Genomic DNA, 57671 nt, shown 5'->3' on the forward strand with positions numbered 1-57671 from the left:
GATGGCACCTTGCTGTGCAAGTACATCTGCGATAAACGACATCATAAGTATTTGTTCTATTTAATTTTGTTAATAATGTATGGATCTATTTTTAACCTGATATTAGTTCAAAAAAAACTCTTCTCTACTCACCATTTTTTTTTAATAGTAAATATAACCCTATCTCCCAGCAGCTTATCCGCTTTTAGATAAGCTTTCATACGACTCTGTTTTATCTAAATGAAAAAGAGAGGATCCATGACTAGCCTTTTAAGCAAAGTGAACTTAATTTTTACACTTATTTTTTTTCTAATTTCTTTTCCTGCTATTTCTCACAATGGCCCTGCGCCGTTCCCGGCATCCTATGGCCCTGTTGTTCACCCTGCGGTTGTAAAAACCACTGAATTAGATTTTGGCTGTGATACTTTTGTATTTTCTATTCCTTGTCAGAGAAGCGAAAAGGTAGAGTTTTCTCTCGAAAAGGAGTTTTGGGCATACGTACAAAATCGCGATGCTGAAAAAATGAAAACATTAATTAACCGGATGAAAGGCTACGCATTTTCCAGCCGCAGTGAATATGCGCCAAGGCTTTATCGCTTAATTGGTTTTGGGTATATGGTAAGAGCTCAACAGAGTGCTTCAATAACACTTTCCAGCGCTCCAAATATTTTGATGGCTAGAATTTATGCCCAAAAGTCAGATACATCGCAACCCAATAACTCACATTCTGTGGCCTTGAGAAGTTTTATCGATACGGTATTTCCGTATGTCATTGGATGGGGTGGGTTGGGCGATAAAATTGTAAATCGTATGATTGCGATGCCTGACCAATTTGGACTTCCTGGTTATGAGGGAACCATCTCGGGAGCAATGTCTTTGGCATATACGCGTGACCCAGAAAGAATAAGACGTGGACTTGAAATTATGAACAACTGTCAGGACTCGTATGTCAAAGGACATCCTCGCTGGGCCCGTTTAAAGAAGTTGGGGTCATGTGGACAGCGGCAGAAGCACATATTGCATTAGGAGAGCCTGAGAAGGCCAAACAGGCTTTTGAGCAAGCAAAAGCATTTGCTATTGAAAATGGTTTACCAAAGGGGTTATTTGAGGAACTAGAAAAGGTTGAGCAGGAGGTATTGTACGGCCAGTATGCAGAAGAAACGCCAAAACTAAAAGGGCTTGGCTTGTATAGGCTCCCTGCCAGCCCGTCACAAACCAATCTCTCATGCGCTATGTGTCACGCTGGTGCTCAGGTCCCTGACCATTACTACTCTTGGAAGTAGCTTAAATGGAATAATCGTTTCTTTGTCGGATTGTTTTACGCACAGCTCAGCAGAATGATGTTCAACCAATCAAATCTATGGAGTTTGCATAGATTTGATGACTTGGGCGCACTCCTGCTTGGTGACATTGTAAACACACACTTCCTTAGAGTTGTTTTGGAGGTGGTAGCGATGTTTAACCAAGGATAATGGAGCATTGAACATGAGTGAAAATAAACGCTCGGTTGAAGCGGCAAATGATAAGTATGCTGCTGAGTTTGGAGATAACGGCGAATTACCCATGCCTCCGGCAAGGCGCTTTGCTGTTCTTACTTGTATGGATGCCAGACTTGATCCAGCCAAGTTTGCAGGTTTATCTGAAGGCGATGCACATGTGATCAGAAATGCAGGAGGACGAGCCAGTGATGATGCGATTCGTTCTCTGGTGATCTCGCATAAACTGCTCGGAACCAATGAATGGTTTGTTATTCATCACACAGACTGCGGTATGGAAACATTTACCAGTGAGGTGATGGGTGAGTTGCTGGAGGGCAGCCTGGATACTGCCAATGTCGATGAGACTGGCTGGTCTAACCCAAACAAAAATGGTGGAACCGTAGACGGCAAATACATCAACTGGCTGGAAATAAGCGACTTAGAAACAAGTGTGCTTGAGGACGTGAAACGTATCAAGACCAGTAATATGGTGCCGGGTGACATCCCTGTATTTGGCTACATTTATAATTGCAAAAGCGGGAAATTAGTAGAGGTTCCCTCTGCAACTGAGGCTGGTGCAGCGAGTTAACCAGCATTAGCAAAAAGCCTGTATCGCAAGATACAGGCTTTTATCATTCGGCATCGATGAACTTCAGGCAATCTTGTTATCAGTCAACCAGTTGGTGTGCTCAGTATGCCTTCCAATTCACTTTAGGATTTTCGCTTTTAGGCTTTCTGCGACGTTGATGGGTGTTTGGCTTGCTTGATGAGCCTTCTTTCCCGCTTGGTTTTTCCTGTGTATTCCCACGTTTTGTGTTTTCCTGTATCGCCTTGCCTTCATTTCGACGATTCTGGCTGGTGCCGGTGTTACCTGCATTACGACGCGGGCGTTTAGGTTTGTTTTGATCTGTGCTGACTTTCTGTTCAGAAGATTTCCCACCATTTCGGGATGCGCCTTTGGAGGTAACAACTCTTTTCGGTTTTTTGGGTTTCTTTGGCTTGATCGGGCGAGTATCTAGCTTTGACTCTGGCACCTTATTCGTTGGCGCAAAACCGTCTAGATCTTTACGAACGAGAAGTTGTTTGATTAGTCGCTCAATATTGAACAAGTCAGCTGCCTCATCGGCGCATACCAAAGAAATGGCTTTACCTGTTTCACCTGCTCGACCAGTACGGCCAATACGATGTACGTAGTCTTCTGACACATGTGGCAAGTCAAAATTCACGACCTGAGGCAGTTGAGGAATATCAATGCCGCGAGCTGCAATATCTGTTGCTACGAGCACACGCACATCACCAGACTTGAAATCAGCCAATGCTTTGGTTCTTGCTCCTTGGCTCTTGTTGCCATGGATAGGGGCTGATGTTATGCCCTGATCATTCAGGAAGTGCGAGAGCTTGTTTGCACCGTGTTTAGTGCGGCTGAATACCAGAACCTGATGCCAGTCGCCGTCGCTAATAAGTTTTGCAAGCATCGCCGGCTTTTTCTTTTTGTCAGCGGGGTAAATACACTGCTCGACCGTTCGCGCAGTCGAGTTTGCTGGGTTGACAGAGATTTCTACAGGGTTGTTGACCAGTCCCTTGGCCAGTGAACGGATTTCATCTGAAAAGGTGGCAGAAAAAAGAAGGTTCTGGCGTTTCTCAGGCAGCAAGTCGAGTATTTTCTTGATGTCTCTGTAGAAGCCCATATCTAACATGCGGTCAGCTTCATCCAGCACTAGTGTTTCAAGTTGGGAAAACTTGATAGCGTTTTGCTGGAATAGATCGAGTAAGCGCCCCGGAGTTGCTACCAGAATGTCAGTGCCTTTCCTCAACATCATCATCTGCGGGTTAATTTTCACACCGCCAAAGACGACGTTAGATGAGATGCGGGTATGTCGGCTGTATTCACGTGCATTTTCCAGGATTTGCGCCGCCAGTTCGCGTGTCGGTGTCAGTATCAACGCCCTTACGTGATTGGCCTTTACACGCTCACCATTATCGAGGCGTTCAATAAGTGGAAGCGTAAAACCTGCGGTTTTACCTGTACCAGTCTGAGCTGCAGCCATCACGTCCTTGCCTTCCAATACCGCTGGAATGGCTTGTGCCTGAATAGGGGAAGGGGTGTCGTAACCTTTTTCCTGTACGGCTCGAAGGATTGGTGTGGAAAGACCCAGTGAGGTAAAACCCATAAATTGAATACTCAACAGATAACGCCTGAATACGGCGGGAACAGCTAACTCATCGAACTAGCAGACGAAAAGGGCGATATTCTGCGTTTTTTAAAGCGTTAACTCAATCAATATCTCTGTTTTTTGACAAAATCCCCCGTTTTTAAGTAACGTGTAATGGGCATAAATGCTTTTTATGGGGTTAAGAAATGATGTTTTGGAGAGTATTTTATCAGGGATAATATCTCGAGATAACTCATCGCAACTGATCCAGCAGTTGTAACCGATTTGCAGGTGAATTTTTGGCCTTAGATAGAACGGTTGAAGAGGCATTTTGTAACATGGTATGAAGTGTATATTTTGATGTTTCGTTGGCTAAGTCGGTATCGAGGATTTTGCCTTTTGCTGTCTCAATATTTGTTTGATTTTCGGTAAGACTATTTAAGTTATGCTCTAGTTTATTTTGTGTTGCGGCGACTTTAGAACGTTCTTGATCTAAATAACGTATTGCACCGTCGGCCGCATTAATTGTATTTTGAGCATCATCTATGTTGTTTACATTAAAGTCTTTCATGTCAAAGTCAGCATCATCAATAATATAGCCTTTAGTTGTTATTTCACTATCATTTGTCCTAATCCGTCGTGTAAACGACTCATTACCTTCATAGGTACTATCGTTATAGGTAGGTACTCTCACAAATAGCGATTCATGGAGACTACTTTGGGGGTAAATGCTATTTCCGTAGTGCTTTTGGGCATCCCAAGTGTTACCTCCATCGAAAGAACCAGTCCAGTCACCAAAATCACTGCCTGAAGTCGCGGTGTCAGTTTCGACTAGTATTTGAATCCAGTTATTATAGACTGGCCCATCTTTAATCTCCCAGATAACATATTCCCCCTCAGAAGCAGAGGCGTCTTTAACAGTGAAGTACCTGTTGGTATTGTTAAACAGATCCGGGTCGGAGTTCATTGTCATTTTATCCAATGTAAGGTCTGGCATGCTAATCGACAGTCTTTCGCCTGCGTCAGCGTCTACCTGTAGTGTTTTGCTGCCGAATGTGCCATCAAGGAGTTTTTCTCCGCCAAATGATGTTGTTTCAGATATCCTGTCTAACTCATCTTTGAGTGCGGTAATTTCCACCTGAATCGAGTCGCTTCAGTCTGACCGAGATAACCGTTTGATCTGCGTACAGCGAGCTCTCTAACACGTTGAAAGATGGATGTGGATTCTTCAATGGCAGCGTCTGCTACTTCGAGCATAGAAAGGCCCTCATTAATATTTCTGAAGCTGACGTTCTTGCCGGATGTTTGGAAGCTGAGTCGGTTAGAGAGCTGACCCGCAGCATCGTCGCCCGCAGAATGTATCCGTTGGACGGATGCAATTTTAGCGGACGATTATGCAACCAAATTGTGTTGAAACTTGGTTTGGTTGCCGGACAACATTTGTTGACTGTTGTTAAAAATTATTCCAGACATTCATTTGCCAAGAAATTACATATTTCACAATATCTGTATAGCATTCGCTTTATTGTCACTTTTTAACGTACTTAATGTTTTTCAATCAATTTATAAAAATCAGCTAAGTTGCCTCATAAGCTGAAGTCGGTTTGCAGGCAAATTTTTGGCCTGAGAAAGAACAGCTGAAGATGCATTTTGTAACATGGTATGAAGCGTATATTTTGATGTTTCTTTGGCTAAGTCAGTGTCTAAGATTTTGCCTTTTGCTGTCTCAATATTTGTTTGATTTTCGGCAAGGTTATTGAGGCTATGTTCTAGTTTATTTTGTGTTGCGGCGATTTTAGAACGCTCTTGATCTAAATAACGTATTGCACCGTCGGCCGCATTAATTGTGTTTTGAGCATCGTCCATGGTGTTCACATTAATGTCTTTCATGTCATAGTCGGCGTCATCAATAATATGGCCTTGTGCTCTGAGTTCGCCGCCGATTGTTTGAATAGTTAGGGCAAATGATTCATTGCCTTCGTATGTGTTGTCGTCATATGTGGGCGCTCGAACCAAGAAGGAATCACCACTCCCTTCGGAAGGAATTAGAAAGTCCCCATAATACATGATTGCTCCCCATGTATTACCCCCATCGTATGACGCATTCCAATAACCAAAATCACTACCATATGTCGCAGTGTCGCTTGGAACATTTAATTGAATCCAATTATCAATAAGGGGACCTTTTTCAACTTCCCATATAATGTAATCACCTTCTGCTGAGGTGACGTCTTTAACACTGAAATAACTGTTGGCATTTTTGAAAAGTTCAGGGTCGGAGTTCATTGTCATTTTATCTAGCGTCAGATCTGGCATGGTAATCGAAAGCCCTTCGCCTGCGTCAGCACCCACCTGAAGTGTTTTGCTGCCGAATGCGCCATTAAGGAGTTTCTCTCCGCCGAATGATGTGGTTTCAGATATTCTATCTAACTCGTCTTTAAGTGCGGTTATCTCTACTTGAATTGAATCGCGCTCGGTCTGACCCAAAGAGCCGTTAGATGCCCTTACAGCAAGTTCTCTGACACGTTGGAAGATGGATGTGGATTCTTCAATTGCGGCGTCGGCCACTTCGAGCATGGAGAGGCCTTCATTAATATTCCTAAAGCTGACGTTCATGCCGGACGTCTGAAAATTGAGCCTATTTGACAATTGAAGACCCGCTGCATCATCGCCCGCAGAATGTATCCGTTGGCCGGATGTAATTTTAGTGGATGAGTCAGCGACAAAACTCTGTTGCACCTTAGTTTGGTTGCTGAAAACAGATTGTTGATAGCTGTTAAATATTATTCCAGACATACAATCGCCTTAAAACAATCAAATATTAAAGCCGTTACTTTTAGTATTAGGTACGGTTTATTCTTTTATTGTTGTTATCTTGTTATTCGACAGCGTTAAGGTTTTCTTTATCTTTATATATGGAATGGCTTTCTGTATAGCTTTATAATTTAGTATAAGAACTTGATTAAATGACAAGTAATTGTTTGATAAATTCTTCATCAAACAATTACTTGTGTGTCTATATATTTTATTTTTCTATCTTGATATCTATATATATTAAGATAATTTTTATCTTAACTTAAACGTGGTTGTTGATATCTCTCGCCTCGTTCAGTGATCTCTCAATAATTTTGATAAAGCATGAAGAAATAGTCTGAGCAACGCTGGACAAACTTCTTGATGCTGCGCTGATTAATGATACGCGTTGAGATGATGCGGCATCACTAATCGGAATAAACACGATAGATCCATCAATAATTTCTTTCGCCACATCCAATTCAGACGTTATTGCAACATGATTTCCCTGCCGAACCATTACCTTGATGAGCTGAAGTGAGTTGGTGATGAGTGGCTGTCGGCTTTCGTGAATCACCCAATCGTGGTCTAGCTCAATTTTATGGCGAATCGCCAGTGCGTGGCTTTGAAGTACCAAAGGGTAGGCTGTCATCTCTTCAAATTGAATCTCCGCTTTATTGGCCAATGGGTGAGTAGATGCGACAACACAACCTAAAGGCAGCTGCTCCGTCCACATAATATCGATATTGCGGTGAGGCCGAACATTAAAGGCCATCGCGAGATCCATATTACCTGTCTCAATCGCATTGACTGCGTCCGTCGGTGTCATCACCTCCAAATCAATTTGAACCATTGGATATTGCTTGGCGATTTTATTGACAAACTCAGGTAACACACTGTTTACCATACTGTCCATCACGGCAATTTTTAGTTGGCCGGAGTCGATACCCTGCATTTTCTTTAATTCAGACCAAACGTCATTGCCTTCGTTTCTCCAACGCCTTGCAAGTACCACCAACATCTCTCCGGCCTGAGTCAATGTCATACCAGAGGCGTGGCGTTCGAAAAGTTTTACCCCCACGGCCTCTTCGAGCATCAGAATTTGTCTGTTAATCGCTGATGCTGAAATGGGTATATCTCTGGCTGCTGCCTGAATCGAACCATTTTTAGCGACCGATTCTAGGTATCTCAATGAGTTAGGCAATAACGATATAGGCACTTTTCATGCTCCTGAAAAATAAGCAAAAGCTTGTATACATTCGTATGCATACTAAATTTTAGTATGCAGAGCTGAGTTTATTGAAATTTTTAGATTGCTATTCACATGCTAGCCTGAATTTAGTCAGTGACACAAGGTTGCAGTGAATAATGATGCATTTAAAGGAACTAAATGAACTTAGCGACGCGGAGTTCGCCCAAGTGGCTGGAAGTCTGGTAGAGAACGCAAGCTGGATTGTTACTCGTGCGGGACAGAAAAGGCCTTTTGCCTCGGTTGATAATTTGTGCGAAGCAATTGAAGAAGTGATTTGTTGTTTACCTGAGGAAGACTTGGTCGCGTTATTCAATGCTCACCCAGAATTAGCAGGAATGGAAGCGATGGAAGGCACGATGACCAGCGCTTCTACTGGCGAGCAGGGAAGGCTCGGTTTGTTGTCATTGCAACGAGATCAGTTGTTCAGACTCACGGTGATGAACAGGGAATACCGTGAAAGGTTTGGCTTTCCATTCATCGTTGCACTCAGGTTGTTACCCAATCTGGGCGCAGTTTTCGCTGAATTTGAGAGCCGCCTTCGCAATAGCCGTGAGACGGAAATTGAAAATGCAATAAATGAAATCATGCAAGTCGTTCGGGGGCGAGCCGAGCAGTATGAAGGTTAAGCAGTCGCTCAACAGAATGGCATTAACGTCGAAGTGAGTAACGCAACAAGGAGTCATACCATGATACCAAGGAATCGAACCATGAAAATGGTGCTTGCGGGCATAGTAGGTGCAGTGTTCTCAGTCAGTGCGTTCACCGTGCAGGCAGAAAAAATTCGTGTGGCAGGGAATTTCGCCACCGAGCATTCTTCCAGTAAAGCCATGCAAGTGTTTAAAGACGAAGTACAGAAGTTAACCAATGGTGAGCTTGAAGTGGATATCTTCCCGGCTCAGCAACTGGGTGGTGCTGCTGAAAACGTTCAGGCGGTCAGAATTGGTGCCGTTGAGCTTATTTGGGTGGGTACCGCTTACCTAACACGTACTATTCCTGAACTTGAAGTGATTGGTTTACCTTTCCAGTTCCCCAGCCGTGAAACGGCCTTCAAAGTGGTTGATGGCCCTGTAGGCGATAAGCTTGATGAGTTTTTGGCTAAAGAGAACCTCGTTTCACTCGGTTACATGGAGCTGGGCTTTAGGCAACTGACCAACAACGAGCGCCCGATCAAATCTGTCGCCGATATGGATGGCCTCAAAATTCGTCTTCAGCCGAACGAAACGCATCTCGCCACGTTCCGCGCATTGGGCGCAAACCCCGTTGCGATGGATGTGAAAGAACTATACTCAGCGTTGGAGCAAGGGGTGATTGATGGTCAGGAAAACCCGTTTGCAATCATTCATGTAGCGCGTTATCCAGAAGTTCAAAAGCATGTGTCTAATACCGGCCACTTCTTCGACTTCATCTCAGTCGTGGCAAACACAGATCGCCTCGCTGCATTGAGCCCTAAGCACCAGAAAGCGGTGAAAGATGCCATGGCGACAGCCGTTGCTTTCCAGCGCGATCTGGCCGCGAAGCAAGACGCTGCAGCATTGGATAAGCTGGTTGCAGAAGGCATGGTGTATACACCTGTTTCAGACCAATTCGCGGCAGAACTGCGCTCTAAAACGGCCGATGTTGCAGACTCTGTGAGAGAAAAAGTAGGAAAAGAGCTGTTTTCTCTGGTTGAGGCTGAAACTGCGGCAGCGAAATAGGTTGGGAGAGATGCATGGAAGCCTTGTTTGAAAACGTTCTGTCGCGTATTGATGCAGTTGCGCGATCTGTATTGCTGACTTGTATGGTGGTGATGATTTCCGTTGTCGCAAGTCAGGTATTCATGCGGTACGTTCTAAACAGCTCTATTGATTGGGCAGACGAAGTCTCCCGCATGGCATTTGTCTGGTCAATCTTCATCGCAATACCGCTGGGTGTGCGCGAAGGAGCACACGTCGGTATCGATATCCTCACCAATCGGCTTCCTAAACAGCTGGCGCGGGCAACTGCCCGTGTCATGCTCTCGCTGGCGTTTGTGCTGATGTGCGTTGTGACCTATGAATCTATCCATGTAGCGACTCAGACTTGGTCTGAGCGGCTGGGCGCAATCGATATCTCATCCAGCTACTTCTTTGTCGCTGTTATCGTGGGCTCGGCGCATACCGGACTTCACCTGTTAAATCTGGTGCTATTTCCGGTGTATAAGGACGAGCAAGATGTCACGAGTGATTGATAGGGAGATCAATTCATGAGTCTTTTGGTTATATTTCTATTTCTGGCACTCGCTGCGTTTGGTATGCCGCTGGCCTTTTCTCTGGGTGTATCTGCTTTAGGTGGGCTGATTCTCGCAGGGTTCGATCTCAGCGTGCTTCCTCCGCGGATAATGAACTCCGTTAACTCGTTTCCATTGATGTCTATACCCCTGTTTATGGTAACGGGTGAACTGATGTTGAAAGCTGGCATCATGGACAGGTTGGTGGACTTTGCCAATGCATTTGTGGGCCGAGTTCGTGGTGGTTTGGCACAGGTTGCCTTGCTGTCAGGTGCTGGGCTGGCTTCGGTTTCTGGCGCGGCTGTTGCTGATGCCAGTGCTCTGTCAGCCACGCTTGTTCCCTCATTGAAAAAACAATATGGGCTTGGTTTCTCAACCGGTATTGTCGCTGCAGCAGCGAACCTTGGCCCGATTATTCCACCATCCGGAGCAATGATTGTTTACGCCTTTATGGCGGGTTCAACCGTCTCAGTTGGTGGCATGTTCATGGCAGGTGTCGTGCCCGGGCTGATACTTGTCACTATCCTTATGTTCTTATGCTGGTTGATTGCCTATCTGCGTGATTATCCGTTGGTGGGGGAGAAGGCTAACATTGCCAATATCTTCCGCCAGCTTCGCCGCTCTCTGATTGTCTTTATGATGCCAGTCGTGGTGATAGGTGGGATTGTTGGCGGTGTCTTTACGCCGACTGAAGGCGCTGCGGTGGGTGTGGTGTACTCCCTGTTATTGGGATTCTTCGTTACCCGTAAACTTCGCATCAAGGATCTGCCGGGCGTGCTGCTCCAAGCCGCAAAAACGTCAGCGATTGTTGGTGCCATGATCGCCTATGCCTCAACGGTAACCTTCCTGTTTACCATTGATTTATTACCGATGAAGCTGGCGAACATGATGCACGGGATCACTGACAACCCTCATGTATTCCTCGTGCTCGTGGCGTTGATGCTGATTGTTGTCGGCATGTTCCTTGAGTCGAACGCAGCTACATCATGCTGGTGCCGCTATTTCACCCAATAGCCATCAGCTACGGTATCGATCCGCTACATTTTGGTTTTTTATTTGTTTTTAACCTTGTGATTGGCATGCTTACGCCGCCCGTTGGGGTTGTGCTGTTTGTCGTGTGTGGTATCACGGGGGTTAAAATGGGCGAGTTGGTCCGCGAAAGCTGGCCATTTATCGCTGCGATGTATGCACTCCTTGTTGTGTGCATTTTTGTACCTGACCTTGCAACGTGGTTGCCTAGGTCTCTCGGGTACTGAGCTGTAAGCGTTTAAAACTGTGGTAGTTTTTTGCTCCGGCCAGTCCGGAGCTTTTTTGTTTAAACCACGTTAATTACGATTTTTCCCCTATGTTCACCCCGCCCAAAACGTGCCATTTCTCTTGGAATATCCTCAAGAGAGAAGGGACCTTCAATATGTGTATTTAAGCTGCCGTTTTCGAACATTTCGTTGATATGCTCAAGCCCTTTATTTGGCTTAAGAGCAAGCACTGACAAACGTTTTCCTTTCTTTTTAGTGAACAAACGTCCAAACAAAGCAATTTGTAACAGTCTTGGCGTATCACCACCGACAGTTACATAATGTCCCGGGACATTGAGTGTGCGAAGATAACGAGACGGCGCTCGGTTGGTTTTCACATCAAGGATAAGATCGTAACGTTTTGCTTCTGCAGTGAAGTCGGTTTTTTGATAGTCAATGACATGGTCAAAGCCAAGCCCCGTCATAAAATCGAGTTTTAAAGCATGATCGACGCCTGTTACTTCACAGCCGAATACTTTCGCTATTTGCAAAGCAAACACACCTACGCCGCCGCCAGCACCATTGATGAGAACATTGTCGCCTTGCTTGATTTTGCCAAGGTCAACCAAGCCTTGCCATGCCAGTAATGAGGCATGCGGCAGGCTGACTGCCTGTTGAAAGGTCATCAGGTTAGGCATGTTTCTCAGGGCGTTTTGCGAAACACTGGTGTATTCTGCAAAGCCACCGAAACCCGAATTGGAGACGTCGCCAAATACTCTGTCACCCACAACAAATGAGGCGACTCCCTGACCAACAGATTCCACTGTGCCCGCTATCTCCGCTCCCAATACATCGATTTTCGGTTTTAAAATGCCGGAGACCAGTCTTGTAATAAAGGGCTTTCCACACATGATCTGCCAATCAAAATCATTGACTGAAGTGGCATGGACTTTAACCAGTACTTCCCCTTCTTTAGGTTGAGGAATCACTTTTTCTTCCAGCGATAGTGTGTCTGTTTTTCCATAACGCGAAAGTACGATTGCCTTCATGATTTTAGCCCTTAAATAGTTACGCTACGTCCGTCGTGTTGTTGGTCAGTTAAAAGTTAATACACTGTTTTTATTGTTATTTATATAGATAGCTAAGTTTTGTGGGTGATTTTTTTAAACCGTTAGAGATGAGCAGGATTTTCCAAAAAAGGTTATGTGTAATGAACGTGAACCAATACAGCAACAAGCCGCGGCTAATCTGGTTTTAGTGGTGGGATAAATAGACTTGTGTGGTGAGTTTTTATTCTTGCGTCACCGAAAAAAAACCTTTAAGTTGAAAGACCACTTAATAAAGAGTGACTTATGATTCTTAAACCTCTATCACTATGGCTACTTATGCTAATGCCCATCAGTCGGTAGAGTGAATCGTGCCCGGCTGTGAGTAAAGCAGCCGGATGTCGTTTTCTCACAGCCTTGACCAGAAAAATAAATTCAAGGAAGTGACAGACAATGAACGGCGCAACCATCGCGACACAAAACCCAACAGACTACCGTACGGGCATCATTTACGCCCTTATCGGCACGCTCCTGTTTTCAATAAAACCTGTTCTTATTAAACTCGCTTACGCCGCTGGTGGAGACGCAACCGCCATTATGAGCCTGCGCGCGGCATCATCACTTCCCCTATACATTGCCATCCTGTTTTGGTTATGCAGGCAGACAGAGCAGCGGAGCAAGGCGCTCAAATATGGTTGGCAGGCGGCTTGGTAGGTATTCTGGGTTACTACTTTGCCTCCTTGCTCGATATTATTGCCTTGGAGTTTATTTCCGCTCAGCTTGAACGCCTGCTGATTTTTCTTTTTCCCTCCTTTGTTGTGGTTATCAGTTGGTTTTTTCTCAATGAAACGCCGAAAAAAGGGACCTTTTTTTCGATAACTCTTGGTTATGTTGGCGTGGCGATGATTGTATTGCACGACTTCACCTCGCTCGGTTCGCAGGTGTGGTTGGGCAGTATTATGGCTGTTGGCTCGGCATTGGTGTTTGCTATCTATTTAGTGCTCAGCAAGAAAGTGATTGGCAAGCTGGGATCTCAGTTGTTTACCAGTATTGGTATGGGGAGCGCAGGTATTGTCATCATGCTTCAATATCAGGTTCAGGGTGCTCAGTTTTCTCAGATGTCAGCTGAATTGATTTGGATGGGGATTGCGATTGGCTTTTTCTGTACAGTGTTACCGTCATATTTTGTTGCGGCAGCATGGCGAGATTAACGCCCTCTGTACTGAGCCTCACCAGTAACATTGGCCCAGCGGTAACGGCGCTGTTGGCGATAACCTTACTTGATGAAGCATTTACGGTTTGGCACGGAATAGGGATGGCGCTTGTGGTTTATACGGTGGTGAGGATAAACAAAAGAACCTAATAAGAGAAGCTGGCAGAGGCCCGCTTCTCCATTTCCATCAAAGCGCTGCTTTCTTCGGTTTTTCATACCAGTACAGCGAAAATTCTTCATAGTTTCTTTACCATTTACTGACCTTCAAGGCTCGCTGCTGATGGTCAGATCTCAACATCTGTCGTAAATTTTTGGCAAGACCAGACTACCTTGGTGTCATAACGTCGGATTTTTTCATTACTCATAAACACTTTCTGGCTCCAATCTTCGTACCATGCCAAAGACGGCCCTTGCACAACAAGTACATAATCTTCTGTTCCCGCGACGTGATAGCTTTGTTTGACCTCAGAAAGTTTCTCCATCTGACGATTGAAGCTCTCATATAAAGCAATAGATTCGTCGCCAAATGACAACGAAACAATAAGCGTGACTGATGACTCCTGAGGTGCAACGATAGAAACATCACGCTTGATAACACCCTGTTTTCTCATCGATTGGAGTCTTCTTCGTACAGACGACGCAGATAGCCCGATTCTTTCACCGATTTCAGAGTGAGTGAGAAGATTGTTCACCTGAACAATTCGTAAGATGGCTCTATCGAATTTATCTAAGGGCTGATTCGCTATCGGCGCATCAAAGGCGATATTCTTCATCGTATGTTCCGTAATGTGCGAATTTCTTCATATAATCAACGTCTTTTGCCAATATCGTCAAGCGTCCTTCCAGTAAAATAGACTGACATCAATGGTTGATTTTCAACACATGACAAATGGTAGGAAGATGACAAAGATAGAGAGTGTGCTGCTGACTGTTAAATTTGTATTCCTGGGAATGATGATGGCAATGACAGAACAAGTAGAGGCGAATGAAATAGGTGTAGTCTCTCAGCTCGCGAACATATTGGAAGAAACACAGACATTCTCACCAGGCGCAATATTACATGTGAATAGCCCAGATTTTCAGTTTAGACAGGCTGTGGGTGTGGCAAATAAAAAACAAGATCTCCCAATGCAAAGTAACTTCACATTGCGCGTTGGCAGCATTACAAAAATATATATCGCTGCTCTTTCTGTCATGGCAGAAAAAGAAAAGCGAATAAATGTGGGCGACAAGGCGTATCAATATGTTCCAGAGTGGGCGCTCGAACATTTGCCAAAGAACATTAACCCAACGATTGAACAATTATTAAATCATACTTCCGGCATACCCGATTACTATTCGGTGGGGTTTTATCTTTTTGATTGGAATCAAGAAGAACCCATCACACCTCGGTTAGTACTTGAAAGTATCTCAGGAAAATCAGCTTCGTTGTCTGGTAAATTTGAGTACTCCAATACCAATTACCATGTGCTTGCGTTGGTACTGGAAAATGTCTATCGACGCTCTTTGGCATCTCTACTGAGTGAAAAGATATTCGAACCTATGGGGCTAGACGACACATATTATGGTGAAAGCTCTCCGACTGGCGATGTTATCCATGGTTATGGCGCATACACAATGGGGTGGGGAGCTAGTCTTATGCCATGGAAAGATACCTACGCGTGGAAAGAAAATACGGGTCCAGATGGCGGTTTATTGGCGACGGCCAGCGATGTCGATGTTTGGCTTCGTGCATTGTATTCGCAAGATGGCCAGTTCAGTGATATTGGAGTTGCGATGATGAAAAAACCAATAAGTGACTCTGAAAGAGTAAAGCAGGGCTTCGGAACAGAGATTTTGTTTAGCCGGGCAGGCACAAAAGTCGTCGGGCATACGGGTGCATTGGATGGATATTTAACCGCTGCATTTTACATTCCCAGTAAAGATACCAGTTTCGTTTTTCATGTGAACAAAACCGATCATTCGGGCTTCTCCTCAACCCTATCCAGTGTCATAAAAATCTTGCTGGCTGACCATAACAGTTAGCGGTTGGCTGGAATAAATCAAAGAATCTAATAAGAGAAAGCTGGCAGAGGCCAGCTTCTCCATTTGCACCTAAGCGCTGTTGATGTCACTGACTGACGCTATCCCGAAAAGACACGTTGGCCATAACCGTTATCGTTTTTTTGGATGCTTTTTGTACCTGAAAATAGCCGCCTGTGGGAGATAACTGAGTAACCTCAAGCTTGGTCTTGCCCAGCTTTTCAAACCAATATGGCGCCAGTGAGCATTGTGCAGAGCCCGTAGCGATATCTTCATCGATGCCAATTTTTGGCGCGAAATATCGCAATACATAACCACAATCTCCCTGCTTTGCCGTCACGATAATCGCATGATGGTTGGGAATCTGTAACAGAGTTTCAGGAGCGGGTGAAAATTGCCTGACATCGTCGACAGAAGGCAAAACAAGTACCAGATCTCGGGTGTGGAATACCTCGACAACATCACTGACAGTGTCTGCTAATGCCCTATGTAATGAACTCGGCTTTGCTTTCCATGTTGGTAGCGTGATTGCGAAAGAGTCTGCTTGCCTGAATATACAGACCTGTCCGTATTGGCTGTCGAACGTGACTTCATGAAAGTCGCAACGCGACAGTATTACCGCACCAGCACCTAAGCTGCCATGTCCGCAAAGGTTTATTTCACTGTGTAGTGAAAACCACCGGATATATAATTTTCCGTCACATTGCTTCACAAAGGAAGTGACAGGTAACCCAATATCTTTTGTGATTCGGAGTAAATCTGAATCCGGTAACCAACTGTCGAGTTGAACAACGCCGCAGGGGTTACCTGCGGCAACATCACTGACAAAAACATTGCACGTTGTTATGTCGATACGCCGTCACCTATTTAGTTTGTTGTTTACTAGGTACTTTAAGCGGCTTCTTAGCATCAATAATAATCGACACCATCCCGAGCGATTCATCAGAATTTCGTGTATCAAAGCGGAAGGAACGGCCAATCTTTCCGTCTTCCTCGTTCCAATGTGTGTAATGAAACAGGTTTTGATCGTCACAGTATTCCAGCAGCTCAACTTGGAAGCCTGCGCGTTCAAAGACCTCCTTAAATTGCTTATAATCGTAAACAATCTTGTGATCAGCAGCCGGGTGGTCTTCAGGCCCTGGGCCGCCAACCTGAACCATATTCTGATACCAGTCATTGTCAAAATTTCTGTCCGGAACTGCACATCGGATGTAACCTCCGGGCTTGAGGAATTCAAAGCAATGTTTCGCAGCCTCGACACCTTCTTCCAGTGTCATGTGTTCCCAAACGTGCTCAGCCAACAAACAATCGATACTGTTTGGCGTATGTGAGTTCGTCCAGTCTTCTTTGTGCAAGACATTGAAGTCATTCTGCTGCGTCGAAATCCAGCCATCCTGCTGAACATTCCCTGCGCCTATGATGATTTTTTTCATTTATATTTTTTACCCAGCGTTTATGATTGCCTTAAAGAACATCAAATATTGTTCAGATTCAAACGACTGGAATGGAATTCAGGCGCACAGCACAAACATTGCATGTTACGGCATTATGTAAGGTCTAGGCTGAAGTAACAGAAAGTAAAAACGATGCGGAAAGTCTAAAGGGTATCAGCGTATATCGAGGGTGGCACCTAATGAATCAGCAACCACCCTCATGTCTTTTAAAACTAATCGTTAGTGCGATCTTTTATCGAAAATCCTGATTCCATCACAATGGTTTTTGGCGCTTTTAGATTCTTCAGCGCTTTTAACAGGTCAACTTTTTCGACTTGTTGTGTCAGGTATGTCTTGAAGTAATAAGTGGGATGTTTGGTATCGACCACTGATGTCCACACCGTGTAATCGGTGTGGACATCACCGTTAATATTCTCGCGAATTGATCCTTTCGGAATATCAAAATGATTCAGTATATGGAATGCATTAAATACGGCTTCATCTGACGTTTTAGCCTCTTTATACGTGTTGACAAAGGCAGTGGCCCGGACAAAACGTGAAGGTGAGGTGTGGTCACCGGGTAGTCCAAACAGCCCGGTTCCCTGGCCGAAAGGGGATACCTTCTGACGTGATACGGTTTTCGACGTTTGGTTGTCTGGTGTTAATCCCACATAGTTATTTAAGTTTGTCAGGTGCCAGTCATAGGTTGGGTTATTGGTTACTACATTGACGGTGTTGTCGAATATCTTTAAACCATCTTTGGTTATCTCTACAACGATTGATTCCCCTGTTGCGTCGCTGATTGCATAGTGGAAAGGCGCGAAACTATTAATTTCCTGAATGTGGGTACCTACAATTATCAGGTCGGGTAAGGCTTTTTTCACTTCAGCAACGGAAGCAAACTGGCTGAGGATATAATTCCCAAGTTCCTCACTTGAAATGGCTTCTTTTTGGTTATCTTTTGTTAAAGGGGTAAATTCCGCAATGTTCGCGAAATAGAATGCGCCAAAGTAGAGCCCTTTTTCATTTACGCCATCAACAACGATCGGCTTGCCGAGTGCGTTCGCGCCAGCGAAGCCGTATTTAGCTTTGTATGTTCCTCCTTGATGTTTGTCGTCCATATACAATTTCTCGATCGTTGCGCCTGCGGGAACAACATAGATGTTGGATTGCACATCGAAACCAAATTCCATTGTCCGCGCAGGAATGGTCGCGCCATCGTTTGATTTTATAACAATACCTGTGCAGGCCATTGCCTGAGCGAAAAAGAGGCTGGATATGATTGTGACGAAGAAAGTTCGAATGGTTGAAGTCTGCATGGATAAACCTTTTGAAAAATAGAAAGAGAGGCTATGCAGGGGGAGGTGATAATTAAAGGCGATCCATGTCTTTTTATAATTTAATGAGCTTCTTGCGCATACGTTGTACAAAGGTCGTTGAGCAAAGCGCATCCCTGTCGTTTTTCCCCTCGCTTAAACCCACGAGATGGTGCAATGTCGTCTGATGCACCCTCATGTAACTTAATATTTTTAGATATTTTATTTGTATTAATGATGTGACAAATTCGATGTCATCTCGAGTTTTGTTGCTAAGCATGAGTGATTATATTCATCGGTATTTATATTACTCGTGGGCCTGTAAAGCTGAAAGAAAGGAGTCCAGTGAGCAGAAAAAGAGGGAAGGGGTGTCTTCAACGTTGTCCAGCCAGCAGAGCAGCTGAGGATCTCGCTAAATCGATGTCAAAAGACGTTGGGAGTCTTGGGGCATAGAGAGTATCGCGTGTTATTTCTGTGGCCCCGGTTTAATCTGCTTTGTTTTTTAAGTGCGTCGCTAACCCTGCCAGATTCGCTCACATTCCGCGCTCGCATCTTTGGGCAGTGGCTCCTCAAATAACCATCGAAGCGGCGTTACAATCGGGCTGGTGGTAAAGCGTACTGTGGTTTTGATAATTTCTGACCAAGGTACATTGAGACTGAAATCTTCAAATTTCCCTTCAATGGCGACAGGCGTTTGTAAGCCGAAAATCTGGGCTCGCTTCGAAACAGGTGTGAGCTCGAGGTTAAAATCACGCGTTTTGTAATGAGCGTCAAAGTTACCAATAACATGGATGCGAGAAGTATCCATCACCATTTCCCGTTGCTTCATGTCGCCTTTGTTGATCTCCAGCCCTGCTGCGACACAGTTAAGCTGCGAAGGATCATCATTGGTGAAATTGGGAATAATCGCATCGGTCAGGCTGACCGCCCACAAATCGATAAGGTGCGCATCGAAGGCTTTTGGCCATGCAGCAAAACCGATAAAACCAGTCGCATTTTCCATCAGGGTATCGGGTGTATTGGCCAAGCTTTTCAGTTCGAATTTGGTACTGAGTTTACCGTACATGCTTGTTTCGGGGTCGACCTGACGCGCGATCACGCCGTAATCAAAATTCTTCACATCCCCATTGAGGTTGATGTCAAACATTTCACCTTTAGCGGCGATATCTCCCTCAATATGAATCTGCCCGCCCGGGATCTGAACATTTAGCGGCTGCAAAGTGAGTCGCCCATCATCCAGCGTCCAATACAGCTTACCAGCGCCCAGCCAGTCTTTACCCGAGCGCACTTCATCAACGTCCAGCTTGAAGTTGGCATCAGCAAGGAGTAAACCTTTAGGGCTGACGACGGGCACAGCGTCTGATGACGGCTGTGGTGTTTCTTTAGCCGCTATTTGCTCAGACGGTGTTTTAATCTCACCGTCTTCTTTATTAGGTAGCCATGCTGACCAGTGTGGAATATTGAAGTCATCCAGTTGGATAAAAGGCGCAGAGAAGGCCATGTCCAACATTGGTCTTTTCAGGCCATTACTTTGCTGTGGCGGGAAAATATCGCCGTGTCCGGTCAGGGTGCTGGAACCCACATTGATCACGAAGTCTTTGAGCCGATAACCCAGTTCATCCATGGTCATTGACGCCGATATCTTCAGCGGTCCATAAGGCGGCAGGTCAGCGCCAGTGAAGCGATTGAAACGGGCAAGGCTGGGGGAGTCAGCATCGATATAAACGGTCATCGTCATCAGCTCTAAAGGAACAACCACATCTGACTTTGCATGAAAGTAGCTATCGCCCAATGTCACTGCGACATTCATGGGCACACGCGCCCGACCATCATTGGCCTGCTTGAGTGACAATGAGTCCATTGTCAAAGTTAGGGGAAGGCCAGATGCAGTGCCCGTAAGCGTGAGGTGTGTTGCTGTGTCCGGCCCCGTAACGAACTCACCGTTTTTTAGGAATACATCAATGGCTTTACCTGTATAGGTATCCGCTACTTTAAGTTCACCGCCAGTGAACGAGGTTTTAACGCTGGCTTGTTCCATCAATTCAAGCACCGTTTTGCCCGACAGACTCAAGGACAGTGACGCTTTGTCGAGGCTCATTTTAAGATTGTCCGCGACATTCAGCTGGTGGAGAACCGCACCAATGTTGGGCTTGTTGACCGACAGTGTTAAAGCCGCACTCAGGTTTTGATCGGACAGGACGAGGCTCAAATCCCCCACAAATTTGCTGCCCGCGTAATATGCCTGAAAAGGAGCATTTTCCATCTTGCCGTCTCTGACTTCGCCTTTGAACGACAGCTTACTCAGCGCCTGATCTGCCCAAAGCATGCGGTCAACGGTCAGGTTGAGATTAGCATCGGCAATCACTAGATTTTCTGGTAGCAAAGGGACATCAAGGTTCACCCCCTGTGTGGGGGCGGTTTGTTCGACTTGCGGTAGTTCTTCTTTGTTGACGAACTGACCAAACTGCGTGAAATCTAGTCGTCTAAAGTGGCTGTTTAATTCAAGCAGATTGGTATCAGGGTGCCATGCGAGATGTGCTTTGCCTTTGGTGTTCATTAGTGTCAGCGAGGGAGTATCGAAGACGATGCTGCCATGGCGATAGTCGAGTCGACCTTTGAAATCAATCTCGCCGTTGATAGACGCTGCAGTGCCAAGCCACGGGCTCAACAAACTTGCATCTTTACTTGTTATATCGAGATTAAACCAGCTACCGGGTTGCCATTCCGTCGCGGCCAGTAAGCCGCTGCCAGACACTGTCAAGACAGGGCTGTTGAACTGAACCGTGGTTTTCCAGTCACGCTTTTGAAGAATGTCTTGCAAGGTGCCTGCGTTAGCCGTCACGCGCACCGGAATATTCATTAGTTGCCCGCTGACATCAGACGAAAACGGTGCGAGCATACCTGCATTTAGTGAGGCCTTATCAATCGCAAATGTGGCTTTGCTTCCCCAGTGAACATTGGCTGAAAGTACATCAAGGTTGAGCTGGCAGTTTTCAATCCACTCTTTCAGCTTGGTGCCTTGTGTGGTGATGGCGAGCTCAGCTTTTTGAAGAGAGCTTCAGCATTGGGAATACCTGTGATCCAGCCTGCCATTTCACCCAACTGTGAATCTTTAGCGCCGAGTCGGACATCAACCGTCGACATCCACTCAGAGGCATCGATGTTCGCGTGACCCCGAAATGGAACCTTTGCGATATCTGCGGTGATAGGGGCGGTCAGTTTGCCTTCTTTCCCTTCAATATTCAGAGTGAGATTGCTGACGTTTATTCCAAGACCTTTAATCTCACTAATACCCAACTTAATATCGGTTTCTGTCTTTTCAAGCCATTGTTCCAGAGCCAGCTGCAGTGGCGATTTTTGCGGCGCTCCGCTAGCGTAGCCAATCATTTCCGGCACTTCTTCTGGTTGCAACCAAGGTCGAAAATCGACGAAAGAAATAGATAATGCGCCGGAAATGGTATTTTTTTCATCGGCTGACTGTGCAAGAGCAACATCAAGAGAGCCGTCGCCTTGCGTCACTGGGCTGTCAATCTTTAAATCTGACATCGAAAAACCAGATGCTGATGCCTTGAGGTTCGCCCTAATAGAGAGCGGCGTGGCATACTTGGCGTCTAACCCCATGTGATACTCAAGTGCTGACGTATCAAACCAGTTAAAATCGAGCGTTGCCGTCGATGTGCCCGCTTTAAGTGGTTTGATATCCGCATCTACATTGAGTGCCGCACCTGCAAACTCCCCCTCAATAGCGACCTTACCCGTTTGAGTATTGATCAGAGATTCGAGTTCTCCCTCCAAGGTTAGGTCGTAATGCTCCCCAATAACTGCACCAGTTGCTTTCATCTGCCAGCTATCTGCTTTTGTCAGCTCAAGGCTTTCTAATGACCAGTCGAATGATTGGTAGGTAGTTTGATCGAAATAGTTGAAGGTAACTTGAGATGCCGAGATGGAGTCGCTGAGTTTGACGCGAATTTCATTACTCTCTGATGGCGAATCTGAGTGCTCAGCGACTGCTCCCTCGTTTTTCGCCATGCCGGGGAACAGCCAGTTTGGTTTTCCTTCCGCATCAACCTGCGCGTTGAGTTGAATGTCTTTCAGACCTATGTGTTTAAGAATCAGCGTCTTCTGTAATAGCGGCCAAACATCAATCTTGGCATCAATTACTCCGGCAGTAAAAAAGGGCATATAGGCATTGGGGTCAGAATCTTTGATTTCTATTCCGCCGAGTTGAACTTCTGGCGACCATGATGCGTAAAATTTCAGGTTTCCATTGACAGAAACTGGGCGATCCAGCTTTTTTGTTAGCCAGGAATTAATATCTGCGCGGTGCGAACTCAAATCGATATTAATGCCAACACTGAGCAATACCAATAAAACAACAAAGGGAAAAAGCAAAATACCGAAGAACCGAGCGAAAAACCGCACTGTACGTCTGTTGGAGGCTGGTTTGTCACCGGAAGTTGGCTGACTTTCTGAAGCGTTCATAAGGCTAGATTCGACTAAGAAAGTAGAAGCAGAATGTGTGGGAATATATCACATAAAAATGAAACAAATAACACAGAGGCGGGCTAACACAGCCGGAATGTTTAGTCGATATATCCAGCAATTTTACACTAACGCGCATTTTTAGGAACAAAAACGACAAAAAAGTAAAATCGTTCTTGCGAAAGCAACGTTCTACGGTGATATTAATTAAAACACCTGTTTAAATTAGCCGGCAAAGGATTGTAAAAATGAGTGCGCAAAACGCAAGTCAGCTCACCCTCAATAAGAGCGCTGATCTTGGTATCGAAAACTTACTCCGTATCGAGTTCGAGTTGGCTGATGGCACAGTAATCCGTGGTCATCGCACTGAGCCCAGCGGAAAGCCCGTCATCCATTTTCTTCACGGCACGGGTTTATCAGGGCTGACCTATTGGCCAATGTTGCGACTTTTGAGCAATGAATTCGATCTTTTCATACCTGACATTCAAGGGCATGGTGATAGCGATGATGGCGGTAAATTTTGGGGGTGGAACCGTAACGCAGAGGTGTGCCGGGAAATATGGAGCCACTTCTCAACCGAATACCGCGGCTGTGAAGTCATTGGCATGGGCCACAGCTTCGGCGGCGTACTGACAGTACTCATGCAAGACCAAGACAAGCAGCTGTTCGACCGTTTGGTGCTGCTAGATCCTGTTGTTTTTTCACCCATCGTACTTGCCCTTCTTAAAGCCAGCGCGTTCTTCGGGCTACCAAGCCCCAACCCTTTGGTAAAAGCGACGTTAAACCGCCGGAACAGTTGGCCCAGTAAAGAGGAGGCCGAACGTTATTTCACTGGGCGCGGCGCCCTCAAATACTGGTCACCTGTTGCAATTTCTGCCTATGTTGAAAACGGTTTGACCGATGCAAGTGATGGTGGCGTAACGCTGAAGTGCTCACCACAGCGAGAATCCGAAATTTTCGGTAGCACACCAGACAGGCTTTGGGCCTCACTGAGGGGCTTAGGTGTACCCACCAGTATTCTGTTTGGTGAGAATACCTACTGGTTTTCACGGATCTCATTCAAAATATTGAACAAGAAGCCATCGATTTTTAAGGTTGAGGCACTGGAAGGTGGTCACTGCTTTATGCAAGAAAAACCTGATGATGCGGTTAAGTCTATCAAGGCCCATACTTTGAAAGCACTCTAATGCAAATGCCATGGCCCACAGTTGATATTCATATACATCTCTTCAACGACGAATCGCTGACCGATCACATAGGCTGGGAATCGTCAGAAAATTTACAAAAGTTAAGCAGTTAGCTTTTCATCTGAGGTATCAATTCTCGTTGTCATCATGATAGAATTTCGACACTAATTTTATCGTTGAATGATGTTATGTTCTGGAACGTTGACCCGATTTTACTCTCTCTCGGCCCTTTGAAAATTCACTGGTACGGGGTGCTTTTTGCCACTGCAATTCTCAGTGGTTTTCAGGTAATGAAATGGATTTACACTCAGGAAAAGCGTGACGTAGAGTCACTCGATGCGCTGCTGGTATACGCCGTAATTGGTATTATTGTCGGTGCAAGGCTTGGACATTGCTTCTTCTATGACCCAGCCTATTACCTCGCTAACCCAATGAAGATTATTGCTATCTGGGAAGGCGGCTGGCCAGCCACGGTGGTGGGTTGGGCGCTATTCTTGCGGTTACGTTCTATTGCCGAAAGCATCAGGTTAATCTCACTTGGTTGCTCGATAGACTGGCGATCGCCACAGCCTCGTTTGGTTTTTTTGTCAGAATGGCGAACTTTGTAAACTCAGAGATCATCGGTAAACCGACGGACGTGCCTTGGGCCGTAGTCTTCGCCAAAATTGATTTATTGCCTCGCCATCCCGTTCAGCTTTATGAGGCGATTGCTTACCTGTCGATCTTTATCTTTTTGGCGGTGTTGTACAAAACTACCCAAATCAAAGAGAGGGCAGGTGCATTGTTCGGTTTGTTCCTGTGCTTGGTATTCACCGCACGTTTCAGTCTGGAATTCGTCAAAATCAAACAGGCAGCGTACAGCTCAGAATTGGTGCTGAATACCGGGCAACTACTGAGCATCCCGTTCTTCATCGCAGGTGTATTGCTATTGGCAAATGCTTTGCGTCGTAAAGCGGATTAATAGCTGTTAAATAAATTGTTGTAAAAGCCCCGATTTATCGGGGCTTTTTATCGAGATTTATAATGGATGCCACTGACACAGACCCAACGTCTACTGCGTAAGCTGATAATCAACTTTCAACAAGGCAATACTTTAGCTTATGTGCGGGATTTTCACTTTTAACTATGCTTGGATACTACCCACCGAAGTACACAGATTTGTCTTTCGATACATCAACCGCTTTGCTCTCGTCTAAATCGTCTGCACTACATTTGTTTGAATACTTTCTGTCAAATAATTTAACTAACTTTTGAGTATTGTCATTAATAACCGAAACCTCACAAGTTTTTAAATCATTAAAGTGTGTAATGGAGTAGTTTCCATTTTTTTCAACAGGAAATGTAATTATATTAAAACAACCACTCCCACTTATACTAAGCGTTGCCATATCACCCATCGGGAGTTTGAGTCTCTTTACTTCGTGCATTCCCTCGCCAAATAATACTGGTTTTAGGCTTTGTATATTTACCTGCGCAGGCTCATCACATGTATCGTGCTTTTGAAATACTTTGACTCTGTACTCAGAATTATCACGGGTGAAAAGCGCACGCTTAGTTTTTTGTACTGTGTTTTTATTTTTCTCTTTTCCTTCTAGTTCTAGTCTTTTCTCAAGCATCCAGTTGGTTGCAAGAAATGACACTGAGCCACTAAATTGCTCCGGCTCAACATACATAGGTGTTGGTGGTCGTGTTGCACAGCTTGTCACAGACACAGCCATTGTAAGACCAAGAACCGATTTTATTATTTTCATATTAAAATTTCATATTCAAAAGGAATAGAGCTGATCTTATCAAATTTGGCATAAAGGAAAAATCTAGGCTTTGTTATGCTACTTCAAAATTGAGCCTAAATGTTACTTTGATTCTTTTTGTAGGTAACGAGAGTGCGAATGATTTTGGTAAAAGGCCAAAATGAAGATTTTTGTATGGAGGGAAGGGGCTATGGGAAAACTCTCAATAAGAGCTGAAAACTGCCAGTTAAAATGTGATTCGAAATGAAACCGAGCAAGCAACCCCGACGTTACTTGCTCGTTAAAGGTCTCTGCTATTTATTTCAGTAACTCAGATGGAACATCGTCCAACTCATGAAATTTATGTAAACAAAGGGTTTGATCAGGGTAGTGTCGAAAGGTAAATTCCGTCCTTCTTGAGTCAGGATCAGAACTGATGGACGCTATGTCGTACCAAGAGAACATCAGGTCTTTGTGCCCAAATTTAAAAGGTAATAATACTTTCAAGTACATCCCTTTTTCATCGGTAGCAACTCACAATATTCCCTTAAGCTGAACTCCACCGATAACTCCATTATGAGTAAAGAAACTCGGCTCAGCACCAATGCCAGATTTAAATTTGTACTTAATAGCAAGTTTTTGCCAACCGCTTTGTCTCGCTAAGTAATAAGATGCGCCAAGCCAGGCAATAGGAAAAAAGGCAATGAGCCAACCCGAATTTAAAAAAAGCAAAAATCGCAGTTCCAAACTTATCGACATAGATCTCTGCGACGTCTGGAATTTCATTGCCTGACGCTTTGTAAAATTGGAGACCGACAAAGGCAAAAATAGCCAACGTTCAGACTTTACTTAAAATGCTTAAAACTTTCTTCATACTATCTTGCTTATGCGCCTCGTAGGTATAGCCAAAACCTTCATAATGAAGGAGTCAAGCCAGTTCGATTTGATTTCGGCATAATCACCTTTGGTATGCCCTTGTTTGGCCAGCGCCTGTTTGTAACTGGAATATTCCGCAGCAAGCTCATCATTGGTCCGCAATACATCTCTGAACTTGATTTTGCATGTCCAATCAGGTGTTTGTTGGGTGTAAATGTGTAATTGACAATACCTGACCCCATCTCGATCAAGAACTGCGTAGTAGTGGTCTTTATCTTCGCCATACTTGCCACGATAGTTATATCCAAGGCGATTTAATGCCTCTGCGAGAGTCGGCAATTCACATTCCTTACACATCACAGCTAAATCTAAGATTGGCTTTGCATATATGCGTGGAATAGAAGTGCTACCAATGTGTTCTATATCAAGTGCTATGTCGTTGGCGACATCAATAATGCGCTGTTTTTCGTCAGCAAAATGCCCAGCCCATGCAGGGTCATGCGGAAGTAGGCGCAACGCACTTTTCTTCATTCCGTACACGAGAGATCTCCAAAATTTCAGAAGCCTGACAATGTAGTCAACCCCAAAGTGCCCGTTGCCAATTAAGGTATGATTTTGCGATCCTCTACACGCCTTTAACCTAGCTTCTGTAACCCTCCCCATACTTAAATAAATAACTGTATATAAACACAGTTATTTTGAGCGGGCATCTGTATTGCCTAATAATGTGATAAACCACAAAGTGTATTGAGCTGGATGTATCACCAATATTATTCGTTTGAAGCCAAAGCGATTTTTCTACTGTAATTCAATGGTTAAATTTGCGATTGTCTATACACCTTTGAACGAAGAATAGTGTTTGCAGAGTAGGTAGTTCACAGGTGTTTGTCTTGGTGATTAAAATTTACGCTGTAAATGAGTGACGTTGTAATACTTTACGCCATAAGGAAACCGTAGGAAAAGGGAATATAAAACGATGCAAAATTCTGAGGCTAGGCCGGAAGAGTTGGATGAACTCAATGCGCTCATTTATTCCTCTAAAGCGCATTGGGGCTACTCAAAAGATTTAATGGCTCTTTGGTGGCCAGATTTAAAACTGACCCCCAATCATTTGCACGAACTGGATATCTTTGTTGCTCGTGACGATTCGAAGCGGCTGATAGGGATATTTGGTTTGCGTGAGATAAATGATGAAGACACTTCTCAGTGTCTTGAACTCGAATATTTTTTCCTTTCCCCTGAACATATCGGTAAGGGGCAGGGCACAGCACAGAGTTGTTTGACGCGGTGAAACAGGAAATAGCTAAACGAGAGGTATCAACCTTAAGGATAACCTCAGAGCCAAATGCTGAAGGATTTTATCGAAAAATGGGTGCGGTCACAGTGGGAGAGTTTCAATCAAAACCTGCTGGGCGAGTCTTACCCATGATGGAATTGGAGCTGAATGAGTAAGGTAACGAGCGGAACTATCGAATGAAAAAAGCCCCTCTGCAGGGGCTTTTTGCTTGTTGATTTATTGAGTCACGATAAATCTGTTGGTGTTCCAAAGTGGTTGGTTGCCACCATCAAGCCCTTGGATTCTGAGCTGATAAACCTCTCCTGGATTAAAGCCTTCAGGCAGTTTCAACTCGACGGTTTTCTCTGGACCGTATGCGTATACAGACAGTTTTTTATACGGCTGACCGTTCACAGACATCGCAATGTGTTCAACGTTCTTCACATTGATGCTCAGTGTTGGATTCTCTTGCGGGACGACAAGTTGTAGGTCGTTACGCACGTTCAAAGAGTATGAAGAGCGCGCCTGTGGCTGAGCCAGCAGTCCTTCAATAACCTTAGTAAACTGCGAGATACCGCCATCTTTCAAGTCGCTTGGTGTTAGGCTGACATCAACAGAAGCCACGCAGCCGTAGTCTTCAATCAGGCTGTTCTTGTGATGCTTCTCACGCAGTGCCTGTCCCCATGAAACCGTAATGATGCTGTCGTCTGGTAGAGGTTTGAAGTCACCGCCAACATTTTGCAGCAGCCAGCTATGACGCCATACGTTTGCACCACCAGCACCGGTTTGCGGGTCTTCACCGTAAACAACTGCTGCGCCGTTATCTTGCATTGCACAGGTAAACATATCGCCTGCAGAGTAGCTCTTTGCATTACTCATGACAGCAACAGGTTTGTAGTAAAGCTGACCAATTTGGTTAGCGACTTCATCTGGCGTGAATTGGAAAGTGCCTGAATATTTGTCACCTGCCGACGTGTCAATGTCTAGGCCAAACTGACCGAACAGATCGATAACTGGTTGGTTGGTTTCGTTTACCAGTACTTTAAAGTCTCCGACTTCTGCTTTTCCTGGAATGAATAGCTGAGCCATGATGTCAGCAAGTAAGATATAACCACCCGGGTTATCTCTTACATCGACAATCAAACCGTCGGTACCCATAAAGCCGTAATGAACAAGATTAACCAGTTCGTTAATCATGTTGTCCAGAGCATTCACTGGAGAAAAGCTGTTCAGCTTCATATAGCCAATACGCTTATCGCCATATTGCAGGACTGACCAATTCAGGATTGGTTCACTGGTTGGGTTCAATTCGAAGAAGTTACCTTGTTCGATGCCGTGGCGTTTGTTCAGCTTGTTGACACTTTCTTGGTAAACATCAGAGCTGACTGCCAGTTGTGCCAGATTGTAACCTTGGTTGTTATTTTCGGCTTCAGTGGCCGGAACGCGATTGTCATTCCAGTCAACCAACCAAGGCAGGGTAACATCGTACGTTTCGCCTGAATCCTTTCTGAGTGTCATGGTGACTTCGTCTTCTTCAGGAGCCAGTTTGACGGCTTGAGGTAGACGAGTCAGCATGCTCAGTGCACGAACGAAACCACCGTAAGCGTTCGAGCCTTGCGCTGTTGCTTGCTTTTCTTTCAGGATTTCTGGGACAGATTTACCGTTGTAGGACACCAGTACATCGCCCACAGCAGGTGCGCTCTGGCCTTCCAGGTAGCTGTCGCTCAGGTGTTGTGAACTTACTGCACTTACACGTACTTCGTTGCCAGCAAGGCGGGTGAAGGTTAACGGCAGATAACTGGTGAACGCTTTGTAAGGTTCAGGGAATACATAAGTAAGGTGAAGGTCGCGCTGGCTGGCGAACGTTTTGTGCAGCTCAGTGTAAAGTTGCTCGGTACTTAACTCGGGCAGACGGCTTTTAATTTTTGCCATTGCTGCATCAGGGTCTACGTGGCCATCATAGGTTGGACTGATACCGTAATACTGGTTCTTTTGATCTTTGTTTACATAAATGTCATTGATCAGCAGAGAAGCTTGCTCGAACAAGGTTTCTTTGTCTGTCTGACTCAGTTCATTAAAGGTCATCATGTGGCGGACATTTTCGATGCGGTCGGTTTGCATTTCTGCGTGGGCGGCGCCTGACATAGATAAAGCCAGGACGAGTGCCGACGAAAGTTTACTCATTTTCATAGCGCGTTCCTAAGTTAGTTGTGGATGAAATATGAACGCCTCTAATCCGAATGCACCTTTATGTCTCTGATTCACATCGAGTCTTAGTTATTCATATTTCTCGCTAACCAACCTATCGCTGGTGTTAATTCGCCGACAATCGACTTATAAACAGACCTCGAGAGATTTCTCAAAAAACAAAAATATTGTTTCATATGAAAGTAAATGAGAAATATTAATACGGGGAATGGTAATTATTGAAGTGAATCCAAATAAGTTGGATTTACAGCTGATAATTTTATGATTGATAAATATTTTGACAATTTACTGCGTGTTGCGTCTCATATTTAATGGATTTTAGATATGTAATTGGTATTACTGTTATTTGAACTGGTTCAAATAACAGTGTTATCAAAAATGCCATATAGTTACAGTTGTTACTTCTATGTTAGCGATTGCCGTGAAAAGCCTCTGATGCTTCGAGTGCATAGGCAAGCTCTATGAGTGATTTGTCGTTGCCGTATGATGCGGCAAATTGAACACCGATCGGAAGGCCTGTTTGACTCATCGCAATCGGCAATGAGATGGCAGGCGCACCAGAAATGTTTTGAATTGCGGTAAAGGGGACATAACGCCGCAATCTCTCTATCGCGCTGTTGAGGCTGATGTCTTCACCAACAAGATACCCAATTTTTGGTGGAGGGTGACCCAAGACAGGAGACACAATGACGTCGTAGTCTTTAAACACCTTTTCATAGGTATGTGCAAAATGCTTTAAGCGTGAAATCGAAAAGGGTGTTTTATATGCCTGAGTCAGGTAGTTGCGGCTCATTTGCTTTGTCAGAGGTTCAAGTTTGTCTTTCTTTGCTGCTTGCCCAACTACATGTTTGCTTGCCACGTGTAAACTGAACGCGAGCAGCGACCAATAGACCAAAAAGTCATCGCCCAGCTTTGAATCGAACGGAAATGGAATTTCCTCGACGATATGTCCCAAAGATTCGCAATGCTTGACGGCTTTGAGTACAGCACTTGCGCAATCGGAATCTGTGAGAATGTGTTCCGGTCCGTTAATGAAGAAGCCTATTCTGAGCTTGTTGTCGTTTGGAGAGTCAACATGACCCAACGCAGGCAGTTCATGGTTACGGCAATATTTTTCTGCACCATAAAGGAATGTGGCAGTATCGCGAACAGTTCGTGTAAGCACACCCTGATTGACGATATTAATGGGCATTGCCTCCGAGCCTTGTATATTGTGAAGCCGACCTCGGGTAGGTTTAAGCCCGATGAGTCCGCAACAGGATGCAGGTATTCGTATCGAGCCTCCACCGTCATTGCCATGCGCAATAGGAACTGCGCCAGCTGCAACCAATGCTGCGCTGCCGCCGGAGGAGCCGCCGCAGCTAAATTTTGTGTTCCAGGGGTTAACAGTGGGAGGGAGATGAGTCGATTCAGTCGTCGCCGTTAGGCCAAATTCGGGAAGTGTGGTTTTACCCAGCGTCATTAGTCCCAGTGAATCAAATTGTTTCACAAAATCACTGGAACGTGTCGCGGGTTTCTCGTCGAATGCTGCTGACCCGTGTAAGGTTGGCAAGCCAATAACGTTTTCATTGTCTTTGATAAGGGAGGGGACACCCTTCATTAGGCCATCAGGGAGAGATTGACTCTGCGTTCTTGCTAGTTCGTAGGTCTCGCGCGCAAGAGCATTTAGCGTAGGGTTGACGTTTTCAATTCTTTTTATCGATGCATTGAGTACCTCATTAATTGAAAACTCGCCCCGTTGTATGTGTGCGGCAATGTCTACGGCATCGAGGTCGGAAAGTACATCATTACAGAACGCATTAACAGCGGGCCTTTCTGGCAAGTTATTAGTCAAAGAGCCTCTCCAAGTCATAAAATTTCAGCACAATGCTGTTCCGAACTTATGATATGAATATAGGTGGATATTTGACTGCAGTTGTACTCTTTTTGAGATGAAGCCAGCGAGGGAAGGCTAGGTGCCGCTGGCTTTATCGTTTGGTGGGCTGTCCAGATTATCTAATATTAAACTTACCAATTTGCTTGGTTAATGTATCTGACTGTGTACTTAGTTCGACGGCACATTGGTTTGAGCTTTGTGCTTTTTCTGATACTGCAGAAGAGGAAGACGCGATCATGTTGATACTGGCGGTGATCCCTTCCGTCACGTTTGATTGCTCATTTGCCGACGTCGCAATCTGACTGTTCATTTCATTGATCTTCATGATCATTTTATTGATGTTATCTAACATCTCATTATTAGTTTGGCAGTGTTCGACACTACGTGTGACAAACTGATTTGCATTATTGATTTCAACGACTGATTTCTCTGTCTCACGTTGTAACGACTCCACTTTTTTGCGGATTTCTTCTGTTGATTCCTGTGTTCTTATCGCCAGTGTTCGTACTTCGTCAGCAACAACACTGAAACCTCGGCCTTGGTCGCCAGCTCGCGCTGCTTCGATAGCCGCGTTAAGAGCAAGGAGGTTTGTTTGCTCCGCAATGCCCTGAATAACATCCAAAACGGTACCGATTGACTCACTTTCCTCAGAGAGTTTGCCCATTGCGGATGTTGCTCCTCCCATCTTGGTGGAGAGAGCGTCTATCTCGGTCACCAGCATTTCACCAACCATTGAACTCTCTTTCACGGTACGTTTGACATCATCGGATGCCGTAGATGCCTGATTAGCAAAATTGGCAACCTCGGATACGCTGGCGTTTAGCTCTGTCACTGAAGAGGCGACTTGATTAGACTCATTTGCCTGTGCATCGATGTCCTTACCCATGTTGGTAAGGTTGTTTTGAATGTCCATTGTCGATGATGTCAGAGCCTGAACTGTTGCGTCTGCCTCAACAATGAGTTTTCTGAAATCCTTAAACATTCCGTTCAAGGATGCACTCAGTTCGCTGAGCTCGTCTTTGCCTTTCACCTCAAGCTGCTGCGTCAGGTCTTCATCAGCAGTAATTTGTCTGATTTTTTCAGTGAATCTACTTATCGGTTTGCTTATGCTGTTTGAGACGATCCAAGCAATAACCAGAGAAATTGCTCCTATTACCGCAATCACCGAGTACTTGGTGTTTTTCATCTCAGAGACAAGTGTGTTTATGTTACCCAGCGCTTCTTCTGCGCTGATCTCGCTGACCAACACCCACCTAACACCCAAAATATCAGCAGGTGTAAATGCGGTAAACGAGTCAATACCTAAGTGGTTTATCTCATGTTGAAAGCCAGCGTTGCCTTGAATTGCTGCATCTATTGCAGCGGTATCGACTGGCTGCTGACCTGCTGAGGAGTCAGTATTTTCCATTCGCTGAACAACGGATTTGGCGACACCAGAGTCTGCCAGTTGTTTGAGAAAGGTGTCTTTGTTTTCGACTAATCCACGGCTCTGGCTTCGGATGAGTTTATCTGGCCCAACAAGAAAACTTTCGCCTGTGCTGCCCAAGCCGCTGGCTTTCCAATTGCCGTTATAGGTCATCATGCTATTGATGTTATCGACAGGCATTTGGAAGATGAGGACGCCAAGCAACGTGCCGTCTTTAACAACAGGAGATCCTAAAAACGATGCGGGACTGTTGTAAGAGGGATAATAGGGTGAAAAATCAGTGAAGGCATATTGCCCTTTTTCCATACCAATGGCCTGAGAAAATGCCTCGGCTATTCCGCTGTTCGCATAAGGACCGTCAAACAAGTTAGTGGCGTAATCGAGCTCTTTGTAGACGGAGTAAACGATGTTACCTGATGTATCAACCAAGAAGATGTCATAGAACCCAAACTCCTCAAGAAACAAGCGGTAATTACCATGATACTTAAGGTGCACGTTGTCATACGATGTTGCGAAGCTGGATGTATCGAGTAAGTGTTTATTGCCAAGCTCATTTTCATTATCACCAATATATGCTTGCTGCAGCAAAACACCGTTGGCGTTAATACTATCAAGTTTGTCCAATACTTGGACGTCAGATACGGAGTTGAGTGATTTAAACTGCTCACCAAATTGTTCAGTGTAGTAGGACTCTAGCCTTCTCTGGCTAGCAGTATTCATGAACACTTCATCCTCAACAAGAGTAAATGTTTTTGAAAACTCCGACAGTGCATCTGTCGTCATTGTTGATGACGAGAGAGACACGATTTGTTTGGCGATAAAGTTAAAGTAGCTTTCGACTTTAGATTTTTGAATTTCCCTAACCGCAAAAAGCTGGTTTTTAATTTGACTCTCTAGGGCTTCTGTCGATAACCTCACCGTTTGGCCGCTAAAGATTGTCGCGGTGGCTAAAACGCCAGCCAATGTTGTCAACAAAACTGCTGCTCTTATTTTTAGGGAAATCTTCATTTATGAAGCCTCGCATGAACGTATTTTCAATTATAGGAAATAGTTTATCAATTGAGGCAAATCATTATTTTAAATAATCCTTGGATGTTTTAATTGAACGGCAAGGCTTAAAAATAAAAGGCTGCAGAGCCGAAGAGGAAAATAATTATTTCAATTTTAATGCTTCAAGTTTCGACAATCATTAAAACGCCTAGAATTGTTTACTTTATGTGTTGCTTTCTGGCGTAATTTCTAATTCATAAATTGCAACTGAATGATATTTTTTGAATTTATATCCGGCTTCATCTAACGTACCTACATGGCGAAATTTATATTTTTTATGAATACCTTCTGAAGGGAGGTTGGGAAGTGTCACGACTGAATAAAGTCGATGGATTCCTGACTCTTGGACTTTTTTTTAATAGTGCCTCCATTAGCGCTGAACCTGTTCCTTTTACGGAATGCCTATTAGATGTGTATATGCTGAGTTCAGAACTGATGTCATAGGCCTTTCTCTCTCTGAATGCACCGTTGTAAGCAAATCCAACTACATGGCCTTCGCTCTCTGCGACTAAAAGAGAATAATCAGGGCAGCCCAATATCTTTTGATACCAATCAAAACGTTTTCTGTGGTCCCATGTTTCGTAATCAAATGTGGTGCAGGTATGCAGAACATAGTGGTTATAAATGTCGTTTATCGCATTTAAATCCTTTTCGGTTCCTTCCCTGACAGTGAGAGAGGAGGTGCTCATATCTTTTCTGATCCTTACTTCCAAACTGTTTTCAGCATTTTCCTAAGCATGCAAAAATACGGGACGTAAAGCAAACAGCGATCAATTTGGAAGCGATGACTTCAGGATTTATGACAATTTTCGAGAACGAATAATGAGAATTTGCGAGGGAACGAATCAACGGACAAAAATAACCGTTGCTTTTCATAAGTAAGAGTGAAAATGTAGTGAATATCAAACTGGTTGAGTCTTTCTGGGTTCTCAATACTCACGACCGATATTCACGATGATCATTCACAACAAAGAGCGTATTCATGGAAGTCAAAGTTAGGGATTTATCGATGCTAGTATTACTGGCGGCGTTGTGGGGGGCATCTTTCCTTTTTACTCGTTTGTCGGTGCCTGAGTTTGGCCCGTTCGCTCTGGTCTTTTTGAGAGTGGCAATTGCTGCGGCAGTATTGCTTCCCATCCTCTTGTTTCGTGGTCAGTTGATTCTGCTTCTTCAAAGCTGGAAGCACCTCTTTATTATCGGTGCGATCAGTGCGGCTGTGCCGTTTACGCTGCTTTCTTACGCAATGCTGACCGTGACGGGGGGATTTGCGTCGATCCTTAATGCGTCAACCCCTATCTGGGGCGCACTGATCGCGTTAATTTGGCTGGGTGATTCAATGTCATTTACCCGTATTATGGGGCTTGTTGTTGGCTTTTGCGGTGTCGTCGTGCTGGTGTGGGATAAGTTGGAATTCACGTCAGGCGGGCTGGGGTGGTCTGTTGTCGCGGTTGTGAGTGCCACATTTATGTACGGTCTATCAGCAAGCTATACAAAACGTTTCCTCTCTGATGTGCCGCCAATCGTTGTATCAGCAGGCAGTTTGCTCGGTGCTTCGGTTGCGTTGCTACCATTGGGCATCATGTATTGGCCTGAACAGTCCATAAGTGTTGATGCTTGGCTTGCAACCATCATGCTTGGTGCGCTTTGTACCGGGCTGGCATTCATGATTCTGTTTAATCTGATGATAAGAATTGGTCCGGCAAACTCCATGACGGTTACCTATATCATCCCCATATTCGCAACCTTATGGGGCGCAATTTTTCTTGGTGAAGTGGTCACTCAGCAAATGTTGGTGGGCGCGGCGATCATCTTTTCCGGTACTGCACTCGCCGTAGGCTTTGTTGAGAATAAGCTTAAGCAGTGGCGAGCGCAGCGATTGTAGGTGAATGGTCAGCTGTTTGCATTTGTTAGCAGCGGATCAGTCAGGCTTTGTACTTCCAGCATCGGTGCGGCGTCAATGTTCTCGGCGTTCATCATTGATGACACTCGTTGCACGGAGGAAAGTAAAAGACTCTGTTCCCAGTGCTCAAGCCCTTGAAAGCGTGAAATGAAGCTGTCTTGCAGCAGTCGAGGTGCTTGCTCCATGGCTTTTTCACCATTTTCTGTCAAATGGGCATGTACTTTACGTTTGTCTACCTCACTTCGAACCCGAGAGACAAAACCGCGTTTCTCAAGACGATCAAGTATCGTCGTGGCCGTGGCCTGACTCATGTTGGTATGAATAGACAATTGCCTGATGGTGACTTGCCCCAATTCCTGTATCGCTTTCATCAATACTAATTGGGGCCCAGTTAGTCCTGTTTCTTTATTAAGCTGACGAGAATGGATATCAATAGCCCGAATAATTTGGCGTAGCGCAATCAATACCTCTTCGTGTCTTTCCATTTTTATCTCCAGACGCATTAACAGTGATGCTTGACCGCATTAAGCCTTTTTTTTTCTTATGAGTCACTACTTTTTGTCGGTTGATCGTTTCTTTTATATGTGGAGTTGTTTCTACACTATTTTATGGCCTTTTAGACATGATTTTCTTATTAGGAATATACGAATAATCGGTAAGTGTCGAAAAACTGCCGAACGTGGGAGATTTCAAGCTTTTTATTGAAATATTTTGCTTTTGAGTGTAATAATAATTCTCACTTAGATTGCGATCCTTATTTGGGATAAGTATTAAACAAGGATGAAACATGAAAACGTTCTCCCGCACTGCCTTGGCTTCGGCTGTCGTATCCTCACTTTTTTCAGTAAATGTTTACGCGACGACGCCGACCGATGTTGTTACCCACTATGCAGACTTAGCCCACGCTGTATTCGATGACGCGCATCAATCAGCTCAGTCTCTAAATACGGCGATTGACAAGTTTATTACGTCACCGTCTAACAAAACCTTGAACGAAGCTAAAACAGCTTGGCTGGCAGCGCGTGTACCTTATCAGCAGTCAGAAGTCTTCCGCTTTGGTAACGCTGTGGTTGATGATTGGGAAGGTCAGTTGAATGCATGGCCTTTGGATGAAGGCCTGATTGATTATGTTGCGGGTGATTACCAATACGAATTAGGTAACGCAGGTGCAGTGGCCAACATCGTTTCCAATAAGTCAGTACAGGTGGGTACTGAGAAACTTGATGTTTCACAGATCACTCCTGAACTGCTTGCTTCACTGAATGAACTGGGCGGCTCAGAGGCAAACGTGGCGACTGGTTATCATGCTATCGAGTTCTTGCTTTGGGGGCAGGACCTGAATGGCACTAAGTCTGGTGCTGGCGAACGTCCATATACTGACTTTGCTTCAGGCAGCGCGTGTACTAACGGTAATTGTGACCGTCGCGGTGACTACCTTAAGGCGGCAGCTGAACTGCTGGTCAGTGATCTGGCGTGGATGGAAGGTCAGTGGTCTGCAAAAGCGCAAGATAATTATCGTGAAACCTTACTTGCTGAACCTGCGAAAAATGGCCTTCGTAAAATGCTCTTCGGCATGGGCTCTTTGTCGCTGGGTGAGCTCGCCGGTGAGCGAATGAAGGTCGCACTTGAAGCTAACTCAACCGAAGACGAGCACGATTGTTTCTCTGACAACACCCATAACTCTCATTATTACAATGAGCAGGGTATCTATAACGTAATGACGGGCACTTATGCACGTCTTGATGGTTCAAAAGTGACCGGTCCGTCACTGCTTGACTTAGTGAAGGAAAAAGACGCAGGTGCTGCGGAAAAAATCATGACAGATTTTGACAATGCACGCTCCAAAGTCTTTGCTCTGGTTGAATCAGCGGAAAAGAATGACCAGCACTTTGACCAACTGATTGCACCAAGTAATGCTGCAGGCAATAAACTGGTAAATAACGCAATCTCTGCATTGGTTGAGCAAACGCGTAGCATTGAGAAAGTGGCTGCAACTGTGGGCGTAGATAACCTGAGTCCAGACACCGCAGACCATCAGTTCTAACCAACAAAATATAACAAGGCCCCTTTAAAGGGGCCATTTACTGGAATAACCATGAGCAGTATTTTTCAATCTGTCTCTCTCTCAGCCGTGCTACTTGCTTCATCATTCATTTCATTATCTTCAGTCGCACATCAATCAGAGATCGAGTCACCACTTTCATCTGTCCGTTCAGGTGGTAAAACAACAACCAAAACAACCGGCGCGAATGCTTTCTCCCAGCCTGCGTCTAATCTACCGATGACCGACAGGTTAGACTTCAGTGTCGGAAACAGTTTTTTTCGTAATCCTTGGATTGCTGCGCCTTCGACAACCGATGCACGCGATGGCCTCGGGCCATTGTTCAATACCAATGGTTGCCAAAACTGTCACATAAAGGATGGTAGGGGACACCCGCCTGAAACTGGGGACCCACACACCGTCTCGCTCTTGTTGCGTCTGAGTGTGCCTGCGATGACAGCCGAAGAGAAACGGCAACTCATCATTGATGGCAATATCCCAGAACCAAATTACGGCGGTCAATTGCAGGACTTTGCGATACCGGGTTCGTGCCGGAAGGAAAAGTGAATGTGACATACACAAAGGTAATCGAAACCTTTGCTGATGGCACAACCGTTGCGTTGCGAAAACCTGAGTTTTTTATCAGTCATCTTGCTTATGGCCAAATGCGGGAGGATGTCGAAATCTCTCCCCGTGTGGCGCCGCCCATGATCGGTCTCGGTCTTCTCGAATCTATTTCAGACAAGGCACTGCTTGCCATTGCAAAAGAGCAAAAACAGCAAAACCTCGGTGTCTCTGGACGACCTAATCAGGTATGGGATGTTGAAAAACAGAAAACGGTGATTGGACGTTTTGGCTGGAAAGCCGGACAACCTTCACTGATGCAGCAAAATGCATCCGCCTTCAATGGGGATCTGGGCTTGACCAGCCGCCTATTCCCTGTCGAAAACTGCACCTCTTCTCAGTCTGTTTGTAAGACAATGCCCAGCGGTGGTAGCCTGAAGTGACAGATAAAGTGCTTAACTTCGTTGAGTTCTACAGTCAGCATCTTGCTGTGCCTGCACGGCGTAATATGAGCGAGCCAGGTGTTAAGCGAGGAGAGATGCTTTTCGAGCAATCAGGCTGCGTGAGTTGCCACCGGCCAACGATAAAAACGGCTGTCAGAGCAGACCGACAAGCATTGAGTCAGCAAACAATTCACCCATACACAGATCTATTGCTACATGATATGGGGGAGGGGCTGGCAGATAACCGAAGCGAATTTGTTGCTAATGGACGAGAGTGGCGTACACCTCCTCTTTGGGGGCTTGGTTACACAGAAGAAGTTAACGGTCACACGTCGTTTTTGCATGACGGTCGGGCCCGCAACGAGCTTGAGGCTGTTTTGTGGCATGGCGGAGAGGCAGAAACCAGCAAGCAGCGAGTGCTTAAAATGTCAAAGCAAGAACGCGATGATCTCGTGGCTTTCCTTAAATCACTATAAACATTAATCTTATGAAAATTAGCAATGTAAACCTTTCTCGTCTCTTTTTGTTGCCAACGTTTTGCGTGTCTTTGGCACAGCTCACCGGATGTCAGTCTGCGAATCAATTACAACCCAATGTCAGGCTTTGGCATGTTCAACAAGAATCAGCTGACGCTTTTTCGCGTGAAGCGAATGCATTGAACCAATCTGTTCACCGTTACTGCATACATGAGGGAAGCCATCCTGAGCTGCTGCTCAACCTGCGCAAGGATTGGAAAGAAACCATGAATGCGTGGATGTCTTTGCAAGGCGTTGATATGGGCTCTGAAGAGCTACTTTCTCTCAGTTGGCAAATACAGTTTTATCCCGACAAGAAAAACACGACAGGTAGAAAAATTTCTGAACTGTTAAAGCAAGATACGCCGTTGACATCTGAGTACATAGCGGCGCAGAGCGTTGCTGTTCAGGGGCTGGGGGCCATGGAGTGGATGCTATTTGATAGTACCTCAGACATGCTTACCCCCCGTCACTGCGAGCTTGCTGTTGCCATCTCTCAGCATTTGAGCCGTTCAGCACGCGCATACCGTGAAGCATGGGAAATAAATCCTTTCTCTATGGCTGATGAGATGGCCGAAACCAGAAATACTCTGTCAGCGCTTAGTCACCAGTTGGATCGTGTTATGAAAAAGCTGTCGATGCCACTTGGTAAGCCCGGGCTTCCTAAGTCCTACCAAGCAGAGGCATGGCGCTCTCAGCAGTCATTAGCGTTCTTGAAGCAAAGCATCATCAGTATGAGTCGCCTATACCAAGCGGATTTGAACGTGTTGTTACGAGAGAAGGGGCATGAGGCGTTGGCAGCTCGCCTGTCTGAACATTGGCGAATTGCCTTGGACAGTGTGCCAGAATCAGACGGCATGAGAGGTCGCCTTGAAACTGTGAGGGGCTATCAATCGCTACTGACCGTTTACAACAATTTGGAGTACATTCAGTTAGCAATAAGCGATGAGGTTGCGCCTTTGCTTGGCGTTGTTGTTGGCTTCAACTCAACAGATGGTGATTAATGCAACAGGTTAACCTCACACGTCGACAACTTATCAAGTCTTCTCTTGCTACGATTGTTATCGGCTCTGGTGCCACTGTATTGTCTGGTTGTCAGTCAACATCTGGCTCACGTCTGCTATATCTTGGCAGTGCAAGAACGCCGGCGGGAAGTTATTGTGTTTCCGCCGCTGGAGAAGATGGGAAGCAACGATTTAGTGTGCCCTTGCCTGCAAGAGGGCATGGAATAGCGATTGATCGCCTTGGTGATATGGCGTTCGTCTTTGCGCGTCGACCCGGGGAATATATTCAGCCATTTAACTGGCAAACGGGCCAAACTGCGCCATTGTATCGAGCACCTGAAGACAGGTATTTTTATGGACACGGCGTGGTTTCGGCTGACGGTCTTTTGTATGTCACTGAAGGGGAAGTCAAAACAAGCCGCGGTATTATTGGTGTCTACACGGTTTCATCTATCGGTGAGCTCCACAAGCTAAAAGAGTTCACCGACTTCGGTATTGGTCCTCATGAAGTGGTCTTGGTGGATGAGGACACATTAGGAATAGGTGTAGGAGGCGTTCACACCAAAGGACGAGAGCCACAAAATATCGAGTCGATGAAACCTGAACTTGTACTCATTAATCGTCACACGGGGCGGATCGTAGAAAGGCATCGTCTCGATGATCACAAGCTTAGTATCCGTCACCTTGCAGTTGGCCCCAATGGTGAGGTGTTAACGGGGCAACAGTATCGAGGTGACAGCAGCCAGTCTGTTCCTCTTGTCGCCATATACCATCCAGAAAACGGATATCACTCGCTCAAAGCGGAGCCAGAACAGTGGGCAAGGTTTAATCACTACATAGCAAGTATCGCCTGTACGGAAAAATATATTTACGCGACATCGCCCCGAGGCAACTGCTTTGGTATTTGGTCATTAGAAACGGGTGAGTTGATTACCTTAAAACCTCTTATTGATGCGTCAGGTGCTGTTATTGTTGAGGATTCTGTTGCATTGAGTTCAGGTAGTGGGAAAGTCGTGTCTATAGATTCAGATAACACTACATTTTATAAGGCCTCTGACGTACTTTGGGACAATCATTGGAGTGCAGTGAATCTGATTTGAGAATTAAGTGACTGTTTTATCAGTTGCATAGAAATAAGACTTCACTCTCTTTCTTTGTTTGCCATAATTAAAGTGAAGAAGGGGGGTGATGCATGTCGGTAATGCGTTCAAGATTCTGGACACTTGTTCTTGTTTCAATTTTTATTTCAAGCGCTACTGCCGTCGAGTTAACAGGCGAAAAGGCTGTTCCTGTTTCAGATGTTGCATGGATTGATGATGTAGAAGGTGAAGTCGGACATCTGGTTCACAAAAAACTCCTCACATCGCTTTATTTCCGTTTTTCTTACCAGCCGTTGTGGATTGATGGCATGGCAAAAGATGAACTGGAAACACAGGTTAATGTCATTTCTCTTTCAGGTATAAGTACTGAATTTGCTTGGCGTGCAACTGTTCTGAGGGACGCCAAAATGTCAGCCGACTGGCGCGTCTACGATGTTTTTGCCACAGACACTCTTCTCTCATTGATGAGTTACAATAGCCTTATTGCAGAACGAGGAAGAGATTGGCTCTTTGGCAAAGGCGTCGATATCGAACTCCCTCTTCCTGATTTTCAGCAGGTCTCCCAACTTGTTAATGCCGCGAGTAGGAATGGCTTGTATCCCTATATCGATAGCTTGAGACCGCAACCTAAGCAGTATTGGGCGATGGTGAAGGCAATCATCTCATTGCAAGAGCTCGAGCCTTTACACTGGCCTACCTTTCAGCAAAAAGGTCTTATAAAACCGAAATACCGACTTAATAAATCTGATGCGCTGATCACCAGTTTAATGCGGCATGGCGTGCTTGATGTTTCAACAGCTCGTAGGCTGATTGTTAACCAAACAGACAGATATGTCCCTGAACTTGTCGAGGCAGTCAGGCGATTTCAGACACGACACGGCTTAAAGTCAGACGGTGTGATTGGCTCTCAAACAAAAAAATGGTTGAACAAAACCCCAAAAGATAGGGTGAAGCTCATCGCATTGAATATAGAGCGAATGCGCTATTGGCCTGTGAAAACCCATCAAGTCATCTTTGTGAATATCCCCGGCTACGAATTGGACCTATGGATGGATGACAAAGTGGTATTAAACAGCAAAGTGATTGTGGGGCGGCCCAGCAGAAAAACCCCCATTTTCAATGCGCACGTGAACTCCGTGGTCCTTAACCCCCATTGGAATGTTCCTATCAAAATCATGCGCAAAGATATTCTGCCTAAAGCGTCTCGTGACAGTAATTATTTGACTGAAAACCGGTATCGGGTGTTGAACAGTTGGGTGAAATCGACTGAGATACCTGTTGAGGATATCGACTGGACGACGTTTAAGCCACACACATTTCCTTACCGGTTACAGCAGGCTCCGGGCAAACAGAATGCCTTAGGTCTTTATAAGTTTAATATTCCAAACAACAATGCGATTTACCTGCATGACACGCCAGCGAAAAGCTTATTTGACGAGGGGCGGCGAGCTTTCAGTTCTGGTTGTGTTCGGGTCGAGCAAGCGCAGGTTTTGGCTGAACTACTTCTTCACCGCTCTGGGCTTGAAAAGCGCCGTTATGCGAAATACAAGAAAACCTTCACGACCAAACAGGTTTCTCTCAAAGAGAGAATTGATGTGCATGCCATCTATCAAACTGCTTGGGTAAATGCACAAGGAAACGTCGAATACCGTGATGATGTGTATCAATATGACATCGCCCCCGAATTTGAACGTACACAGCTTGATTGGCCCCCTACATTACTGACCAAAAATCAACTTTAGCCTTCCCCCATGTGATATTTAGCCAGATATTTATATCTGGCTTTTGAACCCAAGATCCTGATTCCTAGATCAAACTTCCATCCGTCTCAAAAATGTGACGCAAGTTGCGTTTGACGCCGAAATGCGATGTGGATAAAGTTCGGCTTCAACAAAGCGTCGAGTGCATTTAATTCGACATGATGTCTCATTTTTTAATCATTGGGTGGATATGAACGACTTTAACCCGAATCGTCGAAAATTTGTGATGTCTGGTGCTGCATTAGCGACTGGTGCTCTTATCCTGCCTTCCAGTGTGTGGGCTCAGGGAAGTGTTAGCCCCGATATCAGAGAACTTTCTCTGTTCAATGCTCATACATCAGAGTCAGCCAGCGAATGTTACTTCGACGGAAGCGGTTATGTTCCCTCTGCGCTAAAGGTGTTTAATCATTTATGTCGCGATCATCGTCAGAACAAATCGATTGACCTCGACCCGAGGCTTTACGACCAGTTGGTTGCAATAAAGCACATCCTGAAGACAGATAAACGCTGTGTGGTCCTCTCTGGTTACCGCTCAGAAGAGACCAACAACATGCTAAGAAAACGCGGTGGCGGTCAGGCTTTAAAAAGTTTTCACATCACTGGGCAGGCCATCGATTTCACAATTGAGGGGATTCCTCTGAAGCGAATTCGCCAAGCGGCTATGTCATTGAAAGCAGGTGGTGTGGGTTTTTACCCTAAAAGTAACTTCATACACATTGATACTGGCCCAGTGAGATACTGGGGATAGTAAAAAAGCGCCTGAAGGCGCTTTTTTCATTGTGGTGAAGAGTGTCGACGTTGTTGTCTTTGCGCGATTAACGACGTTTTAAGCGTCATTCACGATATGGCGCTCTATATATCGCTTGCGCTTTTTATTGGTCAGCTTGGTTAAATCAACCATGACCAAACCATCTATACAGTTTGCAAAGTCAGGGTCAATACTGAAATCAAGGAATGACACGCCCCCTTTTTCACACACTTCGCTGTACTGCTTATAGAGCGTTGGAATACTGGTTCCCATGTGATCAAGTAGCATTTTGAGCTTCTTTAAATCAGCGTCATAGTCATCACCAGAAAAGTGTCCTGCAAGCAGATTTTCATTTGTTGGATCAAAGCGGAAAGGACGTTTTGATCTAGCAAATGTTTCTTCCGAGCCAAAGTAGGTCTGATAAAACAAAATCAGAAGTTCTTTTGCAGGTTGTGGCATTGCGTTACTGATTGTGACTGGGCCAAAAAGGTAACGATAATGCGGATGTTTTGCTATAAATGCACCAATTCCCATCCACAGATAATCAAGACTCCGTTTGCCCCAGTATTTGGGCTGTACAAAACTGCGTCCCAACTCAAGACCGTTGTCGAGATATGGCTTCATACCGTCGTCATAGTCAAACAAGGTTGCGGTATAGACATACTTCATGCCGTAGTTGACGATGACGGCTTGCGTATCGCAAAATCGGTATGCGCCAACAATTTCATGGACTTGAGGGTCCCAAAGCACCAAGTGGAAATAGTGTTCATCGTACTTATCGATGTCACGGCGCAGTCCTGTTCCCTCGCCGACAGCTCGAAAGGTAAATTCCCTCAAGCGACCTATTTCTCGCATCACAGCGGATTCTTGGTTGTATAGATGAAGATAGATTTCTTTTCCATCAGGCGTAATGCCAGAAGCTCGCTATTTTTTAGCTCATCCCTTAAGCTCAAAGGTGATTCGGGTGAGGCAATGGCGGACTCTGTGGGAAATACACCAGATCGCTTTTTACCAATTTGATAAAGGTGCTTATAAAACAGCTTTACTCTGGATTTGATATCGAGGTTGGCCGACGCGTTGTAACTGCTATGCGGTATAGCTTCGCCGATAGTCAGAGTAATGTTGTTGTCTTCTTGACCGAACATTTCTTTTACGAGTAACAGAGTGGACAAAGGTTTATAGACCATAGATGCGCCATAGAACACTGCAGAATTTCGACCCTTTACATGAATAGGTAAAATTGGTGACTGCGTCTTGCTGGCAATCCGAAGAAATCCACTGTTCCATTTACCGTCTTTCACCCCCGTTGGCGCAAGCCTTGATACTTCACCTGCTGGGAAAATGATCAGAGCGCCTTCATTGTTTAACCACTCATCAATCTTCCTCAGGTTTTCTTTTGGCGTATTACCTTGCATGTTATTTACCGGAAGCAGGCAATTTTGCATCGGGTTGATTTGCATCAAAAGGTTATTTGCGACAGCTTTAACATCAGGTCTGATTTCACGTACCAGTTTAAGGAGTGCAAGCCCGTCAAGGCTGCCTATCGGGTGATTGGCGATGATCACAACACGACCCGTTGTAGGAATGCGTTCACGTTCTCTGTCTGTCGTCATGTAGCTGAAATTGAAATACTCAAGGACCTGCTCAACAAACTCAAAACCTTTAAGGTGGGGATATTTCTCGGCGAATTCCTCAAAGGCTTGCTGGTTAAGTAACTTCCTAAGCGTTGAGCTAACAGGCGCGCAAGCCAAGGCTTTTGAGCCAGTTGTGGGTAGTTTTTGTCAAGAACCTTGTCAATATCAAACATGTTTGTGGTTTACCTTCGTTTGGTCGCCGTTTATGCGGCTTTTTCGTCTTCTCTTCGATGAATCTCTGTCGATTTCTTCGTTGCTAGTTGGTCAGTTTCAGCAAGCAACGTTTCTTGCTCCGTCCAGCGGACCAACTGTATATGTCCGTCGAAGTCTTCAGTGAGCGCGGTACAGTTCTCAATCCAGTCACCATCGTTAAGGTACAAAGTGCCGTCATAATCGTTGATGGCAGGGTGATGTATGTGTCCACAGACGACGGCATCAACGTCTTTTTTATCAGCAAACTGCACGGCTGCTTTTTCAAATCGCGAAATTGCCACATTTGCTGTTTTCACTCTGGTTTTGATGTAAGTAGCAAGCGACCAATATGAAAAGCCCAGTCTATTTCTCAACCGAGACCACCATCGGTTGAGGAAGAGAAGTAGATCATAGCCAATGTCACCGACCATCGACGTCAGTTTGCTGTGGCAGACGGCGGTATCAAATTCGTCACCATGCAGAGCAAGTATTTTCTTTCCTGATGCCGTGGTATGTGTATAGCGTGATCTTACTTCTACCTTGCCAAAATCGAACTTAACAAACTCACGTATAGACGCATCGTGATTCCCGGGCACATAAATCAGACGGCATCCGTTATGAGCTCGTTCGAGAAGTGCTGAAATCACCTGATTGTGTGATTCCGGCCAGAAGTGAGACGCGCTAAGAGACCACAAGTCGACAATGTCACCGACAAGGATGATGGTCTCGGCATCGTGATGTTTTAAAAAGTCGAGGAGGTAGTTGGCTTTGCAGTCTTTGTTGCCAAGGTGGAGATCAGAAATCCAAAGGGTACGAACTGATTTTACCTTCATAATCGCCTACTAGTTGAGTCCTTGAGTAATATCGATCCATTAAATGACTAAGCAATTCATTGATAGCCTGATTTATTTGGTGATCGGGTTATCAATCGATTACAAACTAACCGTTTGATATGAAGAAAAAGGGTCAATGAGGTGAAGGAACTATTGCAGCTCGTTGTTAGTTTTGTGACAAGCTAATGAGGTAGGGGAGGACGGATAAAGGCTAACCTGTTATTCTCACTTTCATATTTTTGTTTTTATATTTCTTGGAAATTAAGATGGCATTGAAGTACGAAGTCATCCCTGTGACGGGCTTTCAACAGAACTGTTCAATCATTTGGTGTGACAAAACAAACGAAGCAGCAATTGTTGACCCCGGTGGCGATGTTTCTTTGTTGCTGGCAAAAGTGAAGGAACTTGGTGTTGAGGTAAAGCGAGTATTGCTGACTCACGGACACTTGGATCATGTTGGCGGCACCATGGCTATTTCATCCACTTTTAACGTCCCTGTCTGGGGCCCAGAGAAAGAGGATGAATTCTGGCTGCAGGCGTTGCCATCGCAAAGCCAAATGTTTGGTTTTGAACATACCGATGCGTTTACTCCAGATCGTTGGTTTGAAGACGGCGATGAAGTGACTGTGGGTGAGAGTGTACTCACTGTTATCCATGCTCCGGGTCATACGCCAGGACATATTGTCTTTGTTAGTCTTGAAGATCGTCTTGCGTGGGTTGGTGACGTGCTGTTTTACGGTAGCATAGGAAGAACCGATTTTCCGAAAGGTGATCATGCGACATTGATCAGTTCAATAAGAGATAAGTTACTTCCTCTGGGGGATGATATTGCGTTTATTCCTGGGCACGGGCCGCAATCAACATTCGGTAACGAAAGAGAGTTTAATCCATACGTTGCTGATGGGTTGCCAACGCCTTAAGCCGCTCAACTTCGTCTTCTGGAATACTGTCTAGGCCCGCCGATGCCGCAAGATAGCGGCGGGTTAAACCTACGAAGTCGTTTAGAGGCCGATCAAGAAAATCCTCACTGACGAAAATGTCGTAGCCCAACAAAGTGCGAGTGTAGACCATACGATTTGCCAGCATGGCAACAAGCCCATGGTACTCTTTACCGTCGGCACTTACGTAGGGTTTGTCGTCAAAAATCATGTCCTCTATTTCTTTCTTACTATCTTCTTCTCGAAAACGATAAGCGCTAAGTAATAATCCCCTTTGCTCCATAATGATGCCGCTGGCGAGCCGAAAGCTGATGCTATCAAGAAAGGCACCGTAATCTTTGATTCTTATGCCCATCCAAGGCAGGGGGTGGTTCCATCCTTCTTTAGAAATACTTGGAACACCGACTTCGCTGATGTCTGTCCACCTGACACTCCAACCGCCTTTTTGTGTGTGATGCTGGAGGTGCATTTGAGAGAATGAAAAAGCTAAATTGGATTGGTTTAGGGTGTGAATGAGGTAAGTGGCGAGAGCTGTGACCAATAAAATGACAATCAAACCTGTTGCAAAGGAAATCTCAGGGTTGGTTAAGACGAAAAGAAGAGCGGCGATACAAACAGTGACGATGACTGCTGATAAAGTGCGGGATCGTTGTCCTTGTCTATGAAATATATGCAATGCTCTACTCAACGTATCGTCCTTTACTCATTGCTACTGAAAAGAAGAAAAAGTGGATCACCTTAACCAGTATGATGTATCACCTCGTTTGAGTGGGTCGAAAATAAAACGATAATGTGTAGTTTATCGATTAGTCCCCGTTTTACACTATGACTTCGAGCTGTTTTTTGCTATAAAAGCCGACTTGTTTTAGACCCCGCTGCATTCAGAATACTGAAGGTAGTGCAACGGAGTAGGACGATTTAATGAAAATCTCTCACAAACGTAAAGTTCAGCTCAAACTGAAAAAGCGCATTCTGACCACCACTTCTGTGACTGCTGCGCCTAAAGTCAAAACTGTTAAAGCGGCACCAGTTGCTGAGAAAAAAGCAGTTTCAGATACAACAGTTGTAAAGAAAGTGGTTGCTGATTTGGCCCTAACGCCAAAGCAGCAACAAGTTTTAGACATTGTTCGTGGAAGCCCTGAGGGTATTAACCCAAAGGGTATCGGCCTTGAAGCCGGCCAGGAGGATGGCAAAGCTGCTTCCTGGGCTACTGGCGCTCTAAAAAAACTTGCCGAAGGCGGTATGGTTGAGCGTGTTCAGTTAGCGGGCAATAAAGTGATTTACAAAGCACTTTAAGCCACTGATAGCTAACAAACAAAAACCAGCATATGTTGCTGGTTTTTGTTTTTCTAGCCCTTCACAACGATTGCCGATTTATATCACCCTGTGAGAATTAATCATTGTTCTCGCGTCGCTTCCCATTTTTGACACGCCAACAAGCTGCACATTGCCTATCTTTACAGATGGCAAATAGGTACAGCATCTTAGATGTACGTCGCCCGTCGACACCACAATGAAGACATTATGCTTTTGTTTCAATCAGTTGAGGTAGTGGAATATTGGGTACGAAAAACGATAGATTGCTTAGCAAAAAGCTCAATTTTGATTACTCACACTTTCTGTGTCGAGAACAACGTGATGAACAATGGTACTTCTCAGACATTTTAAGTCGCCCAATCAAACAATGGCTATTTGATTTTCAGCAAGACAGTAGTAAAGAAACAAGACTCTGTTTAGAAGATAGTTTTTATGAAGCAATGTCACCGCAGTTTAGCGACGTCGATAACATCAGCAGACTGATTGATATCGCTAGGCGCCAAGGGATAGATAAAGTGTATGTGAAACTCCCTTATCCGCTAGATGATGAACAAATTCAAGAGGTGTCCAAAAATACAACGAGCAGAGTTTCACACATCAAGGGAGATATCGACACTCTCTCGATATCAATATTACCTGTCGATTAGCACAGCGATGCCTTTACCACATGGAGAGTGGTTCAGTGCACAAGCTGATTTGTATCTTCAACGATTAGAACGTTTGTCACACTGCCAGAATCTGTTGTTGCCAGATGAGCAAAATCCTGCGTGTTGCCGAATACGATGATTGTTTCCGATGTACCCGCACTGATGGCTCTTTCTAGCATGCTGACCTTGTCTTGACGAGGATGCTTTCTTGCAATCCTGACTCTGCTGCAGTTTATACCCGCTTCTTCGAGTACGTGCTTGCAGAAACTTTCTGTCGGCTCAATCACTGTTATCCATTGTCTTGAATCTTCTGACGATATGATTGTTTTCATTTGGCCAATCAGCATTTCAGCATTTTTTATGCTGGCAATCATGTCCTTCACATCGTGCTTGCGTTCATGAGTTCTCAGTTGTGGTAAGTCGGTGCAACGTGAACCAAAGTGAATTGAACAAAATGTATTAGAAATTGTTTGGCGATTCATAGTTTAGTCCTGTTTACTCATCCAGTGCTGTATGCCTATACAGTAGTTTGTTTAGCTGGCTATTTCAATCATCTGAACGATCATTCCGCGATCTTATTCAAACTAAACCATGCTCTGTTTTCATTTCTAACATTTCGTCGTAGCTAAATTGCGCTTATTCCGAGCACAAGTAACTGATATGATCCGAGAAAACAAATTGAGTGAGATATAGCCGTGGATGCAGAATTTTGGCATAGCCGTTGGGCAGAAAATCGTATTGGATTTCACAGTGATGAAACGCATCCGTCCTTACAGCGTTTTTGGCCTGCGATAAATCCAAGGAGGGAAGAACGTGTATTTGTACCTATGTGCGGTAAGTCAGTCGACTTAACTTGGCTTGCACAAAATCATGAGGAGGTTGTAGGCGTAGAGCTGAGTGATATCGCTGTGCGCACTTATTTTTCAGAGCACCTTTATACGCCTATGGTCTCGACTCTACCGGGTGGGCACGTGCTTTATCAGTTCGATGAAGTCAGCATTTTTTGTGGTGACTATTTTACGTCTCCAGTTGGCCAGTTTTCACTTGTATATGATCGCGCAGCTGATAGCGATGCCTGAAACGATGAGAAGACGCTATGTTGATAGGTTACTGTCAGTTGTGGAGTCAGGAGGAAGGATTCTGTTGATCACTCTCGATTACGATCAGAGCGAAATGTCTGGCCCTCCGTTCAGTGTTGACCAAACGGAAGTGCAGCAATTGTTTTCATCATGCGACGTGACGCTGCTGGACACAGACAACAGTGCGAAGCCACCAAAGAGTAAATCGGCGAGTCGATTTTGTGAGCAAGTATGGGCAATCACGAAAAGATGACACGCAACAAAAAAAGCCACTCGAAGAGTGGCTTTTTTTGTTGGTTAAGCAAACTAAAACTTAACGCTCGCTGTCAGACCAACCTGATCGCCGTTGATATAAGGCATCACATACGTATCAGTTAACGAATAGCCCATTTCAGTTACAGCGTATTGTATACCTGTAGCCAATGCCGCGCCTGCAGCAACATCACGCCAGTAGTGACGCTTAGCATCAACACGGGAATATCCAACTAACGCTGTCAATGCGTATGCAGGTACACCATATTCCCAGCCGTAGCGGAATTGAAGGTAAGCGGCGCCTTGGGCGGCTGCAGAAGTATGGCCTGATGGGAATGAATTATTCTCACTTCCGTCTGGACGTGGTGCGTGAACAACCGCTTTCAAAGTGTGTGTCGCTGCAGCAGTGTACACAGCACCCTCTGCTAGCTGAAAGAAACCTTCGGTATCGTTTTTCAATAAGGAAATAATTCCGGCGCCAACAGGGACAGCGATTTGGGTGATATCGCCGACGGTTGTTAGATTATCACTTTTTGCATGAGCAACCGGAGCAACGGCCATAGATACAGCTAGCGTCGCTGCGACAAATGAATTACGCATTTTATTACCTCAAGAGCACTACTATGTTTTGAGCGGCAGTGGAGAATTCTTAGATGACTGAATTTTTCATTTCCAACTTAACAATGTAAGCCGTGAAACTATGACGAGAACTATACATTTTACGCCAACATATTTCGAGTCAAAAAATAATATTTAGACTCAGATCTAAAAAAATAAAATACACCGTTTTATAAAAATTAGATTAACTTTAGATAAGAAGTAGTGGTTTAATTTGTTGTAAGATTCAGATTTATAAGAATTTTTTAATTATCACGCTGGGTCTGATTTCACCTCAGTTAGCTAATGCCTGTGATAAATTAAATTCATGCGAAATTTTTAATATAATTTAAAGACAATTTAATTTCGTCAAAATATTGACTAAATAGTAACGGGGATAATGATGTGAGTGACAAAGATAGAGAGGGCGTAAATAGTTTTTTTAGGCAGATGTTAATAACTATACAACGTAATTTTAACTTTATTCATTTTTACGCTTAGTGAGATATTCGACAGTGAGCTTTCTACTTAATCTTTGGGGGCACTGACGCTTTCAGTTGATTACCGAAAGCGTCATTTATGCTAAATAGGCTGGTAAGTGAGTGTAATGTCTGGGTTGATGGCTTCGAGTGTTGCCTGAGTATCCGCAAGATGACTCATTGAACTGATTGATAATTCGACCAAAGCAGCATCAGTGATATCACTCAGTTTTTCAGATGCCATATTCATATTAATCAATGCAACCTGAAGAGGAGGGAGGCTTGGGTTAAACGCTGCATTCTCAGCATACATTCCCTTGTAAATTCGCCCTGATGTTGTCCGAAGCGCAACACCACTGTGGTTATGGCTATATGGCGCATGACTTCCATTGGTTGCTTCAAGGGCGGCATTTATAAGTGGGTCGTCCTCTCTGGCAACAAGACCATGGTTAACAGGTGTCATCAATCCGTCTTCTATACCTAAATCAGCAGGCCCAAACGCATCGGGTAGGAAAGTGTGCAAAGACTTCTCCTCTATATTAGGCAGTTGGACTTGTAACTCTTTTGCTGTCGTCAATTCATTCATAAATTGTCGGCAGTGGCCACATGGACTGTAGTTGACTGTGATGTCTTTGAGGCCTTTTTCCCCTCGTGACCACGCATGTGCAATTGCAGACTGCTCGGCATGAATTGTCTGGCCGAGCTGAACACCATTTATTTCAAAGTTGGCACCGAAATAGAGTGTTCCAGAGAGGCCACGTGCGATTGCACCGACATGAAATTGAGAGATAGGGGCGATTGAATATGCAGCTGCAACTGGCAAGAGCGCCAGCCTTAATTCACTATCGGAAAGTCCTGACTTGACTAACATCTCCTGAAAACAGGCATCACTAATACTTGCTTTAAAATCAGGTTTGGAGAAGATATTTGTGAGCGCATCTCTAAGAGGCGCCGGTAATGAAGCGATAGCATTACGTAAGCTGGATCGCATAATCAGTTCCGTTCAAGCACTATGGCAGGTCATTCTAGCCCTATTCGAAAGAATAAATAAACAATTTATGTCACAACAAATATGTAATGGACATGTTTGCTTTGCAAGTTGAAGTGAGCTCACATGATTTCGATTACATGTTAACCAGTTCACATAGGCGTAGTTGCGAACCAAGTAAATAGGGCAAAAAATAGGGGTGCCAAGAGCGAAGTAATTACGCCGCAGAGTACCAGAGCAAGTGAACTCATTGCTCCCTCTCTATAGTCTTGTTCCGATGCTTTGGCAGTGCCAATTGCATGCGATACTGCACCGATAGCCAGACCTCGTGCAAGCGGTGACTTTACCTTCAAGAAGTTCATCAACGGATAACCCAATATTGCACCTACTAGACCTGCAACGATAACTAATGCTGATGTGATGGACGCTACACCACCTATGTGTTCTGAAACACTAAGAGCGAAGGGCGTTGAAATTGATTTCGGCAGTACGCTGGCCATGATGACGAGATCGTCGCTCCCTATCAGTGCCAGCCCCGCACCGATAAAAATAGATAAAATACTGCCACTGAGACATGCAGTGAAAATGACTTTCCAATATCTTCTGATTGTCCCGAGTTGTTCATAGACGGGATAAGCCATTGCAACCACAGCGGGACCAAGTAACGCATGTAGAATTTGATTTTCGTGGAAGTATTCCGCATAGCTTGTATCGGTCATTGTAAGGGACGTCATCAGCACGATCAGACACAGGAAAATAGGGTTACAGAGGGGATGTCGTATCCATGTGGCAATTTTTCTCGCCAAAAAATACACCACAATGGTGAGAAGCAGCCACATTACTTTTTCTCCGACGACTTGCTCTGAACAAGCTTGTCGATAAATACAGCGATGATTGCCATAACAGCAAGTGTGCTGAACACTGTTGAACCAATGAGTGACATAAAATGGTGTTGCAAAGTATTGAAGTGATTAATCAGTCCCATCGATGCTGGGACGAAAAAAAGTGGCATCACACCGATAAGGAAAATACAGCCTTGCTTCACCATCCTTGCCTTAATAACACCGCTACTAAGCAGCAAAAGCATAGACAACATACCAATAATGCTCCCGGGAATCGGTAAACTGAGTCGTTCGGTAAGGAAACTACCAAATAGGTAACACAACCCGATCACGACAAAGCCTAGTATTTTGTCCATGACGAAATCCACCTCAAAAGAAAAGGCGGTCATTCTAAAGAGAAATGACCGCCTTTCATAGATGGTTTGATCAATAAAACGTCAGATTGTATGCAAGGTGTAGAGTAAGAAGCCAAATATGCCCACACACATGACAACTGCACTGGCTCGGCCGAAAATGTTCGGCGTTTGTTCTTCATCTTCTTGCGGCGCAGCAAGCGCGAGATCTACAGATTCCGCTTGCTCATCAGAAATCTCAGCGGGCGTTTGATTCTTTTGGTATGTTCTTTGTGGTAGAGATACTCGGTATCCAAAATCACCTACCATATCGAGTGGAAGCACTTTTTCTCCGTCTCGATATGATTTACCTAGCAATGAACACAGCGTGTTCTGATGTTGAGAGTAGGACGCATCAGACAACGTTGTCGAAGCAAATAAGACCCTCGAAGATATGACTTCTCCAGCATGATGACAGAGCATCTCTAGCAGACGGCATTCTTCATACGACAAATTTGTTACGCTGCTGTCAGTCCAAATCAAAGAGCGGCTTTCAGGCTCAAAAACAACGCCCGAGAAGCGGTAGCAGCGGCTATTTACTTTTGTTGTCATCGGCTCGTCCCATTCTCAAGTGCGTTTATTAAAAGTGTGGACGCAATTCACAAAAATTCAAATGAATAAAGTGAGAAATTTATGAACTTTCTTTACCTTAAGACACGGAAATATGGATGGTTTTTCAGGCAAACTAACTGACTAGAGACTCAATATAATGATAAACTGATTTAAGTACCGCCATCTTTTTCTCGTCCCCCTGATGTTGCTCACCCAACTGCTCTAGACTCGCCATAAGTGCAGGCAGATTCTCTTCAAAATAATCCCTTCTGTGGAAATGCCACTTTCGCTGCTCAGAATCACTCAAGGTCCAAGGGAAATTTCGTGCGCGGTAGCGAAAGAGCAATGGTGCGATTCGACTGTCTGAGACATTTAGTTCGAAGGCGGCAAGGTTTTCCGGTGATGTTTGACGAACAATTTCCATCGTTGAACGATCAGCAGGAGAAAAAAATCCTTCATACAACATGCTGTCTATATTATTAGACGTTTTATAATTTTCATCTGTCACAAAAATCTTTAAAAGTTTTTCTCGAATTTCTGGTTGGGATTGTATTAGTTTGAGGTTCTCAAGACATTTTTGCCTGTCGATACCCAACCGCTCTGCGTCTTCAGGCCTCAGCGTTTTTGCTTCAGAGAGCACCGGGCACTTGTTGATATGAACAAGTTTGATTGGCACAGGTAATTCGTCAGGGCCTAGGTCTTCACGTTTTGTATAGAGGCGCTCCTTGAGCGCCTGAGCGTCTAATTCAAAGAGAGGTGAAGGGTCTTGAGCAAGGTCGATAGTAATGACTGCATTTTTATTTTCAGGATGCCAGGCAGCCGGCACGATCCAGCTTGTATTGCTCCGGTTTACACCAAACATACCCGATACATGCACCAATGGTTTCATATTCACCACGTCAATCATTGATGTCAGCTTGTTTTTATTTCTATGTTGATAGAGGTAATCAAACAGTCGCGGTTGCGCTTTTTTAAACAGCTTCGCCATTTCAATAGTTGCGATTACATCTGCCATCGCATCATGCGCGTTACTGTGTTCGATGCCGTTTGCGACAGATAGTTTTTCTAGCTTAAAACTGATTTTGCCTTCATCATCCAAAGGCCATTGAATGCCTTCTGGACGCAACGCATAACAAGCTCGCAAGGCATCAAGTAAATCCCAACGCGAGTTGCCGTTTTGCCAACTCCAACCGTACGGATCAAAGAAGTTACGATATAGCGTATATCGGGTTACTTCATCATCAAACCGGATATTGTTATAACCAATTGCACACGTCCCAGGAAGAGATAACTGCTCGTGGATCTTCGCAATGAACTCGGGTTCTGGAAGACCTTTAGAGACAGCTGTTTGTGGGGTAATGCCCGTTATCAAACATGCTTCAGGGTTGGGTAGGTAATCATTAGGAGGCTGGCAATAGATGACTAATGGCTCACCAATTATGTTGAAATCCATATCGGTTCTAACGCCCGCAAACTGACAAGGCCTGTCTAATGCCGGGCTGGTACCAAACGTTTCGTAATCAAAGAAGAAGAATGTAGGTTGATCTGAATTATTCATAGGTCGAAAAAGGTAACCTGCAAAAGAGGCTTAACCCCTTATAAATTAATGGTTTGCTGTACGCTAAGGTGTCATTTTTACAGCAACGAAATTGATGAAACCCGTTTAATCATTGATATTTACGTCCAATGATGTACCCAAATTTGAAAAGTGGTGCGTCCAAATGATTCGAGGCTATCTCTGTGAGTTTATAAGAGCCATATCAAAATCAGAAAGCTATGATGCGGCCTTTTGATTAAAAGACGGAAATGGCTTAGTTGCTATTGTTTCGCCGAAAGCCTTAGTCACTTTTCAATATCGATGCAGATTCAATGGCATCAATCAAAGGTTTAGATTCGGGAAGTATCCGATAGTTAACCTCAAGGATGCAAGACAAATCCATAAGCGCATGGTTGAGTTGAGAGAAGAGGTTAAGAACCCAGAAATTGCCCTCACCGGAGATAATGAATTCACCACTCTGGATGATTGTGTAAACTACTGGCTAGAACCCACAGTAGTTCATCTGAAAAAGGGTACCCAAGAGCTTTATAAGTCCTTCGCTAAAAACTACTACCTCAACGTTTTTCCTGACAAAGATGTTGAAAAGATAAGTCCGCGAGAGTGGATGGAATGGTTCGACAAGATTTCCGAACACAATCGTAAATTTGCTAACTCCGCGTTCTCCAAGCTTCGCTCCTGTCTGAACTTCTGCAAGAGCAAATTCATCATCAACGGTACTAAGCTTGAAATGCTTCGCCAACAAGATGTGGGCATACCGTCGGAAAAGGGAAGTAGGGTATTGCGTTGGCATGAACTAGCTAAGATTTGGATAGCCATAGAGAGAAGCCAAGCGAGCACTGCGAACAAATCACTGCATCAGCTCACCATGTTGATAGGAAATCGACTATCAGAGCTTAGGCTGGCTAAAAGAAGCCATTTTGATCTAGAAACAGGCATTTGGACGGTGCCAAAAGAGATAAGCAAGATGGGGAATGAAATTCGGCGCCCAATCCCACCGGTGGCTAAGCCAATCATCGAGAG

The 57671-nt window shown here is 44.8% G+C and carries 50 protein-coding genes and 7 pseudogenes (1 of these 57 running past the window's edge); 26 read left to right on the forward strand and 31 right to left on the reverse strand.

Translation table 11 applies throughout. The features are described from left to right. Positions 1–237 precede the first annotated feature (237 nt). The 3 genes from CS022_RS03615 to CS022_RS03625 all read left to right on the forward strand — a co-directional run bounded on the left by CS022_RS03615 (position 238) and on the right by CS022_RS03625 (position 2046). On the forward strand, positions 238–1005 hold the full coding sequence (locus CS022_RS03615; protein ID WP_129121145.1) for a hypothetical protein: 768 nt from the start codon (positions 238–240) through the stop codon (positions 1003–1005). Then, a complete protein-coding gene (locus tag CS022_RS03620; protein WP_129121146.1) occupies positions 972–1262 on the forward strand; it encodes a hypothetical protein in 291 nt (96 codons plus the stop codon). Before CS022_RS03615 ends, CS022_RS03620 begins: the two co-directional genes overlap by 34 nt. Before the next feature lie 202 nt (positions 1263–1464). After that, complete coding sequence (locus tag CS022_RS03625; protein WP_129121147.1) at positions 1465–2046, forward strand: beta-class carbonic anhydrase; 582 nt, start codon at positions 1465–1467, stop codon at positions 2044–2046. Between the two features lie 100 nt (positions 2047–2146). Here CS022_RS03625 and CS022_RS03630 read toward each other — a convergent pair whose 3' ends face one another. The 5 genes and pseudogenes from CS022_RS03630 to CS022_RS03650 all read right to left on the reverse strand — a co-directional run bounded on the left by CS022_RS03630 (position 2147) and on the right by CS022_RS03650 (position 7622). After that, a complete protein-coding gene (locus CS022_RS03630; RefSeq protein WP_129121347.1) occupies positions 2147–3628 on the reverse strand; it encodes a DEAD/DEAH box helicase in 1482 nt (493 codons plus the stop codon). A gap of 235 nt (positions 3629–3863) precedes the next feature. After that, positions 3864–4607: a flagellin gene (locus CS022_RS27605; RefSeq protein WP_408057209.1), complete on the reverse strand. Its 744-nt coding sequence runs from the start codon at positions 4605–4607 to the stop codon at positions 3864–3866. Between the two features lie 117 nt (positions 4608–4724). Further along, positions 4725–4990, reverse strand: a pseudogene (locus CS022_RS27965) (flagellin N-terminal helical domain-containing protein); the annotation flags it as partial. Between the two features lie 192 nt (positions 4991–5182). Further along, positions 5183–6406, reverse strand: coding sequence for a flagellin N-terminal helical domain-containing protein (locus CS022_RS03645; protein WP_129121149.1), 1224 nt, complete (start codon positions 6404–6406; stop codon positions 5183–5185). Positions 6407–6686: 280 nt separating this feature from the next. After that, the gene (locus CS022_RS03650) at positions 6687–7622 is read right to left on the reverse strand and encodes a LysR family transcriptional regulator (protein ID WP_129121150.1); all 936 of its coding nucleotides are present in this window, start codon (positions 7620–7622) and stop codon (positions 6687–6689) included. A 149-nt stretch (positions 7623–7771) separates the two neighbouring features. On the opposite strand from CS022_RS03650, the gene uraD reads away from it, so the two are divergent. The 4 genes and pseudogenes from uraD to CS022_RS03670 all read left to right on the forward strand — a co-directional run bounded on the left by uraD (position 7772) and on the right by CS022_RS03670 (position 11156). Continuing rightward, entirely contained in the window at positions 7772–8281 is a 510-nt protein-coding gene (gene uraD, locus CS022_RS03655; RefSeq protein ID WP_129121151.1) for a 2-oxo-4-hydroxy-4-carboxy-5-ureidoimidazoline decarboxylase, read from the forward strand. 81 nt (positions 8282–8362) lie between these two features. Beyond that, positions 8363–9349 (forward strand): TRAP transporter substrate-binding protein, encoded by a 987-nt coding sequence (locus CS022_RS03660; RefSeq protein WP_129121152.1) that lies wholly within the window; start codon positions 8363–8365, stop codon positions 9347–9349. Positions 9350–9363: 14 nt separating this feature from the next. After that, positions 9364–9861 carry a TRAP transporter small permease gene (locus CS022_RS03665; RefSeq protein ID WP_129121153.1) on the forward strand — a complete coding sequence of 166 codons (498 nt, stop codon included), beginning with the start codon at positions 9364–9366 and terminating at the stop codon, positions 9859–9861. Positions 9862–9924: 63 nt separating this feature from the next. After that, positions 9925–11156, forward strand: a pseudogene (locus tag CS022_RS03670) (TRAP transporter large permease). Positions 11157–11215: 59 nt separating this feature from the next. Here the strand turns inward: CS022_RS03670 and CS022_RS03675 are convergent. Beyond that, entirely contained in the window at positions 11216–12184 is a 969-nt protein-coding gene (locus CS022_RS03675; RefSeq protein WP_129121154.1) for an NAD(P)-dependent alcohol dehydrogenase, read from the reverse strand. 450 nt (positions 12185–12634) lie between these two features. Here CS022_RS03675 and CS022_RS03680 point away from each other — a divergent pair. Further along, positions 12635–13544, forward strand: a pseudogene (locus CS022_RS03680) (DMT family transporter). 134 nt (positions 13545–13678) lie between these two features. Here CS022_RS03680 and CS022_RS03685 read toward each other — a convergent pair. Beyond that, positions 13679–14167, reverse strand: coding sequence for an Lrp/AsnC family transcriptional regulator (locus CS022_RS03685; protein ID WP_129121155.1), 489 nt, complete (start codon positions 14165–14167; stop codon positions 13679–13681). 127 nt (positions 14168–14294) lie between these two features. Here CS022_RS03685 and CS022_RS03690 point away from each other — a divergent pair, with 127 nt between their 5' ends. Then, positions 14295–15419, forward strand: a complete 1125-nt coding sequence (locus tag CS022_RS03690) for a serine hydrolase domain-containing protein (RefSeq protein ID WP_161569550.1) — start codon at positions 14295–14297, stop codon at positions 15417–15419. A gap of 85 nt (positions 15420–15504) precedes the next feature. Here CS022_RS03690 and CS022_RS03695 read toward each other — a convergent pair whose 3' ends face one another. From CS022_RS03695 to CS022_RS25855, 5 genes are all read right to left on the reverse strand, one after another. Then, positions 15505–16263: a PhzF family phenazine biosynthesis protein gene (locus tag CS022_RS03695; RefSeq protein ID WP_129121157.1), complete on the reverse strand. Its 759-nt coding sequence runs from the start codon at positions 16261–16263 to the stop codon at positions 15505–15507. Positions 16264–16279: 16 nt separating this feature from the next. Then, entirely contained in the window at positions 16280–16849 is a 570-nt protein-coding gene (locus CS022_RS03700; protein ID WP_129121158.1) for a class I SAM-dependent methyltransferase, read from the reverse strand. A gap of 233 nt (positions 16850–17082) precedes the next feature. Next, a complete protein-coding gene (locus CS022_RS03705) occupies positions 17083–18168 on the reverse strand; it encodes a choloylglycine hydrolase family protein (RefSeq protein WP_129121159.1) in 1086 nt (361 codons plus the stop codon). A 511-nt stretch (positions 18169–18679) separates the two neighbouring features. Next, positions 18680–21025, reverse strand: a complete 2346-nt coding sequence (locus CS022_RS25850) for an AsmA family protein (protein WP_235869232.1) — start codon at positions 21023–21025, stop codon at positions 18680–18682. Between the two features lie 146 nt (positions 21026–21171). Beyond that, entirely contained in the window at positions 21172–22647 is a 1476-nt protein-coding gene (locus CS022_RS25855; protein WP_235869234.1) for an AsmA family protein, read from the reverse strand. A gap of 248 nt (positions 22648–22895) precedes the next feature. Between CS022_RS25855 and CS022_RS03715 the strand changes: the two genes are divergently transcribed. Together CS022_RS03715 and lgt are read left to right on the forward strand one after the other, a co-directional pair. After that, positions 22896–23834 carry an alpha/beta hydrolase gene (locus CS022_RS03715; protein ID WP_129121160.1) on the forward strand — a complete coding sequence of 313 codons (939 nt, stop codon included), beginning with the start codon at positions 22896–22898 and terminating at the stop codon, positions 23832–23834. A 188-nt stretch (positions 23835–24022) separates the two neighbouring features. Further along, positions 24023–24795 (forward strand): annotated as a pseudogene (lgt, locus tag CS022_RS03720) (prolipoprotein diacylglyceryl transferase). Positions 24796–24970: 175 nt separating this feature from the next. Here the strand turns inward: lgt and CS022_RS03725 are convergent. The 3 genes from CS022_RS03725 to CS022_RS03735 all read right to left on the reverse strand — a co-directional run bounded on the left by CS022_RS03725 (position 24971) and on the right by CS022_RS03735 (position 26971). Continuing rightward, positions 24971–25585, reverse strand: a complete 615-nt coding sequence (locus tag CS022_RS03725) for a hypothetical protein (RefSeq protein WP_129121161.1) — start codon at positions 25583–25585, stop codon at positions 24971–24973. A 513-nt stretch (positions 25586–26098) separates the two neighbouring features. Next, on the reverse strand, positions 26099–26323 hold the full coding sequence (locus tag CS022_RS03730; RefSeq protein WP_129121162.1) for a hypothetical protein: 225 nt from the start codon (positions 26321–26323) through the stop codon (positions 26099–26101). Between the two features lie 111 nt (positions 26324–26434). Beyond that, the gene (locus CS022_RS03735; RefSeq protein WP_235869260.1) at positions 26435–26971 is read right to left on the reverse strand and encodes a GrpB family protein; all 537 of its coding nucleotides are present in this window, start codon (positions 26969–26971) and stop codon (positions 26435–26437) included. A gap of 445 nt (positions 26972–27416) precedes the next feature. On the opposite strand from CS022_RS03735, the gene CS022_RS03740 reads away from it, so the two are divergent. Together CS022_RS03740 and CS022_RS27970 are read left to right on the forward strand one after the other, a co-directional pair. Beyond that, the gene (locus CS022_RS03740; RefSeq protein ID WP_129121164.1) at positions 27417–27731 is read left to right on the forward strand and encodes a GNAT family N-acetyltransferase; all 315 of its coding nucleotides are present in this window, start codon (positions 27417–27419) and stop codon (positions 27729–27731) included. Next, positions 27728–27892 carry a GNAT family protein gene (locus tag CS022_RS27970; RefSeq protein ID WP_161569552.1) on the forward strand — a complete coding sequence of 55 codons (165 nt, stop codon included), beginning with the start codon at positions 27728–27730 and terminating at the stop codon, positions 27890–27892. The genes CS022_RS03740 and CS022_RS27970 overlap by 4 nt, the downstream gene beginning before the upstream one ends. A 61-nt stretch (positions 27893–27953) precedes the next feature. Here the strand turns inward: CS022_RS27970 and CS022_RS03750 are convergent, their stop codons facing one another. From CS022_RS03750 to CS022_RS03765, 4 genes are all read right to left on the reverse strand, one after another. Continuing rightward, positions 27954–29906, reverse strand: coding sequence for a S41 family peptidase (locus CS022_RS03750; RefSeq protein WP_129121166.1), 1953 nt, complete (start codon positions 29904–29906; stop codon positions 27954–27956). Between the two features lie 427 nt (positions 29907–30333). After that, positions 30334–31758, reverse strand: a complete 1425-nt coding sequence (locus CS022_RS03755) for an amidase (RefSeq protein ID WP_161569553.1) — start codon at positions 31756–31758, stop codon at positions 30334–30336. Between the two features lie 157 nt (positions 31759–31915). Continuing rightward, the gene (locus CS022_RS03760; protein ID WP_129121168.1) at positions 31916–34234 is read right to left on the reverse strand and encodes a methyl-accepting chemotaxis protein; all 2319 of its coding nucleotides are present in this window, start codon (positions 34232–34234) and stop codon (positions 31916–31918) included. A gap of 317 nt (positions 34235–34551) precedes the next feature. Beyond that, positions 34552–34989 (reverse strand): GNAT family N-acetyltransferase, encoded by a 438-nt coding sequence (locus tag CS022_RS03765; RefSeq protein WP_235869235.1) that lies wholly within the window; start codon positions 34987–34989, stop codon positions 34552–34554. A gap of 269 nt (positions 34990–35258) precedes the next feature. Between CS022_RS03765 and CS022_RS03770 the strand changes: the two genes are divergently transcribed. Then, positions 35259–36158 (forward strand): DMT family transporter, encoded by a 900-nt coding sequence (locus tag CS022_RS03770; protein ID WP_129121169.1) that lies wholly within the window; start codon positions 35259–35261, stop codon positions 36156–36158. Positions 36159–36166: 8 nt separating this feature from the next. Here the strand turns inward: CS022_RS03770 and CS022_RS03775 are convergent, their stop codons facing one another. Beyond that, entirely contained in the window at positions 36167–36661 is a 495-nt protein-coding gene (locus tag CS022_RS03775) for a MarR family winged helix-turn-helix transcriptional regulator (protein WP_129121170.1), read from the reverse strand. A 302-nt stretch (positions 36662–36963) separates the two neighbouring features. On the opposite strand from CS022_RS03775, the gene CS022_RS03780 reads away from it, so the two are divergent. From CS022_RS03780 to CS022_RS03805, 6 genes and pseudogenes are all read left to right on the forward strand, one after another. Next, positions 36964–38220 carry an imelysin family protein gene (locus CS022_RS03780; protein ID WP_129121171.1) on the forward strand — a complete coding sequence of 419 codons (1257 nt, stop codon included), beginning with the start codon at positions 36964–36966 and terminating at the stop codon, positions 38218–38220. A 51-nt stretch (positions 38221–38271) separates the two neighbouring features. Next, positions 38272–39700: pseudogene (locus CS022_RS03785) on the forward strand (di-heme oxidoreductase family protein). Positions 39701–39711: 11 nt separating this feature from the next. Next, positions 39712–40743, forward strand: a complete 1032-nt coding sequence (locus CS022_RS03790; protein WP_129121172.1) for an imelysin family protein — start codon at positions 39712–39714, stop codon at positions 40741–40743. Beyond that, positions 40743–41843 carry a DUF1513 domain-containing protein gene (locus CS022_RS03795; RefSeq protein WP_129121173.1) on the forward strand — a complete coding sequence of 367 codons (1101 nt, stop codon included), beginning with the start codon at positions 40743–40745 and terminating at the stop codon, positions 41841–41843. Before CS022_RS03790 ends, CS022_RS03795 begins: the two co-directional genes overlap by 1 nt. A gap of 92 nt (positions 41844–41935) precedes the next feature. Next, positions 41936–43585, forward strand: coding sequence for a L,D-transpeptidase family protein (locus tag CS022_RS03800; protein ID WP_235869236.1), 1650 nt, complete (start codon positions 41936–41938; stop codon positions 43583–43585). A gap of 208 nt (positions 43586–43793) precedes the next feature. Further along, on the forward strand, positions 43794–44351 hold the full coding sequence (locus CS022_RS03805) for a YcbK family protein (RefSeq protein WP_129121174.1): 558 nt from the start codon (positions 43794–43796) through the stop codon (positions 44349–44351). Between the two features lie 78 nt (positions 44352–44429). Here CS022_RS03805 and CS022_RS25860 read toward each other — a convergent pair whose 3' ends face one another. From CS022_RS25860 to CS022_RS03815, 3 genes are all read right to left on the reverse strand, one after another. Next, complete coding sequence (locus CS022_RS25860) at positions 44430–45206, reverse strand: GNAT family N-acetyltransferase (protein WP_235869261.1); 777 nt, start codon at positions 45204–45206, stop codon at positions 44430–44432. Then, the gene (locus tag CS022_RS25865) at positions 45206–46102 is read right to left on the reverse strand and encodes a GNAT family N-acetyltransferase (protein WP_235869237.1); all 897 of its coding nucleotides are present in this window, start codon (positions 46100–46102) and stop codon (positions 45206–45208) included. Before CS022_RS25865 ends, CS022_RS25860 begins: the two co-directional genes overlap by 1 nt. An 86-nt stretch (positions 46103–46188) precedes the next feature. Then, positions 46189–47010 (reverse strand): UDP-2,3-diacylglucosamine diphosphatase, encoded by an 822-nt coding sequence (locus CS022_RS03815; protein WP_129121175.1) that lies wholly within the window; start codon positions 47008–47010, stop codon positions 46189–46191. Positions 47011–47276: 266 nt separating this feature from the next. On the opposite strand from CS022_RS03815, the gene CS022_RS03820 reads away from it, so the two are divergent. Then, a complete protein-coding gene (locus CS022_RS03820; RefSeq protein WP_129121176.1) occupies positions 47277–47930 on the forward strand; it encodes an MBL fold metallo-hydrolase in 654 nt (217 codons plus the stop codon). Here the strand turns inward: CS022_RS03820 and CS022_RS03825 are convergent. Continuing rightward, entirely contained in the window at positions 47893–48636 is a 744-nt protein-coding gene (locus tag CS022_RS03825) for a DUF2982 domain-containing protein (RefSeq protein ID WP_235869238.1), read from the reverse strand. The genes CS022_RS03820 and CS022_RS03825 overlap by 38 nt on opposite strands. A gap of 233 nt (positions 48637–48869) precedes the next feature. On the opposite strand from CS022_RS03825, the gene CS022_RS03830 reads away from it, so the two are divergent. After that, on the forward strand, positions 48870–49244 hold the full coding sequence (locus CS022_RS03830; RefSeq protein ID WP_129121177.1) for a MarR family transcriptional regulator: 375 nt from the start codon (positions 48870–48872) through the stop codon (positions 49242–49244). Positions 49245–49507: 263 nt separating this feature from the next. After that, the gene (locus CS022_RS03835; protein WP_129121178.1) at positions 49508–49912 is read left to right on the forward strand and encodes a hypothetical protein; all 405 of its coding nucleotides are present in this window, start codon (positions 49508–49510) and stop codon (positions 49910–49912) included. 32 nt (positions 49913–49944) lie between these two features. Here the strand turns inward: CS022_RS03835 and CS022_RS03840 are convergent, their stop codons facing one another. Beyond that, positions 49945–50394, reverse strand: a complete 450-nt coding sequence (locus tag CS022_RS03840) for a hypothetical protein (RefSeq protein WP_129121179.1) — start codon at positions 50392–50394, stop codon at positions 49945–49947. 213 nt (positions 50395–50607) lie between these two features. Here CS022_RS03840 and CS022_RS03845 point away from each other — a divergent pair. Then, a pseudogene (locus tag CS022_RS03845) lies at positions 50608–51244 on the forward strand (thiopurine S-methyltransferase). Positions 51245–51297: 53 nt separating this feature from the next. Here the strand turns inward: CS022_RS03845 and CS022_RS03850 are convergent. The 6 genes from CS022_RS03850 to sbcB all read right to left on the reverse strand — a co-directional run bounded on the left by CS022_RS03850 (position 51298) and on the right by sbcB (position 56651). Further along, on the reverse strand, positions 51298–51843 hold the full coding sequence (locus CS022_RS03850; RefSeq protein ID WP_129121180.1) for a phosphatase PAP2 family protein: 546 nt from the start codon (positions 51841–51843) through the stop codon (positions 51298–51300). 579 nt (positions 51844–52422) lie between these two features. Continuing rightward, positions 52423–53310, reverse strand: coding sequence for a cytidine deaminase (cdd, locus tag CS022_RS03855; protein WP_129121181.1), 888 nt, complete (start codon positions 53308–53310; stop codon positions 52423–52425). A gap of 149 nt (positions 53311–53459) precedes the next feature. Then, positions 53460–54146: an LrgB family protein gene (locus tag CS022_RS03860; protein ID WP_129121182.1), complete on the reverse strand. Its 687-nt coding sequence runs from the start codon at positions 54144–54146 to the stop codon at positions 53460–53462. Further along, a complete protein-coding gene (locus CS022_RS03865; RefSeq protein WP_161569554.1) occupies positions 54146–54505 on the reverse strand; it encodes a CidA/LrgA family protein in 360 nt (119 codons plus the stop codon). Before CS022_RS03865 ends, CS022_RS03860 begins: the two co-directional genes overlap by 1 nt. 81 nt (positions 54506–54586) lie before the next feature. Next, positions 54587–55093, reverse strand: coding sequence for a winged helix-turn-helix domain-containing protein (locus CS022_RS03870; protein WP_235869239.1), 507 nt, complete (start codon positions 55091–55093; stop codon positions 54587–54589). A 133-nt stretch (positions 55094–55226) separates the two neighbouring features. Then, positions 55227–56651 (reverse strand): exodeoxyribonuclease I, encoded by a 1425-nt coding sequence (gene sbcB, locus CS022_RS03875; protein WP_129121184.1) that lies wholly within the window; start codon positions 56649–56651, stop codon positions 55227–55229. 247 nt (positions 56652–56898) lie between these two features. Between sbcB and CS022_RS27610 the strand changes: the two are divergent. Further along, positions 56899–57060: pseudogene (locus CS022_RS27610) on the forward strand (Arm DNA-binding domain-containing protein); the annotation flags it as partial. Next, on the forward strand, positions 57040–57671 hold the 5' portion of the coding sequence (locus CS022_RS03880; RefSeq protein ID WP_235869240.1) for a tyrosine-type recombinase/integrase. It continues 16 nt past the right edge of the window; only the first 632 of its 648 coding nucleotides appear in the window; it begins with the start codon at positions 57040–57042; the stop codon falls past the right edge of the window. The pseudogene CS022_RS27610 and the gene CS022_RS03880, both read left to right, overlap by 21 nt.

It is taken from the genome of Veronia nyctiphanis (assembly GCF_004116385.1).
Lineage (GTDB): Bacteria > Pseudomonadota > Gammaproteobacteria > Enterobacterales > Vibrionaceae > Veronia > Veronia nyctiphanis.

What these genes read in the sequence shown, in the direction of transcription:
- CS022_RS03850 (WP_129121180.1), bottom strand. Translation starts at nt 51,843, where the DNA reads ATGCGTAATTCATTTGTCGCAGCGACGCTAGCTGTATCTATGGCCGTT.
- CS022_RS03750 (WP_129121166.1), bottom strand. Translation starts at nt 29,906, where the DNA reads ATGAAAATGAGTAAACTTTCGTCGGCACTCGTCCTGGCTTTATCTATG.
- CS022_RS03700 (WP_129121158.1), bottom strand. Translation starts at nt 16,849, where the DNA reads ATGAAAAAAATCATCATAGGCGCAGGGAATGTTCAGCAGGATGGCTGG.
- CS022_RS03780 (WP_129121171.1), top strand. Translation starts at nt 36,964, where the DNA reads ATGAAAACGTTCTCCCGCACTGCCTTGGCTTCGGCTGTCGTATCCTCA.
- CS022_RS03725 (WP_129121161.1), bottom strand. Translation starts at nt 25,585, where the DNA reads ATGAAAATAATAAAATCGGTTCTTGGTCTTACAATGGCTGTGTCTGTG.
- CS022_RS03625 (WP_129121147.1), top strand. Translation starts at nt 1,465, where the DNA reads ATGAGTGAAAATAAACGCTCGGTTGAAGCGGCAAATGATAAGTATGCT.
- CS022_RS03665 (WP_129121153.1), top strand. Translation starts at nt 9,364, where the DNA reads ATGGAAGCCTTGTTTGAAAACGTTCTGTCGCGTATTGATGCAGTTGCG.
- CS022_RS03800 (WP_235869236.1), top strand. Translation starts at nt 41,936, where the DNA reads ATGTCGGTAATGCGTTCAAGATTCTGGACACTTGTTCTTGTTTCAATT.
- CS022_RS25850 (WP_235869232.1), bottom strand. Translation starts at nt 21,025, where the DNA reads ATGAATATTCCGGTGCGCGTGACGGCTAACGCAGGCACCTTGCAAGAC.
- CS022_RS03760 (WP_129121168.1), bottom strand. Translation starts at nt 34,234, where the DNA reads ATGAAGATTTCCCTAAAAATAAGAGCAGCAGTTTTGTTGACAACATTG.
- CS022_RS03805 (WP_129121174.1), top strand. Translation starts at nt 43,794, where the DNA reads ATGAACGACTTTAACCCGAATCGTCGAAAATTTGTGATGTCTGGTGCT.
- CS022_RS03870 (WP_235869239.1), bottom strand. Translation starts at nt 55,093, where the DNA reads ATGACAACAAAAGTAAATAGCCGCTGCTACCGCTTCTCGGGCGTTGTT.
- CS022_RS03820 (WP_129121176.1), top strand. Translation starts at nt 47,277, where the DNA reads ATGGCATTGAAGTACGAAGTCATCCCTGTGACGGGCTTTCAACAGAAC.
- CS022_RS03830 (WP_129121177.1), top strand. Translation starts at nt 48,870, where the DNA reads ATGAAAATCTCTCACAAACGTAAAGTTCAGCTCAAACTGAAAAAGCGC.
- CS022_RS03770 (WP_129121169.1), top strand. Translation starts at nt 35,259, where the DNA reads ATGGAAGTCAAAGTTAGGGATTTATCGATGCTAGTATTACTGGCGGCG.
- CS022_RS03730 (WP_129121162.1), bottom strand. Translation starts at nt 26,323, where the DNA reads ATGTCGATAAGTTTGGAACTGCGATTTTTGCTTTTTTTAAATTCGGGT.
- CS022_RS03775 (WP_129121170.1), bottom strand. Translation starts at nt 36,661, where the DNA reads ATGGAAAGACACGAAGAGGTATTGATTGCGCTACGCCAAATTATTCGG.
- CS022_RS03860 (WP_129121182.1), bottom strand. Translation starts at nt 54,146, where the DNA reads ATGTGGCTGCTTCTCACCATTGTGGTGTATTTTTTGGCGAGAAAAATT.
- CS022_RS25860 (WP_235869261.1), bottom strand. Translation starts at nt 45,206, where the DNA reads ATGCGAGAAATAGGTCGCTTGAGGGAATTTACCTTTCGAGCTGTCGGC.
- CS022_RS03840 (WP_129121179.1), bottom strand. Translation starts at nt 50,394, where the DNA reads ATGAATCGCCAAACAATTTCTAATACATTTTGTTCAATTCACTTTGGT.
- CS022_RS25855 (WP_235869234.1), bottom strand. Translation starts at nt 22,647, where the DNA reads ATGAACGCTTCAGAAAGTCAGCCAACTTCCGGTGACAAACCAGCCTCC.
- CS022_RS03660 (WP_129121152.1), top strand. Translation starts at nt 8,363, where the DNA reads ATGAAAATGGTGCTTGCGGGCATAGTAGGTGCAGTGTTCTCAGTCAGT.
- CS022_RS03705 (WP_129121159.1), bottom strand. Translation starts at nt 18,168, where the DNA reads ATGCAGACTTCAACCATTCGAACTTTCTTCGTCACAATCATATCCAGC.
- CS022_RS03815 (WP_129121175.1), bottom strand. Translation starts at nt 47,010, where the DNA reads ATGAAGGTAAAATCAGTTCGTACCCTTTGGATTTCTGATCTCCACCTT.
- CS022_RS27605 (WP_408057209.1), bottom strand. Translation starts at nt 4,607, where the DNA reads ATGCCAGACCTTACATTGGATAAAATGACAATGAACTCCGACCCGGAT.
- CS022_RS03645 (WP_129121149.1), bottom strand. Translation starts at nt 6,406, where the DNA reads ATGTCTGGAATAATATTTAACAGCTATCAACAATCTGTTTTCAGCAAC.
- CS022_RS03630 (WP_129121347.1), bottom strand. Translation starts at nt 3,628, where the DNA reads ATGGGTTTTACCTCACTGGGTCTTTCCACACCAATCCTTCGAGCCGTA.
- CS022_RS03615 (WP_129121145.1), top strand. Translation starts at nt 238, where the DNA reads ATGACTAGCCTTTTAAGCAAAGTGAACTTAATTTTTACACTTATTTTT.
- CS022_RS03790 (WP_129121172.1), top strand. Translation starts at nt 39,712, where the DNA reads ATGAAAATTAGCAATGTAAACCTTTCTCGTCTCTTTTTGTTGCCAACG.
- CS022_RS03740 (WP_129121164.1), top strand. Translation starts at nt 27,417, where the DNA reads ATGCAAAATTCTGAGGCTAGGCCGGAAGAGTTGGATGAACTCAATGCG.
- sbcB (WP_129121184.1), bottom strand. Translation starts at nt 56,651, where the DNA reads ATGAATAATTCAGATCAACCTACATTCTTCTTCTTTGATTACGAAACG.
- CS022_RS03620 (WP_129121146.1), top strand. Translation starts at nt 972, where the DNA reads ATGTGGACAGCGGCAGAAGCACATATTGCATTAGGAGAGCCTGAGAAG.
- CS022_RS03685 (WP_129121155.1), bottom strand. Translation starts at nt 14,167, where the DNA reads ATGAAGAATATCGCCTTTGATGCGCCGATAGCGAATCAGCCCTTAGAT.
- CS022_RS03865 (WP_161569554.1), bottom strand. Translation starts at nt 54,505, where the DNA reads ATGGACAAAATACTAGGCTTTGTCGTGATCGGGTTGTGTTACCTATTT.
- CS022_RS03715 (WP_129121160.1), top strand. Translation starts at nt 22,896, where the DNA reads ATGAGTGCGCAAAACGCAAGTCAGCTCACCCTCAATAAGAGCGCTGAT.
- CS022_RS03735 (WP_235869260.1), bottom strand. Translation starts at nt 26,971, where the DNA reads ATGAAGAAAAGTGCGTTGCGCCTACTTCCGCATGACCCTGCATGGGCT.
- CS022_RS03795 (WP_129121173.1), top strand. Translation starts at nt 40,743, where the DNA reads ATGCAACAGGTTAACCTCACACGTCGACAACTTATCAAGTCTTCTCTT.
- CS022_RS03690 (WP_161569550.1), top strand. Translation starts at nt 14,295, where the DNA reads ATGACAAAGATAGAGAGTGTGCTGCTGACTGTTAAATTTGTATTCCTG.
- CS022_RS03675 (WP_129121154.1), bottom strand. Translation starts at nt 12,184, where the DNA reads ATGAAGGCAATCGTACTTTCGCGTTATGGAAAAACAGACACACTATCG.
- cdd (WP_129121181.1), bottom strand. Translation starts at nt 53,310, where the DNA reads ATGCGATCCAGCTTACGTAATGCTATCGCTTCATTACCGGCGCCTCTT.
- uraD (WP_129121151.1), top strand. Translation starts at nt 7,772, where the DNA reads ATGATGCATTTAAAGGAACTAAATGAACTTAGCGACGCGGAGTTCGCC.